Origin of the sequence: Bacteroides propionicifaciens DSM 19291 = JCM 14649, from assembly GCF_000375405.1 — a bacterium.
In the GTDB taxonomy this organism is placed as follows: domain Bacteria; phylum Bacteroidota; class Bacteroidia; order Bacteroidales; family Bacteroidaceae; genus Bacteroides_E; species Bacteroides_E propionicifaciens.
In genome coordinates this window covers 1-57671 of record NZ_AQWS01000017.1, presented here as the reverse complement: position 1 = coordinate 57671, position 57671 = coordinate 1, and the positions used below count along the sequence as shown (strand labels likewise).

Genomic DNA, 57671 nt, shown 5'->3' with positions numbered 1-57671 from the left:
TATCAACCAGCCCGTCGAGGAAATCTCTATCGTGAGAAACTAAAATCAGCGTACCGTCAAATTTAATAAGTGCTTGTTTAAGAACATCTTTAGTTTTGAGGTCAAGGTGGTTGGTTGGCTCATCCAGAATCAAGAGGTTTACAGGTTCGAGTAAAAGTTTGAGTAGGGCAAGTCGAGTTCTTTCACCACCCGAGAGTACCTTTACTTTTTTAGTCGACTCTTCACCACCAAACATAAATGCACCAAGCAGATCTTTAATTCTGTTTCTGATTTCTCCTACGGCTACATCGTCGATAGTTTGAAAAACAGTAAGTTCATCGTTGAGTAATGAGGCTTGATTTTGAGCAAAATAGCCAATCTTAATATTATGTCCGAGTTTCAACTCTCCATCGTGGTCGATTTCTCCCATGATGCTTTTGACAAGGGTCGATTTACCAGCACCGTTTTTACCCACAAAGGCTAGTTTATCTCCTCGTTCGATAACCAGATTAGCTCCTTTAAAGATTACATTATCGTCGTAGCTTTTGCCCACGTTGTCCATAATTACAGGATAGTTTCCTGAACGAGGAGCTGGTGGGAAGCGTAGACGAATGGCCGAGTTGTCAATCTCATCTACCTCAATGATTTGTAGCTTTTCGAGCATCTTTACTCTACTCTGAACCTGAAGGGTTTTGGAGTAGGTGCCTTTAAAGCGTTCGATAAAATCTGTTGTTTCGGCAATGAATTTCTTTTGCTCTTCGTAGGCCTTGAGTTGTTGCTCACGACGCTCTTCACGAAGTTGGAGATATTGAGAGTAGTTGACCTTGTAGTCGTAAATGCGCCCCATAGTTACCTCAATGGTACGTGTGGTGATATTGTCGACAAATTTCCGGTCGTGACTAATGACTACTACCGCTTTGCCACTTTGAATGAGGAACTCCTCTAACCATTGGATAGATTCGATGTCTAAGTGGTTGGTCGGCTCATCGAGAAGTAAAACATCGGGGTCTTGTAGTAGAAGTTTACCGAGTTCAATACGCATACGCCATCCACCACTAAACTCTGAAGTTTGGCGGCCAAAGTCTTCACGTGAAAATCCTAAACCCAATAGGGTTTTTTCGATACTTTCATCGTAATTGATCTCTTCGATGGTATAAAATTTCTCGCTAAGGGTAGAGACTCTTTCGATAAGTTGCATGTACTCATCGCTTTCGTAGTCGGTACGAGTAGAGAGTTGCTCATTAAGCTCTTCGATTTCTTTCTCCATATTATGGATACTTGCAAAGGCTTGAGCAGCCTCTTCGAACACTGTTCGACCATCTTCGGTCATCAAGTGTTGTGGTAGATAAGCGATGGTAGCCTCTTTGGGAGCCGAAACTCTACCTCGAGTGGCTTCGCGCTTACCCGAAAGTATTTTTAATAGGGTAGATTTACCTGCCCCATTCTTTCCCATCAAAGCGATTCTATCGCTAGGGTTAATAACAAAAGATACATCACTAAAGAGTGCTGCACCACCAAATTCTACGGTTAGTCCTTCTACTGAAATCATATAGTTAATAATTGAGCCGACAAAGATAGGCTTAATTCATCAAAGGATAAGAATCAGTGCGATAGAAAAATAGGTGGTGCACACAAGTTATTTGGATGCCTTCAAATATTTGGGGTTAACTCCCATGCTATTATAGCTTGAGCTAATCTCTTTAAGACAATTAGGACAGAGACAATCGTCGTAATTGTCTTTTATATAATCCTTTGTTCCTGGTGTAAGGCTAGTGTGTGAGCATTTGCATAGTTCAACTCTGTCTTGTCTACAGCCAAAGCTTGTTGAGCAACGTGTACATATCTTTTTCATAACTTCTGGGTTTAAAATGTTTTACAGTTTTAATTACAAAAGCCCTTTACAAACTCTGATAATGCAAAGTCGATAAAGATAAATGAATCCAAATAGTCCGATATGTAATGTTTAAGGGAGTTGTTTGAGACATTATACTTTTTCGCGAAGCATTGTCAATCCAAGTTAAGGCAGGTATCCTGGCTCTCACTATTTCTATATTCCTTCCCATTTCATATTGGTTGAAACAGTGGCTTTATATATAGAAACATTACAGTGATTACAGTTGCGCGACAGCTCACGAATTAAACGTGATTCCCTATTCTCCTCTTTATAAAAGTTTTAGAGGCACCCTAATGGTTGATGAGTAAGTGAAAGAACGATTCTTGTTTTAAATATAATCATTAAACCCAAATGAGGCCCTAATTGTTCAATGATTTACTCACAAAGAGTAAACCACTAGGTGGTTTGCCCGCTGCGAGTAAGTGGAAAGCGATAAGCGAGTAGGTGGTTTTTGAAATATATAGAGCCAGGTCAATCCACTCAAAATATGCTAATCAAACGCTTTAACGGTAGCTACCGTAGAGGAGAGGTGTGCTCAAATGATATATATTTGAAACCTTAAAGCAAGTTAGATAGCAAACAAGAATATGGATGAATGATTATATTAATCATCGACCAAACCAAGCTTTAGGTAATTTGTCCCCTATAAATCACAGCTAATAACTATATTGATAAATTGGAATTATAAGTGGTTCTAATTTGGGGAAGCCGACATTGGTGTAAGCTTCCCCAAAAATAGAACTGTTTAAAAATGGAAAAACATTAAATTAGACAGCATTATGAGAAAGAGCAAATTTAGTCCCACGCAGATCGCTAAGATTTTAAAAGAGTTTGATCTTGGTAAGAGTGCCAAAAGAGATTATCCGTGAGCATGGTGTTAGTAGCTCAACTTTTTATAAATGGCGTTCAAAATACGCGGGCATGAGTAGTAAAGAGCTTAAACGCATCAAAGAGCTTGAGGAAGAAAACGTGCGGCTCAAACAGATGTATGCTAACCTATCGCTAGACTATGAGTTAGCTAAGGAGATTATCGAAAAAAAGCTTTAAAGCCCTGTCAAAAGCGAAGTATAGCAAAGGAGTTTACCCGTTACGGCATCAACAGGGCGTGTCGAGTATTACGCTTAAGTGAAAGTATTTATTATCATAAGCATTTGGTCAAAGATGATGGGCACATGGAGCAAGCTCTTCAAAATAAAGCCCAAAAACATCCAGAAGAAGGATTTTGGAAAGCTTATAACCGTTTAAGAAGTGAAGGTAAAGAGTGGAATCATAAACGTGTACATAGGATTTATGTAGCCTTGGGGCTTCCATTGCGTAGAAAGGTAAAAAAGTGATTACCCACTCGCCTAAAGGAGCCACTCGAGATACCCAGTGAACTCAATCACACGTGGAGTATTGATTTTGTGACAGATGTTTTGGATAATAAAAGGCGTTTTAGAGCTTTTAATGTAATAGACGATTATAATAGGGAGGTTTTGCATATAGAGATCGACTATTCGCTCACGAGTAACCGCGTAATATGGGTATTAAATCATCTGATTAACAGAAGGGGTAAACCACAAAAAGTACGCATGGATAATGGTCCTGAGTTTATAGCTAAAATAGCTTCAATATGGAGTGAAATGCAACAAATAGTTTTTAAATATATAGAGCCAGGTAAACCCACTCAAAATGTGCTAATCGAGCGCTTTAATGGTAGTTACCGTAGAGGTATGCTCAAATGATATATATTTGAAACTGGATATGCTAACCAAATTAATAGTATTAGTTAAGCCATACTTTTATATTTATTCTTTTTCTTATAGTATCTTCGCTACACGAAAAAACTGAAAATAGATTATGACTAGAATAGGACTATTATCCGATACACATGGCTTTTGGGACGACAAATACCTCACTTACTTTACCGATTGCGACGAAATCTGGCATGCTGGCGATATTGGCTCAGCTGCACTGATTCATAAGCTTGCTGAGTATAAAAAGGTGAGGGCAGTTTATGGTAATATCGATGGACAAGACATTCGTAAAGAATTCCCCGAAGTTAATCGTTTTACTATCGATGGTGCTGATGTGTTGATTAAACATATCGGAGGTTATCCTGGCCGGTACGACCGTTCGATTCAAGACACGCTGTTTATTCGTCCTCCTAAGCTGTTTATAAGTGGACATTCACATATATTGAAGGTAAAGTTCGATAAGACGCTAAATATGTTGCATATTAACCCTGGAGCTGCTGGTATCTCGGGCTTTCATAAGGTTCGTACGATGGTGCGCTTCACTATTGATAAAGGTACTTTTAGCGATCTTGAAGTTATTGAACTTGCTGGTTAAGAAGCTGATTAACGGCTTAAGAAAAATCCTACCGAGAGTAATATCCCCAATAATAAAATATTTTTCGAGGTCTTGCCTAGTATTCCGTTGAGTGCTTTGCCTTGTGTTGATTTCATCTCCCTATAAGTTCGGATATGTGGGAGGAGATAGAGTAGGGGGAGTTGTGCAGCAAAGGTATAACCCTCAAAAAGATAAATTAAGGGTAAAGTACCTGCCAGCAGACCCACGACCAAATAGAACTGAGCCCCAAAGTTTTTCCCAAAGCGAACGATTAGTGTACGCTTGCCACTCTTAAGGTCTTCGGTGTAATCTCGGTAGTTGTTAACAATCAGTAGCGTATTGATAGCTAGTCCACAAATAACTGAAGCCAGTGTTACTTCCCAACTCCAGTCTAGCGTTTGTACATAATAAGTGCCTCCAACAGGGACAAAGCCAAAGAAGATAAGTACCAAAACATCTCCATAACCGTGGTATGAGAGCGGATATGGACCTGTAGTGTAAGCAAATGCAAAAACCACACAGAGTATACCTACGATAATGAGTTGCCAGCCTCCAAAATAGACTAAGCTTAAACCTACTAAGCAAGCTATTGTTATGATAACGATAATCCCCAAGCGCATGGCCTTGGGCGAAATCCAACCTTGACTACAGGCACGTTCAGGGCCTAGTCGGTCTTCTCGATCTGTTCCTTTAAGGTAATCGTATAGGTCGTTGATAAAATTGGCTGCAATTTGCATGAGTCCTGCGAATACCCCGCAAATTAGAGCCGGTAACCACTGAAAAGACCCATTTAAGAAGGCTAGTGCAGTACCAATAATTACGGGCACTAATGCACCTGATAAAGTTTTAGGGCGGGCTGCTAGAACCCAAGCTTGGATGGAGTTTTTTTGAATATATTGCATGAAAAAGATCGTTTATACGCTTACTTTGAGCAAAGATAGAAAACATTAATGTCACTGTTTAAATTAACTACATGAAAATAATAAAATTACTTACCCCTCACTATTCACTTCTCTGGAGTATTTATCTGTTCTTTTTTCTGGTGTCCTGTCGAAGTTCAGATAGTTTAGTTACTCCCAAAAAAGTTGCGGATAAACCGTCTATTATGACTAATCTTAGGCGACTAGACTTAGAGACTACAGGTATTAATCGATTGGCCGAATATACTGTTGTGCACCGTGATATACCTCAAGACTTTGACGGTAAAACTATTCTTTTTATTTCCGATTTGCACTATCCTAGTCTGTTTGCAAAAGAGGATATCTATAAGCTAAGCAGTTATCTTTCGACTTTAGATTATGATATACTTTGTCTTGGAGGGGATTATCACGAAGATATAACCCTAATTGATACGTTGTTTGATGAACTTGGTAAGCATGTTCCTGCTTTAGGAGCATTTGCGGTGATGGGTAATAACGATTACGAGAGAGGTTACGAACAGGTCGTTGAGGCAATGAAAAGGAATAATATCCAGCTCTTAGAGCATGAGGTCGCTCAAATAGGGATAAATCGTGAGAAGCTATTTATAGTTGGGGTACGCAATCCTTTTGATCTTACTAAAAATGGAGTTTCTCCTTCGCTAGATATGAAAGCTAATAATTTCGTGATTTTACTGACTCATACGCCCGATTATGCTGAAGATGTAGCTATTGGACCAACAGATTTGGTTTTGGCAGGACACACGCATGGTGGGCAGGTACGCATTTTTGGGGTAGCACCAATTGTACCCTCCAAGTATGACCAACGCTTTCTTTCGGGGCTAGTCTATAACTCCGATAAAATCCCCATGCTGGTAACCAACGGTATAGGAACTTCAAACAAAAAAATCAGAATGGGTGCTCCCAGTGAGGTGATGCTTATTCACCTCAAGAGGGCAAGCTATTGATAAAGCTTGTGCTTGGTGATAAATTCAAATACACTGGGGTAAAGAAAATAGCGAAAGTCTTTGCCTTGCTTGATTTTTTCTCTGATTTGGGTGGCGCTGATTTCTATAATCGGCGAGTCGATAAGTTTAACGTTTAGAGGAAGAGTCGAAATATTAACCTCGTAATTCATTCTCGGATAGATAAGTAAGTCGAAATCTCTAAGGATTATTTCACTGCTTTTCCACTTGTGAAAACTATTCCAATTGTCGGCTCCAATAAGTAAAGAGAACTTGTACTCAGGATAGCTCTTTTGAAGTTCTCGGAGTGTGTTGATCGTGTAGGAAGGGCGTGGCAGACTAAACTCGAGGTCGCAGAGTTTAAATTTGTCGTAGCCAGTTATGGCTATCTTAACCATCTTTAATCGAAGTTGGTCTTGAGCTAAAATCTGAGCCGACTTGAGTGGGTTTTCCGGGGTAACCATAAACCAAAGTTCATCAACCTGATTGGTCTCACAAACATAGTTGGCAAGTGCTAGATGCCCAATATGTATGGGATTAAATGAACCACTAAAAACAGCTACTCTTTTCTTCATAATAGGGGTGTGAAAATAAACCTCAACACAGTATCTTTAGCTAAAGATACTGTGTTGAGGCCTAATATAGAAATATATTCTTGTTTGAATTATGCTTCAATAAATTCTTTGACAATCTTGTAAGCCTCTTTTTGGGCTGTTTCTAGATCATCATTGATTATAATCTTATCGAATTTTGAAGCAAAGCTTAATTCGTATTCTGCTCTACTGATGCGTTGTTCGATAACTTCGTGTGAGTCGGTAGCACGTCCGTGCAATCTCTTTCGCAACTCCTCTATAGAAGGGGGTTGAATAAAGATCGACAATGCTTTGTCTTTGTAAAAGTTCTTGATATTGCATCCGCCCAAAACATCGACATCGAAAATTACGTGTTGACCCGCTTCGAGTTGTTTGGTCACCTCACTTTTTAGTGTACCGTAGAAACGATCGGTATAAACCTCTTCGTATTCTAAGAACTCGTCATTAGCAATGCGCTTTTTAAACTCTTCAGGCGACAAAAAGAAGTAATGATGTCCGTGTTGTTCTTCACCTCTTGGTGGTCGGCTAGTTGCTGAAATTGAAAAGACTAGATTTAAGTCTTGTTCTAGCAAGTAGTTGATAATAGTCGATTTACCAGAGCCCGAAGGAGCCGAAAATATAATTAGTTTACCCGCCATTACAATACGTTCAATACCTGTTCTTTGATTTGTTCTAATTCGTCTTTCATCTGAACCACAATTTTTTGCATCTCTGCGTGGTTTGATTTACTACCCAAGGTGTTTATTTCACGACCAATTTCTTGAGAGATGAAACCAAGTTTTTTACCTTGTCCTGCTTCACCATTGAGTGTTGTGATGAAATAATCTAAGTGGTGATTTAAGCGTTGCTTTTCTTCGTTTACATCGAGTTTCTCAATGTAAAAAATAAGCTCTTGCTCTAAGCGGTTATTGTCGTACTCTACATCAAGTGCATTCTCGAGGCTATCCGTAATTCTTTCTCTAACCTTTTCGATACGTTCTTTATCGTAGGGCTCAACTTGTTTGAGTAATTGCGCTATTTGCTCTATATTGTGTTGGAATTTAGTTTCGAGTGCTTCGCCTTCTTGGTTACGGAAAGTAACCAAATGATCTACGGCTTCATTAATACCTTTCATAACTTCTTTCCACTCTTCGTCGGTAACTTCTTCCACCTCAGGCTTTGTAAGTACGTCGGGCATGCGAAGTAAGGTTTGAAACCAATCAGCGGGCAATGGGAGGTTTAGGTTTTGTGCTACAGAGTTAATTTGCTTATAATAGCTTTCGATAAGCTTCTCATTTACGATTACTGCAGCATCACTTAGATCATCTTTTTCAACCCAAAGATTGAAGTCAACTTTACCCCTAGCTATGCGATTGGATAGAAGTTGGCGGATTTCAATTTCTTTGTCACGGTATGAAGGTGCTATGCGTGTCGATAAGTCTAAGGATTTACTATTCAAAGATTTAACTTCAATCGTAATCTTTTTATTGGTGAGGTTAGCCACAGCCTTACCATAACCTGTCATTGATTGTATCATATACTTGTTGTTTTGTGCAAAAGTAAAGGATTTTTCGTAAATATGAGTTATATTTGTACAATATTAAATCGAAAGTTATGTCGTGTATACTACACATTGAAACGTCTACTGCTGTATGTTCTGTTGCAGTAAGTCAAGACACGGATGTAATCTTTAAAAAAGAAGAGTTCGAAGGGCCTTCACACGCTGTTTTATTAGGCGTATTTATTGATGAAGCGCTCTCATTTATAGATAGTTTAGCAATCCCTTTAGATGCTGTTGCTGTGAGTTGTGGCCCTGGTTCTTATACAGGGTTACGTATTGGAGTATCTATGGCTAAAGGTGTTTGTTACGGTAGAAATATCCCCTTAATTGGGTTACCTACCCTAAAAGTGCTTACAGTTCCTCTATTATTATATCATTCTATCCCCGATGATGCTCTGTTTTGCCCTATGATTGATGCCCGAAGAATGGAAGTTTATTCGGCTATGTACGATCGTTCGCTAACAGAGGTGAAAAAAATATCGGCAGATATAATTGATGAGAATTCTTATAAAGAGTTCTTAGACCAACAACCAATATACTTCTTTGGTGATGGTGCTGCAAAATGTAAAGAACTAATTCAGCATCCCAATGCTCACTTTATTGACAATATTCACCCATTGGCAGCCAATATGATGCCTTTAGCAGAACGTGCAATATGGGATAAAGATTTTGCGGATGTTGCTTATTTTGAGCCTTTTTACTTAAAAGAGTTTGTAGCTACTCAACCTAAAAAAAAAGTGCTTTAGTTACAACAACAAAATTAAAATTAAAATGATGAAAGGAAAGTATGGAATATAATACACAGAAGATGAGGATGCCACTACCAGAGTATGGTCGTAGTGTTCAAGACATGGTTAACCATGCACTTACAATAACTGAAAAAGACGAACGTCAACGTTGTGCAAACACAATTATTGACATCATGGGTAATATGTTTCCACACTTGCGTGATGTGCCTGATTTTAAACATAAGCTTTGGGATCACCTTGCTATTATGTCTGATTTCAAGTTGGATATTGATTATCCTTATGAGATTGTGCGTGAAGACAGCCTTCAAGCACGCCCAGATGTACTCCCTTATCCTCAAACAAGAATCCGTTTTCCCCATTATGGTAAAACTATCGAACGTTTGATTGATCAGGCTATTGCTTTGGAAGACGCTGACGAGAAAAATCACTTGGTCGCTTTAATAGCGAACCATATGCGTAAGGCTTTTATTACGTGGAACAGAGATTCAATTGACGACGATAAGATTAATGCTGATTTGAAAGAACTCTCAAAAGGTAAGCTTGAATTGACTCCTGAGATTCTACAACTTATGAATGTGAGAGTAAACCAGCATCATAATCGACCCAAAAGGAATAATCCGCGTCGAAATCATAAAAACTAATATCATTGAGAGTCTGAATGTTTAAATGCATTCGGTCTAAATCATTAACCGTATTACTTGAAAGACTATGGCTTCATTCATTATAGAAGGTGGGCATAAATTGCATGGAGAGATCCACCCCCAAGGTGCTAAAAACGAAGTGTTACAAATTATTTGTGCTACACTATTAACTCCCGAAGAGGTTACAATTCATAATATTCCAGATATTTTGGATGTGAATAACCTCATTCAACTGATTCGTCAGATAGGTGTTACAGTAAATAAAGTCGGAGTTAGCAGTTATAGCTTCAAGGCAGAAACTGTTGACTTAGAATATTTGTCGAGTGAAGATTTTCTAAAGAAATGTTCTAGCCTGAGAGGTTCTGTTATGTTAATTGGTCCGTTAGTGGCTCGATTTGGCAAAGCGGTAATTTCTAAACCAGGTGGAGATAAGATAGGTCGTCGTCGTTTGGATACTCATCTCGTAGGTATTCAGAAGTTGGGAGCAGAGTTTGCTTACAATGACGAAGACGGTATGTGCGAACTTACTGCTGATAAGCTTAAAGGTTGTTATATGCTTCTTGATGAAGCTTCGGTAACAGGGACAGCCAATATTCTTATGGCTGCTGCTCTAGCCCAAGGCACAACAACAATTTATAATGCTGCTTGTGAACCTTACTTACAACAGCTATGTAAGATGTTGAACCGTATGGGTGCTAAAATTTCGGGCATTGCTTCGAATTTGCTAACTATCGAGGGTGTTGAAACACTTGGTGGTACTGAGCATACGGTGCTTCCCGATATGATTGAAGTAGGTTCGTTTATCGGTATGGCTGCTATGACTGGCAGCGAAATTACTATCAAAAACGTTTCTTATGAAAACTTGGGTATTATCCCCGAAAGCTTCAAACGCCTAGGCATTAAAATAGAGCAACGTGGTGACGATATCTTCGTACCTGCTCAAGAGACTTATGAGATTGATACTTTTATTGATGGTTCAATCATGACTATTTCAGATGCACCTTGGCCTGGGCTTACCCCAGACTTATTAAGTGTATTGCTAGTTGTTGCAACTCAGGCTAAAGGAAATGTACTTATTCATCAAAAGATGTTTGAGAGCCGTTTATTCTTTGTCGATAAACTAATCGATATGGGTGCTCAAATTATTCTTTGTGATCCACACCGTGCTGTTGTTAATGGTCACAATAAAAAATTACAACTTCGAGGAGGCAATATGACCTCTCCTGATATCCGTGCTGGTATTGCATTGCTTATTGCTGCAATGAGTGCCAAGGGAATTAGTCGAATCCATAATATCGAACAAATTGACCGTGGATATCAAGATATCGAAGGTCGACTCAACGCTCTAGGAGCAAGAATCACCCGCTTATGATACGAAAAGAAGAGGTAGTCAAAATTGGTTTTGTAGCCAAAACTCACGGTATATCTGGTGAGTTATCGATTAATTTTTTAAATGATTTGTTTGAGAACTCAGATCCAGACTTAATTGTGTTTGAGTTGGAGGGAATTATGGTTCCCTTCTTTATTGAGCAATATCGTTTTCGTAGTGATACTGCAGCATTAATAAAGCTTGAAGATATTGATACGGAAGAGAAAGCTAAACGTTTGGTTAAAGCTGATATTTACCTACCTCTAGACTTGGTTGAAAACAATGCTAAGGATATGGATCATTATTCGTGGAGTAATTTTCTAGGGTACACGTTGGTTGATACTGAGCTAGGTGCTATAGGTGAAATTACCGATGTTGATGATTCTACGCTTAATATCCTGCTCAAGGTTATCTATCAAGGAGAAGAAACTCTTATTCCTATTGATGAGAACTTAGTAGAGTGGATTAACGTTGAAAAACGCGAAATAGGCATGCAGATTCCATCGGGTTTACTTAGTCTTTAAGGATTTGTAAATTAGCTTGCTTAAGCTAGTATGATTAGCGCATAAATGTTACCTTTGTGCGCTAATGTCTTTTATAATAGGCACATTTAAAACAAAAATTAATCTTAATGTCGTTCGCAATTTTAATGGACTTTGGAGATACAAAACGAAGTTTTTTGGGGTTGTCAGAGGTTGTGGCGCTTTAAGTTCAATATAATGGATGAAATTCAAAAAAAACAGATTGCAATATTAGGCTCAACAGGTTCAATAGGAACTCAGGCACTTGAAGTTATTGATGAACATGCGAATCTCTTTGAGGTCTATGCGCTGACGGCTAATAATAGGGTGGATAAGCTTATTGAGCAGGCTCGTAAGTTTTTGCCCGATGTTGTGGTTATTGCCAATGAATCAAAATATCTATATTTAAAAGAGGCTCTTCAAGACTTGCCAATTAAGGTCTATGCTGGAGCTGATGCAATAGCTCAGATTGTGACAGCTGAACCAATTAATATTGTGCTTACAGCTATGGTTGGCTATGCAGGCTTGTTACCTACTATGGAGGCTATCAAAGCACGTAAGATAATTGCCTTAGCCAATAAAGAAACGCTTGTAGTGGCTGGAGAATTAATTAATCAGCTTGCTCAAGAGTATAATGTACCGATACTTCCTGTCGATTCTGAACACTCTGCAATCTTTCAGTGTTTGTCAGGCGAATATAATAATCCCATTGAAAAAATTATTCTAACAGCTTCTGGAGGTCCTTTTAGAACTTTCAAGTTTGAAGAGTTGGGTGGTGTAACTAAAGCTCAAGCTTTGAATCATCCCAACTGGGAGATGGGAGCTAAAATAACTATTGATTCAGCATCGATGATGAATAAGGGGTTCGAAGTTATTGAAGCAAAATGGCTTTTCGGTGTAAAACCTGAGCAGATAGAGGTACAAGTTCATCCTCAATCCATCGTTCATTCGATGGTCCAATTTGAAGATGGATCAGTAAAAGCTCAATTAGGTGCTCCAGATATGCGTACGCCAATTCAGTATGCTTTTTCATACCCGAATCGTATTAAGTCTTCTGTAGAACGAATAGATTTTAAGAAGTTTAATACATTGACCTTTGAGGAGCCAGATACTAAGCGTTTTCGCAACTTAATGTTGGCCTATCAGGCGATGAATATTGGAGGCAATGCACCATGTATATTGAATGCAGCTAACGAAATTGTTGTTGCAGCTTTCCTACAAGATAGAGTCGGATTCTTAGAAATGAGTGATTTGATAGAGAAAACGCTGAGTGAAATAACATTTATTGCTAGGCCTACTTATGATGATTATGTAGAAACGAATCGTCAAGCTAGAGAGTTTACCGAGCAACTTCTCACAAAGAGATAAGTAAATTAGAATACAAATTAACAGACTATAATTATAATGGAAATATTTTTAATAAAGGCACTGCAATTGATGATGAGCTTATCTCTCCTTGTCATTGTTCATGAGGGAGGACACTTTCTGTTTGCACGTTTATTCAAAGTCCGTGTAGAAACATTTTGTGTTTTCTTCCACCCTTGGTTTAAACTCTTCAAGTATAAACCAAAGAATAGCGATACGGAGTATGTTTTAGGCTGGCTGCCTTTGGGAGGTTATTGTAAAATTTCGGGTATGATTGACGAGTCGATGGATACCGAACAGATGAGTCAACCTGCAAAACCTTGGGAGTTTCGCTCTAAGCCAGCATGGCAACGTTTGTTGATTATGGTTGGTGGTGTATGCTTTAACTTTATCTTGGCGCTAATTATATATGCAGGAATGCTATTTACTTGGGGTGAAACTTATATTGAAACCTCTGAGATACCTAATGGTATGGAGTTCAATGAAGCAGCTCATGAAGTAGGATTCCAAGATGGAGATATTCTCTTATCTGCTGATGGTGTGCCTTTCGGTAAATATGGCTCAAACGTTGTTTCATCAGTAGTTGATGCACGTCAAGTAACGGTTTTGCGTAATGGACAAGAATCTTCAGTCTATATTCCTGAAGACTTTATGCAAAAATTAATGGCGGATGGAACCTCTTTTGCAAGTATTCGTTACTCGACCAAGCTAGGTACAGTTAACCCCGATTATCCTGCGAGCAAAGCAGGCTTGGCAGTAGGAGATAGTCTTGTTGCTATTAATGGAGTAGAAGTTGCTTCTTGGTTTGATATCCTTGATGCTTTAAGTCAGCTCAAAGAACAGCAAGTTTACGACTTCAATGTTGAGGCTTATCGTGGGGCGGATAAACTTGATTTAAGCCTGAAAGCTGACTCAACTTTTCTGTTGGGTATAGGTATTCAAAATATCCCATTCCAAAAGCAAGAGTATTCATTGCTAGCATCAATTCCTGCTGGTGCTAAATTGGGAGTAAACACACTCGCTAACTATGCAAACAGCATGAAGCATGTTTTCTCAAAAGAAGGTGTGAAGCAACTTGGTGGCTTTGGTGCTATTGGTAGTTTCTTCCCCGCCGAATGGAACTGGCTCGCTTTTTGGAATATGACAGCACTGTTGTCTATTATTTTAGCATTTATGAATATCCTACCGATTCCAGCTCTTGATGGTGGTCACGTGCTATTCTTACTCTACGAAATTGTTACAGGGCGTAAACCAAGTGATAAGTTCCTTGAGCGTGCACAAGTAGTAGGTATGTTGATCTTATTTACCCTACTAATCTGGGCTAACTTAAATGATGTATTGCGATTCTTCTTCTAAAAAGAGGCTCGACTTATAAAAAAGAACGGACTATAGAATATTCTATAGTCCGTTCTTTTTTATAAGTCGCTACTAACTAATTTAATGCTCAGCTAGAGTTTCGTGCATGTGCCTTAGCTAAGCTTAGCGAGTTCTAAAACTTTAGCTACAGCTTCATGTAAGCCATCTTTGTTTTTGCCTCCAGCAGTCGCAAAATGCGCCTGGCCACCGCCACCACCTTGGATTAGTTTGGCTGCTTGGCGAACTAGGTCACCAGCTTTTAATCCAGACTCAACTAAATCGTCACTCATCATAACCGTTAGCATTGGTTTGCCACTATCACTGCTTCCTGCTACGAAGAATAAATTATCTTCAATTTCAGAACGCAATTGGAAGGCGATGTTCTTAACCGACTCTGCAGGGATTTCACTTACAAAGCGAATAACCTTGACGCCGTTAATAACTTCAATCTTTTTAATTAAGTTTTGCTTAATCATGATCTCTTTCTCTTTCAAGAAGTCTTCGACTGTCTTTTTAAGCTTAGAGTTCTCTTCGATATGTTTCTCTATTGTAGAAACTAGGTTAGGCGTATTATTGAATAAAGATCTTAATCCTTTAAGTGTATCTTCTACCTCATAGATCATCTTCTCTACTTTAGCTCCTGTCCAGGCCTCAATACGACGAATACCAGATGCTATAGAACCTTCAGATATTATTTTGAAAATACCAATGCTTCCTGTTGCAGGAACGTGTATACCACCACAGAATTCTATCGAATCTTCGAATTGAATAACTCGAACTTCTTCACCATATTTTTCACCAAAAAGAGCTATCGCACCTAGGTCTCTAGCTTCTTGGATTGGAATACTGCGGAATTCTGTTAGGTTGATGTTCTCGCGAATTCTTTCGTTGATTAGTGTCTCGATTTCACGCATCTCTTCATTGCTAACTTTTTGAAAATGTGCAAAGTCAAAGCGAAGGAAGTCTGGAGTTACTAGAGATCCTTTTTGCTCAACATGTACACCTAAAACTTCTCTTAACGCTTGATCTAGCAAGTGAGTAGCAGAGTGGTTGGCAGCAGATGCAGCTCTTTTCTCTCTGTCTACACAAGCCATGAACTCAGCTTCAATGTTTTTAGGCAACTCGTTGGTTATATGAATCGCTAAGTTATTTTCTTTTTTAGTATCAATGATCTCGATAGTTTCCTCTTCGTTAACTAGTACACCAACATCTCCGACTTGTCCACCACTTTCTGCGTAGAAAGGAGTCTGAGCAAGTACGATTTGATAGAACGTGTTTTTCTTTTGAGTTACTTTTCTATAGCGTAGTATAGATGTTTCGTATTCTGTGAAATCGTAACCTACAAACTCGGTTGTTCCTGGTTTTATTTCAACCCAGTCCGATGCTTCAATACTTGCTGCATTACGAGCCCTATCTTTTTGCTTTTGCATTTCTGCTTCAAAGCCTTTTAGGTCAGCTGTCATGCCATTTTCACGAAGGATAAGTTCTGTCAAGTCAAGAGGGAAGCCGTAAGTATCGTACAGCGTAAAAGTTTCTGTGCCACTAACTTCGGTTTGCTTGTTTTTGCGAGATTCTGCAATTGTCTTTTCTAACAATTGAATACCTGTTTCCAGAGTATGCAAGAATGATTCTTCTTCTTCTTTTATTACTTTCTCAATCAGTGTTTTTTGAGCAATTAACTCTGGGTATGCATCACCCATACTTTCATTAAGTACAGGCAATAGCTTATACATAAAAGCCGATCTTTGATTAAGGAAAGTGTAACCGTAGCGTACTGCACGGCGTAGAATTCGACGAATAACATAACCAGCTTTAGCATTGGATGGAAGTTGACCATCAGCAATAGAGAATGCGATTGTGCGGATATGATCAGAGATAACACGCATAGCAATGTCTTTCTTCTCGTCTTGTCCGTATTTATTATTAGATAGGCTTGCTATCTTTTGAATTAGTGGCTGGAAGACATCAGTGTCGTAGTTTGAAGTCTTATGTTGCATAGCCATGCAAAGACGCTCAAACCCCATTCCTGTGTCAATTACTTTATGGGGTAAGCCTACTAGCGAACCATCAGCTTTACGATTGAACTGCATAAATACAAGATTCCAAATCTCAACCACTTGTGGGTGGTCGTTATTTACTAAATCTCTACCTGCTACAGCTTTTCTTTCTTCGTCAGTACGTAAATCGATGTGGATTTCTGAGCAAGGTCCACAAGGACCTGTATCACCCATTTCCCAAAAATTGTCGTGCTTGTTACCGTTGATGATTTGGTCTTTCGGAAGGAATTGCTCCCATAGGGTCGCTGCTTCTTCGTCTCTACCTAGTCCATCTTCGGGGCTGCCTTCAAATACAGAGGCATAAAGTCTGTTAGGGTCAAGTTTTAGAACATCTACAAGATATTCCCAAGCCCATTCAATAGCTTCTTTCTTAAAATAATCGCCGAAAGACCAGTTACCTAGCATTTCGAACATGGTGTGGTGGTATGTATCGTGTCCTACCTCTTCGAGGTCGTTATGCTTACCACTTACACGAAGACATTTTTGAGAATCGGCGACTCTTTTATATTTTGCGGGTTGGTTCCCCAAAATTATATCTTTGAATTGATTCATACCCGCATTTGTAAACATCAATGTGGGGTCATCTTTAATTACCATTGGAGCCGAAGGTACAATTTGGTGTCCTTTAGACTCAAAGAATTGCTTAAATGATTCTCTAATTTCTTTTGCAGTCATCATATCTATATCTCTATCCTCGAGGTTAATATTCTTTATGAAAGGATGCACAAAGATAGCTTGTTTTATTATTTTTGTAACTATAATAGTGAATAAATTAGAGACGTAGCTCTGTGGCTACGCTATCTATTAGGTACTAAACTTTGCTAAAAAGTATAATATAGAATAATTATGGACGACTCAATGCTCAAGGAGATACCTCAAGAATCTGAAAACGAAATTACAGCTCGTGTAAAAGAGGAGTTAGAGAAGGACGATTTCAAGCTTTATCACTCGATCGGAGAGGTTGCAAAAATGTTTGAAGTAAACGAGTCTTTACTTCGTTATTGGGAGCGTAAGTTTCCTATCTTACGACCCAAAACCAATAAGGGAGGGACACGCTTTTATACCAAAGCAGATATTAAAAATGTAGGGTTGATATATCAGTTAGTTAAGGTTAAGGGGATGACTTTGGCAGGAGCCAAGAATAAGTTAGCCCAAAACCCACAAGAAACTCTTTCGGCATACGATATGCTTAAACACTTAAAAACAATAAGACAAGAGTTGGTTGCTATGAGACAGGAGCTTGACCGCCCCTAATTACTCTTCCTCAATACGTGATACTTGTTTGATGCTAGGAATCTTCTTGAGCTCAGTATAAATTTGATTTACATCATCAACATTTTGTACGTTGACTTTCACTCTTCCCTCAAATATACCATCTTCGGTATTAAACTTGATATCTCGGATGTTGATGTTCAGTTTCTTCGAGAACACTTCAGTAATATCTGATAATAGTCCTAAGCTGTCAATTCCTTTTATGTAAATAATAATAGGAAAGATATTGTTGTATTTCTCATCCCACGCTGTGGCTAGGATTCGATTTCCAAAACTACTTTTGAGTCTGGTAGCTACAGGACATTGTCTCTTGTGGATAAACAGATGTCTGTTTTCATCTAGATATCCCAAAACCGGATCTCCAGGAATCGGGTGACAACAACTTGCCAACTGGTAGGTTGTATTGAGTTCATCTGCCTTTAGTAATAGTGTCTTTTTAGTATCTATTTTGCTCTCTATAGGCTGAATGTCTTTGGCTATTACTTCTTCTTTTTCGGGTTTGTTTCCGAAAGAAAAAGTAAGGTATTTTTTCCAAGTGGGAACTTGCTTGCCATAAATAGCTTCTCTCTCGATTTGACCTAAGATTATTTCACCCTCGCCAATGGCTTTGGTCAAATCTTCTTTATTCTTCTTATTATGGAGTTGGAGCAGCTTATTTATTAAACTAGGGTCTTGCTTGATATCTATATCTTTAAAGAAAGAGACTAAGATTTCCTCCCCTTGCATCTGAAGGATTCTATTTTTCTTTCTTAAGTACGAAGCAATCTCAGACTTGGCTTTTGCTGTTGTCGCAAATCCAGTCCAATAAGGTTCTACTCTTTCTTGGACCGAAGTCAATATTTCGACTTGATCACCACTCTCTAATTTATGACTCAATGGAACAAGCTTATGGTTTACCTTTGCTCCAATACAATGTACGCCTATGTCTGAATGCAGAGAAAATGCGAAGTCGAGTGCTGTGGAGTTTTGAGGCATTGTCTTGATGTCTCCCTTAGGAGTGAAGACAAAAATCTCAGAAGCAAATAAGTTAAGCTTGATGGTGTCTAGAAAATCCATAGCATCGGGCTGTGGGTCGTCTAGAATCTCTTTAATTGTTTTAAGCCATTTTTCTAGTTCACCCTCGTCTTCACCACCTCCACCTTCTTTGTATTTCCAGTGTGCGGCAAAGCCTTGCTCTGCAATGTCATTCATGCGTTCGCTACGGATTTGGACTTCTATCCATTGCCCGTTGCCCGCCATCAGTGTAATGTGAAGTGCTTGATATCCGTTTGCTTTGGGGTGACTCACCCAATCTCTTAAACGATCGGGGTGTGGCTTATATATCTTTGATACCGCAACGTAAATGTCAAAACAATCGTTCAACTCTTCGGAGCGACTTCTTGGTTCGAAGATTATTCTAACAGCGAGAATATCATAAATCTCCTCAAATGGAATATGCTTAGTTTGCATTTTATTCCAGATAGAATAAGTCGATTTAATCCTTGCTATTAGCTTATATTTTATACCCATCTTATCGAGCTCGGCTCGAATAGGGGTTGTAAAACTCTTAAATATTGCTTCGCGTTCGGAAGCTGTCTCGTCGAGTTTGCTCTGAATTAATTGATATTCTTGAGGGTGTTCATATTTAAAGCTTAGATTTTCAAGTTCTGTCTTAATCTTATAAAGCCCTAAGCGGTTGGCTAGGGGAGCATATATATATAGTGTTTCTCCAGCAATTTTATACTGCTTGCTTGGCAACATTGCTCCTAGAGTGCGCATGTTGTGTAGGCGATCGGCAATCTTTATTAAGATTACACGCACATCACTAGACATGGTAAGGAGTAGCTTTTTGAAGTTCTCTGCTTGAGCAGAAGCACGTTCACCAAAGATTCCTCCCGAAATCTTGGTCAGTCCATCAACGATTTGAGCAATTTTAGGGCCAAATATATTCTCTATATCTTCGACTGTATAGTCTGTGTCTTCAACAACATCGTGTAGTAATGCAGAACAAATTGAAGTTGAACCTAAGCCAATTTCGTTGCACACTATTTTAGCTACAGCAATTGGGTGTAGAATATACGGCTCACCCGATCTTCTACGAATCCCCTTATGAGCTTCGTTAGCAAAATTAAATGCTTTAGTTATTATCTCAATTCTTTTCCTATGCTTAGTAGCTAGATAGTCATTGAGTAGCTCTTGAAAAGCATTTTGAATCATGGCCTCTTCGGTCATTTCCTTGTCAGTCATTTCATTCATTTAATTAAGCTTTATGCAACTTGATATAGATACAAAAATAGTGATTAATCCCAATTTGTTATCAAAACCTTATCTTATAATTTTGAGAGTTTTGCCTGCTCGTATATTGTTAGTGGATAAATTATTCCATTGTTTCAGTTTAGCTACTGTCGTGCCATATTTAGAAGCAATGGTCGAAAGGTTTTCACCACTACTTATCTTATGGTAGATGGTAGAACCTGCCGCGTTCTTTGATTTATTCAATTTGGCTGTTGGGGTAGGTTCGTCTATTTTGAATAGCAAGTCTCTTCGATAGGTATAGATTGAATCTTCATTCTCAATAAATACAGGGATGAACTCTACAGGTAGGCGTAAATCATAAGGCTTGCTATTACCTGGTATAACTTCGGTCTTAAATTGTGGATTCAAGCTAAGCAATTCTTTCTTGTCGATTTGACAAATGGCAGCAATTTGATCAAAATGTAATTCTTTATTGACCTTAATAGTATCACTGATTAAAGGAAGGGTTCCATCGATTGGACAGATGTTATGGTCGCAGTAATACGTCATGATGTAGTTGGCTGCAATGAATGCAGGTACGTATCCGCGTGTTTCTTTGGGTAGATAAGGATAAATAGTCCAGTAATCGGCCTCGCCTCCAGCTCTTCTTATGGCTTTATTGATGTTTCCTGGTCCACAGTTGTAAGCAGCAATTACTAAATTCCAGTCGTTATAAATATCATGTAAGTCTTTCAGGTATCTAGCTGCAGCCCATGTTGCTTTTATAGGATCTTTTCTCTCATCCACTAAACTATTAGTCTCTAAGCCGTAGTGTTTACCTGTTGTTAGCATGAACTGCCATAATCCTGATGCACCAGCTCGTGATGTGGCTTTGGGGTTAAGTGCAGATTCAATGATGGGTAGATATTTAAGTTCCAGTGGTAAATTATAAGCATCTAAAGCCTCTTCGAAAATTGGCATATAAAAGTTATTAGCTCCAAGCATGATTGCCACGTGGTTTCTTAATCTTACAGCATATAGGTCGATAAACTTTCGGATTGTCTCGTTGTAGGGCATATCCATTATTGTTGGAATCCGTGAGAGTCTTTGTGCATATACAGAATCCGTAAAGAATGGATTGTCAACTGCAGTGGTGCATTCTTTCTTCAAATTCAGATATTTCTGAATTTGCCAATCATTTAATAGACTATCTATGGGCCATATCATCGTTTCTGGAATATCTATATCTTCATCAATTGATATAGAATCCGTTTGAGCATACAATTTATTAGTCGAAAATAGACTGATGAAGAGAAATGCGTAGATCAATACTTTCTTCATTATTTCTTGTTGTGTTAAAATGTAAACTTACACTGTAAGCCTACTGATTTATTTTGGATTCTTGATGTGTTGTTGTTTGTTGTGTCGAAAACAGCTGGTTCAATTCGCATACTTAGATCGGGACTAATATCAAAGTTTGAAAGTTCGGCATCAACATATGCATCAATAATTGATAATACATATACGCCGATAAAAGCAATAACGCTCAAATCTCGATATCTTCTGAATCGATCTTTTCTGTTTTTGAGAAGAGATTCTAGTCTTCCTTTGTCTTTCGAATTGGGAGGCAGTAACTCTAAATAACTATTTGTATTAGGGTTATTGTCTTTAAGGTCTCTATAAGCTTGTGCATAATCTTTGTACATGGTATTATTCCAGTTTAATGCATAGGCACATCCTGTGAACCCTCCATAAAAAATAGGTAATTTCCAATACTTGCGATTATAAATTTGACCACCACCAGGGAATACGATTGCGTACCAAGTCGCTTTTGTGGGGTTTGGCCTCCACTGCTCTTTTATTATGTTGGCAGTTTCCATTGGTGGAGTCTTGGGGGTTGCAGCATTTAAGCTGTCCAGCAATGCCTTGTTAGTCGCTTTGATGCTATCAGCAAGCGCGACACTATCACCCATAAGTACTCTTGCAGGTAGGACAGTGTCTATAGTGTTCAAAAGAGAATCAATCATCAGTTGACTCTCTAGTTGTTTCGTGATTATTTCTTGTTCTAGTTGCTTAACTTCTTGCGCATGAGTTTTCTGTGTATGAAAAAGCGCAAGAGTTAAAACGGCAAAGAATAAATAATGTATTAAGCTTTTCGCAATATTCATCTATTTTTTCAGTGAATCAAATATTTCTATAATTCTTTCTAACTCTTCATCATTCTGGAATGGAATACTAATCTTTCCTTTTCCTTTCTCAGTGCAAGTTAACTGAACTTTTGTATTGAAAAAATCTGAAAGGTGTTGTTTAAGAATATTAAACTCTTCAGGTAATTTAGTTTTTCTTTTTTTCTTTAGCTCATCAGTTGATAAACCTTCATTAAAAGCTTTAACAAGCTCTTCTACTTTACGAACAGAATACTGATTGGCAATAATGTCTTTAAGTAGTTTAATTTGAACTTTTGGGTTTTCAAGAGGTAGTAAAGCACGGGCATGGCCCATGTCGATTTGTCTGTTTTGAAGTGCTACTTGTACTGGTGCAGGAAGTTTTAGTAGTCGCACGTAATTGGCAACTGTAGCTCTTTTCTTTCCTACTCTTTCGCTAAGTCGTTCCTGAGTTAGACTGTATTCTTCAATTAGGTTTTGATAGGCTAGGGCAACTTCGATAGCATTCAAATCTTCTCGTTGAATGTTCTCTATTAGTGCCATCTCTAGCACATTTTCGTCACTAGCTTTTCGGATGTATGCAGGGATTGAGGTTAGACCAGCAATTTGAGATGCTCTAAATCGACGTTCGCCTGCTATAATTTGGTATCTGTTAGTTGAAAGCTCACGTAGGGTAATGGGTTGAATGATTCCGATTTCTGCAATAGAACCAGCAAGCTCTTCCAAGGCAACTTGGTTAAACTCTCGTCTGGGTTGGTTGGGGTTAACAGATATCTTAGAAATCTCAATCTCATTGATAGAAGATGATCCATCAGTTTTGATTTCATCCATTGACAATAGGGCATCTAAGCCCCTTCCTAATGTGTTTCTTCTTTGTGTCATATCAACTAGTTACTATTTATTCTTTTTAATAAGCTCTTTAGCCAAGGCTAAGTAGTTTTTTGATCCACTTGAGTCGGCATCGTACAAGATTGTTGGTAATCCGTAGCTAGGAGCTTCACTTAGCTTTACGTTTCGGTGAATCACAGTCTTAAAGACTAAGTCTTGAAAGTGCTTTTGAATCTCCTCGTGAATTTGCTTGGCTTGTCTTAAGCGAGCATCGTACATAGTTAAGAGGAATCCTTCAATCTCCAAGTCAGGATTAAGTCTTGATTTGATAATCTTAATGGTATTCAAAAGCTTACTAATCCCCTCTAGAGCAAAGTACTCAGCTTGCACAGGTATAATTATAGAGTCAGCTGCTGTAAGCGCATTAACTGTTATTAAACCCAAGGATGGTGAACAATCAATAAGAATGTAGTCGTATCTTTTTTTAAGCGGAGTAAGAATCTCTTTTAAGATATTCTCTCTATTTTCTAAACTCAGCATTTCTATCTCAGCTCCCACCAGATTAATGTGAGATGAAACAACTTGCAAAGTATCAATATCAGTAGTGAGTATTGCGTTCTCTATCTTCGCATTCTCTCTATCGATTATACATTCGTAGATACTGTGTGCAGATTGACGCATATTAACACCTAACCCTGAAGTAGCATTGGCTTGAGGATCAGCATCAATAACTAGTACCTTTTTTTCGAGAGTTGCTAGTGATGCTGCGAGGTTTATCGTAGTAGTAGTTTTACCTACGCCACCCTTTTGATTTGCCAAGGTTATTATTTTTCCCATATCAATTAATCAATTAATAATAGCGAATTAAGCCATAATACACAAGAAGTCCATATAAAAATACTGAACTTTATTAAAACTGTTGATAAGTTATATCTTATGTTTATAACTAGAGTTAGGTTTGTCACATGTTATTAATATTACTATGCGTCTTTTAGCAAATATACTAAACATTATTCTAAACATGCTTGTTTTTTACTAGCTTACAAGGAATTAACTAAATCTTTGTTAAGTCTAGTTTTTGTAAAGCTTAATTTAATTCATCTGAATTTATAGTTATATTTGTAGGTGTTCTCATAAATAACGATTAATTAAACAAATATGGAATCAAATAACAAACCCCTTATATTAATCACCAACGACGATGGCCTTATAGCAAAAGGAATTAGTGAATTGGTGAAATTTGTCAGACCTCTAGGTGATATTGTAGTGGTAGCTCCTGACTCTCCGCGTTCTGGAACATCCTCAGCTTTGACTGTTAACGACCCTGTTCGTTACAAGTTAATCCGTCAAGATGTTGGTTTGACGGTGTATAGATGTTCAGGAACTCCTGTGGATTGTATCAAGCTGGCTCGACATACTATTCTTGATCGTGAACCTGATTTAGTGGTGAGCGGTATTAATCATGGCGACAACTCTGCAATCAATGTGCATTACTCAGGTACCATGGGTGCCGTTATTGAGGCATGCTTAAACAATATTCCCGCAGTTGGATTCTCACTTTGCGATCACGATATGGGTGCTGATTTTGAACCTATGGGTTTCTATGTTCGTGAAATAGCAAAGACAGTTTTAGCCAATGGCTTACCAGAACGTACTTGTTTAAATGTTAACTTTCCAAAGACGGATAAAATTAAAGGACTTAAAGTGTGTCAGCAAGCTATTGGTCAATGGACTAATGAGTGGGAAGAGTGTCCAAGAACACATAGCGACGAGAAGCACTTCTGGATGGCTGGTCAGTTTGTGCCTACAGAAAAAGGCAACGACTTAAGTGATAATAGAGCTTTGGCCGAAGGTTACGGAGCTATTACACCAACTCGTGTTGACGTAACAGATTATGAGTATATGAAAAAACTAGAGCGTTTAGTTTCAGTAATAAGACCCCAAGAGGACTAAACTCTATGAAATATTATATAATAGTAGGTGAGGCCTCTGGTGATCTTCATGCCTCTCATCTTATGTCAGAACTTCTCAAGGCTGATTCGTCTGCCGAGTTTCGATTCTTTGGAGGAGATAAGATGGAGGAAGTAGGGGGAACACTTGTTCAACATTATAGGGATTTAGCCTTTATGGGCTTTATCCCTGTTTTACTTAATTTGCATACAATATTCGCCAATCTTAAGTTCTGCAAACAGGATATTTTAGATTGGAATCCCGATGTTGTAATTTTAGTAGATTATCCAGGCTTCAATCTTAAGATTGCCAAATTTATCAAAGAGAACTCTTCAATTCCCGTCTTTTACTATATCTCGCCCAAAATTTGGGCTTGGAAAGAGTATCGCATAAAAAACATTAAGCGTGATGTTGATCAGCTTTTCTCTATCCTTCCCTTTGAGGTTGATTTTTATAAAAAGCACAGCTATCCTATTCATTATGTTGGGAATCCGACTGTGGATGAGATTCATGACTTTAAGAAGGATTATAAAGAGTCGTTTATAGACTTTACGGTCAGATTAAATCTCTCTTCATCTCCTATCATTTGTGTCTTGTCTGGTAGCCGTAAGCAGGAAATTAAAGATAATTTGCCTCAGATGCTTCAAGCTGCTTCACTCTACTCCAATTATCAAATTGTGGTAGCTGGTGCACCAGGAATCGAGCGAGAGTATTATAATCAGTTTATTTCTGGATATGATGTGCATCTTGTTTTTGGAGAGACTTACCCTATATTAGCCCATAGTCATACAGCTTTGGTTACCTCAGGTACTGCAACACTTGAAACGGCACTTTTTGAAGTGCCTCAAGTCGTGTGTTACTCAACACCTATTCCTAAGGTTATCGCCTTTTTAAGAAAACGAATATTGAAAGTTAAATACATATCACTAGTCAATCTGATTGTTGATCGTTTGATTATTCAAGAGCTAGTAGCTGATACAATGAATGCTAAATGTTTAAATGCCGAGCTGAAGAAGTTGATGACTGATGAGCATTACCGTTCGCAGATGATTGATGATTATCGTCAGATGGAGCGAATTCTAGGTGAGCCTGGAGCTCCCCTACATGCAGCTAATCAGATGATCAATATTCTAGCTAAATAATATAAATACTGTGGTTTCGTGCAGTATTCTTGCTTTTAAAGTGTTTATTAATTAGAAATACTAACTAATTAGTAAGCACTTTAAATTTTAGAAGGAATGAAAAAGATAATTACGAGAATTATTTTATCCTGTTTAGTTATAATGTCGGTGTCTTCACTTCAGAGTTGCAATGATGATGGCTATTCACTGGGAGATTTTTATCTCTCTTATGCGACTGTAAAACGAGGGACTAACACTTATTACCTTCAATTAGATTCTGGTGATAAGCTTTGGGTAGCTGCAGGTTATCTGGGTTATAATGGAGTCGATGGTCAGCGTGTTATTGCTGACTATACTATCTTAAGTGATAAACAGGGGGAATTTGCACACTATGTTAAGGTGAATAACCTATGGAATATCTTAACTAAGAATATAGAGAAAGTTGAGACAGAGAAGCAAGATGAGGAATTTGGGAATAATAAGTTATTTGGAATAAATGAGATGTGGTTTGGTGGTGGTTATATCAATATTAATTTCAGTTTCTTTCTGCCTCAAGTTAATAGGCAACATCGAATTTCACTTGTTGAGAATCTGCTAAATGATCAGTATTCAGATGATGGATATCTATACTTAGAACTTCGCTACAACAGCTATAATAATGAATCTGACTATGTTGGAAAGGATATGGTTAGCTTCAATACTAATAATGTTAACCTAGAGGGTAAAAAAGGATTTAAAATAATCTGGAAAAATGCAGAGGATGAAGAAGTAATTCAGACTCTTGAGGTAAAAAAAGCTAAGCCTGTTGATTCAGAAGATATGCCGAAATTAAATCAGGATAATATGGTTCATAACTAGAATTAATCATTAAATTTAAGACATAAGAAAGGGGCTCTTAAGCCCCTTTCTTATGTTTAATATCTTCTATATTTAGAACATCTTAATTAAGTATATGTAAAATACTACAGCAGGAATTGCAATTAGCGTACTGTCGAAACGGTCTAAAAAACCACCATGTCCTGGGAGTATATTACCCGAGTCTTTGATTTTTAGCTGTCTTTTGAATCGTGACTCAATTAAGTCGCCCCAAGTGCCAAATACTGCTACTACAAGTCCAAAGCCCATCCACTCAGCGTAAGATAGAATAGGACTGATCGAAGCTATAATAGCTGCAGCGATTAGTGTTGAAATACCTCCTCCAATACTGCCTTCCCAACTTTTGTTAGGGGAGATTCGAGGAAATAACTTTCTTTTACCCAATAAGCTTCCCACACAGTATGCACCTGTGTCGTTTACCCAGATAAATATAAATAGGGCAAGAGGCATAATGTAGTAATAGTCTACATATAGCCCACCTTCATTTGAGACAAATGACAAGGCATTGATAAGTGCAAAGTTTAGACCAACATAAAATTGGCTAAGCATTGTTGCACTAAGATTACCAATGGGGTTTTCATGCTTTAGGTATAACTGCTGAATAAATAGGTATAGCATTATGGCGAGGTAGGGGATAAAGATAACCGAAGTCGCATTATCCGAGACGTAGCCTGCCATAGCTATAAAAAGGTAGAAAGACCCTAAAGCTGTGATGGGTCTATTGACTGTTACTTTTTGGGTGTCATTTAAAAGTCCAGTAAGTTCATAAGTTGTAAATGCTGAAAATAGAGCAAATAGGGCAACAAAAGTTACTGAACCATAAACTATTGAGCCTACTAAAAGTATTACAAATAGTAGGCCCGAAATAGATCTTTTTATAAGGTTAGAATTCACGTTATAATTTAATTTATGAGTTAGAGTTTGCTTGTGAATCTTCTGTTTCAGTTGGTGATGTCGTTTCCTCACTCTTTGTTTCAGACTCTGGCTGGCTTGCACTGTTTTGGGCAAGAGCTTCTGCTTCTTCACTCTCGTGTTTCTTTTTTTCTTTCTCTTCTTCCTCTTTAAGCTTCGCTTTTTGTTGAACTTCCATAATTTCTTCAGAACGAGATTTCCATTTACGTTTACCGAAAATTGCTTCTACGTCTTCAGCTAGAATTACTTCTCTATCCATAAGTTCTTGAGCCAATTTGTTGTGTTGCTCTTTATGCTTTATCAAGAGTTCTTTTGCTCTTTCATATTGTGTATTAATAAGCAGTTTGACTTCTTCGTCAATCTTCTCTGCTGTACTCTCACTATATGGTTTACTAAAAGAGTATTCATTATTATTATAATAACAAAGGTTTGCTAAGTTTTCGCTCATACCAAAGTAGGCAATCATAGCATACGCTTGCTTAGTTATTCGCTCGAGGTCATTCATCGCACCAGTTGATATGCGACCCAAGAAAACATCTTCGGCAGCACGTCCACCAAGCAAAGCACACATTTCGTCGAGCATCTGCTCTTTAGTTGTGATTTGTCTCTCTTCAGGTAAATACCAAGCAGCGCCCAGTGCGCGTCCTCTAGGAACTATAGTCACCTTAACCAATGGGTTGGCGTGTTCTAGTACCCAAGAGATGCTAGCGTGTCCTGCTTCGTGTATAGCGATAGATTTTCTTTCGTCTTCAGTGGTGATTTTGTTTTTCTTTTCTAGTCCACCCACAATTCTATCTACTGCACTCAAGAAATCTTCTCGAGTTACAAACTCTTTGTTGTGACGAGCTGCAATTAATGCTGCCTCGTTGCATACGTTTGCAATATCAGCTCCGGAGAATCCGGGAGTTTGTCGAGCTAGTAATTCTACATCTACATCTCCATGAAGTTTTAATGGTCTAAGGTGAACATTGAAAATCTCCATCCTGTCGTTAAGATCGGGTAGGTCAACATAAATCTGCCTGTCGAAACGTCCAGCACGTAGTAATGCTTTATCCAATACATCAACACGGTTAGTTGCGGCTAAGATGATAACGCCACTGTTTGAACCAAAACCGTCCATTTCTGTAAGCAGCTGGTTAAGTGTGTTCTCTCTTTCGTCGTTTCCACCCATAGATGGGTTCTTTCCTCTAGCACGCCCAACAGCATCAATCTCATCTATAAAAATGATACATGGTGCTTTTTTCTTTGCTTGTTCGAATAGGTCTCTAACACGAGATGCTCCTACACCCACAAACATCTCTACAAAGTCTGAACCAGCCATTGAGAAGAACGGTACATGAGCTTCACCAGCAACCGCTTTTGCAAGTAAGGTTTTACCTGTTCCCGGAGGGCCTACAAGTAGTGCTCCTTTAGGGATTTTACCTCCTAAATGCGTGTATTTTTGAGGTGCTTTTAAGAAGCTAACAATCTCTTCAATTTCTTCTTTAGCTTCGCTTAAACCAGCCACATCATTAAATGTGATGTTGGTGGATTCTCCCTTTTCGAAGAGCTTAGCCTTTGATTTTCCTACGTTGAAGACGCCACCGCCTCCACCACCACCGCCAGAGTTCATTCTTCTGTATAGGAATATCCAGAAGCCAATGATCAAAAGGATAGGTAGTAGGTTCCATAGTAGTGCACCAAAGAAATCTTTCTTTTTGTCGTAGGTTGTATTTCCACTAAAATGTCCTGCCTCAGTTTCACTTTCTAAAAAGTTGCTCAATCTGTCTCTAGAAGGAGCTTCTGTTAGAACCATAGGGTTTTTACCCACCTGATTTGAATCACGTTGGAATACGTTGGCTACAGAGTTTTGTTTGACAAATGCCTCTACGGTATTGTCGTCGTAGCCAATAACTTTGTCTATATATCCGTTGCGAATATACTCTTGAAACTCATTATAAGATACTTCTTTATTTAGCGAGCCTCCAGGGTTGGCAACTAATAGCCCAAGTAGCATCATTGCTATAAAAAAGAATAGCCAATTCAAATTGAATTTTGGCATATTGGGCTTGTTGGGTCTTTGAATTCTTTTACTCATTATGATTAATTAATCGATATCAGGAATAGTTGTTAATTGAGCATCAGCCCATAAATTCTCTAAATCGTAGTAGTTTCTAGCTTCGGGTTGAAAAACGTGTACTACAACATTAATATAGTCGAGCACAACCCACTCGGCACTACCTAGCCCATCAATGGCTAAGGGAGATTCTCCAAGTTGTTCTTTTATATCGTCTTTCAGGTTTTCAACTATACTACTTACTTGATTTGAGGACGTGCCCTCACAAATTATAAAGTAGTTAGTTATGGTATCTTCTATTGCTGTGAGATCTGCAATTACAATCTTTTTACCCTTTCTTTCTTGAATGGAGCTTACAAGCTGATTGATTAGATCTTTTGTGTTTTTTTCCTTCAATGTGTTTCCTTTATATTTATTACCTTAATAGTACACGCCTGAGTATTACTACTCCTTAGTGTACTAGTTACTCTTACAAATATACATTGAATTCTGGTATAGATGCAAGTTATTACAATAATCAAAAACAAACTTTGTTCTTATTTCAAGTTTGACATGACAAAGTACAACAATTTTGGCAATAAAATAGTTTTAATTTAATGAGTCTGTTTGTCGGTTTTATTTTTTTTATATCTTTGCAGAACTCTTGGGCTATGGTGTAATGGTAACACTCCAGATTCTGGGCCTGATATTCTAGGTTCGACTCCTAGTAGCCCAACTATTTCCAACTATTCGTTTGAGTATAGATTGGTTTTGAGTTAAGAAGGATAATCAACTTTGGTTGATTATCCTTCTTTTTTGTTTCTATTATCTTAAGAAAAAAACAAACATGCCTTAGTAGGTTAGTACTAAGGCATGTTTAGTTTTTACGTCATCTCTCAATGAAATATAAATATGTAAATCAATATTTTAGATGCTAGTGTTTAAAACTTCAATTTTCTTTTCTAAAACAGCTATGTCTTCTTTAAGCTTGTCAGCCTTACGGTTGATTTCGTCAAGTAGGCTACCACCACTCTTGGTTGATAAGGTTAAGAAACCTAGGTTGTTTTCGTAAGTTGTTAAGTCCGACTTCATCTTATCTAGCTTGCGTGTTAGACGCTCTTTTTCTCTATAAAGGGCTTGGTCGTTGCCTCCTTCTTGGATAGAGGTCACTAGATTTTTAAAGTTGTTTATCTTCTTACTAGCTTGTCCTTTGTTAACCTTGTCGAAATAGTTATCAACAAGCGTTCTGTACTCTTTGTATATTTCGTCTTTAACCTTGAAAGGTACATGCCCGATGCTGTTCCACTCTTTAATCAGTTCGTGGACTTGCTCGTTGATGTCATCAGCTTCGACTTCGCCATTTACTAGAGCTTTAAGCTTAGTAATAATCTCTTTTTTTGATTCGAGATTGGCTGTTTCTGATTTTCTAAGCTCGGCGTTGTGCTTATTTCTGTTTTCGAAGAAATGGTCGCAGGCATCGTTGAATCGTTTCCATTGAGGGTTTGATAGTTTGCGATGAACTGGTCCTATCTTTTTCCACTCTTCTTGTAGCTTGATGAGTTCAGAGCCTGTAGTTCTCCAGTCAGTGCTTTCTTTAAGCTCTTCGGCTTTTTTACAAAGCACCTCTTTTTTAGCAAAGTTATTTTGCATTTCATTCTTCTGCTCCTTTAAGAACTCATTCTTTGAGTCGAAGAATCTGTCACATGCTGCTCTAAAGCGTTCGAATATTTTATTATTCATTTGGCGAGGAGTAAAGCCGATGCTTTTCCATTCTTCTTGTAATGCAAGTACAGCTTCAGTTTCTTTGCTCCAAGCATTAAAGTTATCGAGTACTGAAAGGTCTATAGCTTCTATTTTTTCACAGATAGCAGCTTTTAGCTCCAAGTTTTTAGTTTGCTGTTCTTTAAGCATTTCAAAATGGTCTTGGTGTTTCTTGTTGATAACCGTTGAAGCCTCTTTGAAACGCTCCCAAATGCTGTCTCTTAGCTCTTTAGAAACAGGACCTATTTCACGCCATTGTTGGTGAAAGTTCTGAAGCTGATGAAAAGCCGAAACTACATCGGACTCTTGATCAAGAGCTTCAGCTAGCTCACAAATCTCTGTTTTTTGCTCAAGGTTCTTCTTGAAGTCGTACTCTCTAAATTCGATGTTGAGTTTTAATTTGTCGTAAAACTGTTCAACATAGAGTTGATAGTTGCTCCAAAGCTTATTGAGCTCCGATTGTGGTACTTGACGTATCTCGTTCCACTGATTTTGTAATTCTTTAAACTCTTTATAAGAGCCGCTAACGTCATCGGGAGATTCAACAAAGTCTTTGATCTTGTCAATGATGGCTAGTTTGAGTTTTAAATTCTTTTGTCTTAGCTCTTCTGTTTGAGCTGCTATTACACGACGTTTAGCTTTCACTTGCTCTATCAAGTCGTTCAACTCAGCTTCTAATGGGTTTACTTCAGGCTTGAAATCCTCTGGCTTACCACCATCAGCAATGAATTTGGCTTGTTGCTGTTCAAGGTCACTTAGATGTAACTTGTAAAAAACCTGTTTAAGTGTGTCAAGTTCAGACTTATTGGTGTTTTCAGCTTCATCTAGTAGTTGCTTTAGTTTGTCTACAACCTCTTGTGTTGTACTCAAAAAAGTCTTATCCTGTTTGTCGGTAGCCTCTTGTGGAGTGCTAGTTGGGACTTTTTGATTGTCTAAAGCATCTTTGTTTTCTAGGGAGTCCATCATTGTACAATTATTTAGATAATTTAGGTCTAAAGCCTATAGTTAAATTTTTACTTTGTTTACTTAAAAGCAAGTGTTTTGATATTTTCTGTGAATATATAAATATTTTATGATAGTAATCGTGTTAAAAACAGATAAAACATCATTCCTACAATATCGTTGGTAATTGAAATAAAAGGTCCTGTAGCAATTGCTGGGTCTATTTTCAATCTCTCTAGGGTCATTGGGACAACAGTTCCAAAAATAGAGGCAAACATTACTACCGAAAAAAGGCTCAGTGAAACCGAGTAGGTGATTACCGCTGTTGGTCCAAATCTAAAAAAGTTAAAGATGTATACCAACATCGAAATAATGGTCGCATTGACAAGCGCTACAACCGATTCTCGAGTCACTTGTTTAAGAGTTTCTTTTGAGTTAAGTGAGCTATTGGCTAGACCTTGTACCACCAATGCCGATGACTGTGTTCCTACGTTACCACCTGTACCACCGATTAAGGGTATGTAATAAGACATTTCGGTTGTTAGTGTTGAAGAGAATCCTTCAATTAACACTGAGTTTCCCATTCCTCCAATCATACCAATGAGTAGCCAAGGCAGCCTTGCTCTGGTTTGTTTGAATAGGTTGTCGTCAGTTTCAACGTCTTGCGAGATACCCGAAGCCAACTGGTAGTCTTTCTCTGCTTGTTCACGAATTTCATCCATCACGTCATCGACGGTGATAATGCCCTCAAGCCTTCCGATACCATCGACAACAGGTAATGCCACTAAGTCATATTTTTCAATAATCTGAGCTACTTCCTCAAGGGGCGTATCTACCCTGACCGATATGGGGTCTTTTTTCATCACGTGCTTTACCTTCGATACAGAGGGTGAAGTTATCACCTTTTTTAGAGGGAAAACACCTTGCAATCTGTTATCGTCGTCGATAACATAAACATAGTGTACGTTGTCGAGTTCTTCAGCCTGCATACGCATCTCTTTAAGACACTCGGGCATACTGAGATTCTCGTTGACTTTAACCAACTCTGTGGCCATAAGTCCACCGGCAGTATGTTCGTCATACTTAAGCAGGTCAACAATATTCCCTGCTTGTTCGACGTCTTCTATGTGCGATAGAATTTCGCTTTGCTTTGTGGTATCAAGATCACGCATTAAGTCTACTGCGTCATCGGTATCCATATGATCAATCAAGCGTTTGGCGATCGTTGCTGAAGGAAGTAATTCCAGAAACTCATTACGCATATCGTCATCCATCTCAACCAAAACGTCTGCTGCTACCTCGTTATCGAGTAAACGGAAGATGTCTTTTGATTCGGATGAAGTCAGATCGTTTAATAACTCTGCTATATCAGCAGGGTGAAGTTCTGATAAATACTCCTTAATTTGATCTTGAGCTTTCTCTTTGATCAAGGATTTGATATGGTCTACTTTTTCTTCGTTCACGACTTAAAATCCTTTTAATTATTTAGCTACTCGTGTTATGTTTGAGCTTTATGTGTTTGCTAGCTCTTTTGCTACTCGGTTGGTGATGTCTATAAATTCGGCAACGCTCAACTGCTCGGGTCTTTTCATGAAAATAGGATCTGCTGTAATTGGCGAGTTTTTACCTAAAACTAGTTTAATCGAATTACGCAATGTTTTTCTGCGTTGATTAAATGTTGCTTTAACAATTCGCTTGAAAAGCTTAGGGTCACAGCCCAAATCAGTAGTCTTATTTCTTTTCATACTGATTACAGCACTCTTCACTTTAGGAGGTGGATTAAATACATCCTCACTAACGGTGAATAAATATTCTACATCATACCAAGCTTGGATTAGTACTGATAAAATGCCATACGCTTTTTTACCCGGTTTAGAGGCAATTCTTTCGGCTACCTCTTTTTGAATCATACCCGAGCATAGTGGTATAAGCTCTTTATAGTCGAGCATTTTAAAGAAAATCTGACTAGAGATATTGTAGGGGTAGTTGCCGATCAGTACAAAGGGCTTACCGTCAAACAACTCGTTCAAATCCATTGCCAAAAAATCAGCTTCAATAACCTTGCCCTCTAACTCTTTGAAGGTTTCGTTGAGGTAGGCAATAGATTCAGTATCTAAATCTACAACTTGAAGGGGTCTGTTTTTAGGGATTAAATATTGGGTAAGTACTCCCATTCCAGGGCCTACTTCAAGGATTGGTAATTCAGGTACAAGATCTACCGTGTCTGCAATATCTCGAGCTATTTGAAGGTCCTTTAGGAAGTGTTGCCCTAAATGTTTCTTAGGTTTGACTAATTTCATCTACTAATTTTATGGTATAACTGTTTATTATTAATTGACAAAGATAGGCTAATTCGAGCCAAAAATTAAATATTAGCTCTTTTTATCTTTATTGTGAGCTTAAGTTTATTACACAGCCATTTAGGTCTTGGCTTAATATTAGCTACCCAGCTGGATATTCTTAAGCTAGAGTCTTCTCTAAATGTTTGGGAATTAATTATTTTCTCAGTCTTAATTATTTATGGTTCCCATAGCCTTTTATTATCCTTTTAAAGGATATACTGTTTAGTATGGTTCGACCTACTCGCATGGTCAAAGTCAGTAGCTCGGAGCAGGTAAACGAGTAGGTCGTTTTTTTATTTCCATCTAACTTGGTTGGTCTTTCGCATAATTCTTATAAAATAAGTAGTTTTGTCAACTCATAGTTGAAAAATGAATAAAATAAGCTTCAAGCATGTTCTTCAGGTTCTATTGCCCTTTTGTTTGGGTATTGGGATTATAGGGTGGATTTATCGAGATTTAGATTTTGATGAAGTTTGGGATGTTCTCAAGACCCAGACGAAATGGTCTTGGATGATCGCTTCACTCTTTTTTGGCCTACTTAGTCACATTATTCGTGGGCTACGCTGGGTGTTGGCGTTGGAGCCACTTGGAGTAAAACCCAAAAAGAGCAATGCAATTTACGCTATATTCACCTCCTATGCAGTGAATCTTGTTGTCCCTAGGTTAGGCGAGTTTACACGTTGCGGCGTATTGTCAAAATACGATGGAATATCCTTTAGTAAGTCGTTTGGAAGTGTTGTTGCGGAGCGAATGGTCGACAGCTTTTGTGCTATCCTAATTTTAGTACTGGCCGTAATTCTTCAAGGTGGTTACTTTATCAACTTTTTTAATGAGACAGGTTTTGTGATTCCTTACGAAGATCTCTTGAAAAGTAAGTTCTTTTATCTTTCACTATTGGGTATTATCGGCGTTGTGGGAGTGCTTTTTTTCTTTGTACGTAAACTTGCTCTGATGGGACGCATAAAACGAATACTTATCAACATGTGGGAAGGGATGATTGCACTAGTAAAAATGAAAAACGGAGGTCTATATATATTGTTTTCCGTGCTTATTTGGAGTTGCTATTTCCTTCATTTTTATCTGACTTTCTTCTGCTTTCCCTTTACATCCGATTTAGGTCCACTTGCTGGCTTAGCTCTTTTTATTGTTGGTAGCTTTGCTGTAGTAGTCCCAACCCCCAATGGAGCGGGGCCTTGGCACTTTGTAGTAATTACGCTAATGACCATTTATGGCATAAGTACAGCTAATGCAGGAATATTTGCACTTATTGTACATACTATTCAATCGTTTTTAGTAGTTTTGTTAGGAACCTATGGATTTGTGGCTCTACCCTTATCCAATAAAAAACTATTAAACAATGAAGACAATACTAGCTTTAAGTCCTAAAGAAGTTTGGAAGCATTTTCATGCTTTGACTCAGATTCCACGTCCATCAGGACATGTTGAACAGGTAAGAGAATACTTAATCTCTTTTGGTAAAAACTTGGGCCTTGAGTCTTTCTCAGACGAAATAGGCAATGTTATTATCCGTAAGCCTGCTACAGCAGGGATGGAAAATCGCTGTGGAGTAATTCTTCAAGGTCATATGGATATGGTTCCTCAAAAGAATAACGATACAGTTCACGATTTTGAGAAAGACCCTATCGAAACTATCATAGATGGTGATTGGGTTAGAGCCAATGGAACAACTCTAGGTGCCGATAATGGTATGGGTGTTGCTGCTGCAATGGCTGTACTAGAATCAAAAGATCTTAAACATGGTCCACTCGAAGTTTTAATAACTACTGACGAAGAAACAGGTATGGTAGGAGCTTTCGGGTTGAAAAAAGATACCATTCAAGGTGATATCCTTCTAAATCTTGACTCTGAGACTGAAGGTGACCTATATATAGGTTGTGCTGGGGGTGTAGATATTACAGCTTCTTTGCAATATAAAGACATTGAACCCGACTTAGACGATGTTGCTGTTGAGGTAATCCTTAAAGGACTACGTGGAGGTCACTCTGGTTTAGAAATAAACACTGGTCGTGCAAATGCCAATAAATTAATGGTTCGTTTTGTGCGTGAGGCAGTAGCTGCACTCGATGCTTGCCTCTCTTCTTGGCAAGGTGGAAACATGAGAAATGCAATTCCTCGTGAAGCACATGTTGTACTAACCATCCAAAAAGAAAACTTAGAAGAGCTTAAAGAGCTTGCTAAACATTGTGAGAATCTATTCAATGTAGAGTTTGGTGCAATAGAAACTCCGATTACACTCTCTGTTGTCGATACAAAACTCCCTAAGGGTATTGTTCCAACTGAAATTCAAGACAACCTAATCTCAGCTATATTTGCTTGCCCTAATGGTGTTCTTCGTATGATTCCAACTATTCAAGATACGGTAGAGACCTCTACTAATATGGCAATTGTTGAAATTAAAGACGGTAAAGCCGAAATTAACTCACTTACAAGAAGTTCTTCAGACACGATGAAAGAATACTTGGCAACGATGATTGAGTCTTGTTTTGGTATGGCTGGAATGAAGATTGAACTTTCGGGTTCATATTCAGGATGGAACCCAAATGTAAAGTCTCCAATCCTAAAGACTATGACCGATGTTTACCATAAACTATTCAATAAAGAACCTGATGTTAGAGTGATCCACGCAGGTCTAGAATGTGGTATTATCGGTGCTGTTGAGCCTGAACTAGATATGATCTCATTTGGACCCTCTATGGAGTCTCCGCATTCACCTGCTGAGCGTGTTCATATTGATTCTGTAGCTAAATTTTACGATTTACTTGTTGCTTCACTTGAAGCAGTTCCTGTAAAGAAGTAATACTTAATAAAGATTAAACAAACCCCTCAAGACGAAATATATTGACTCTTGAGGGGTTTATTGTATAGATACACTACTAATATACAAAATTGAGTATCTTAGTAGTAAGATTTTATTTGCTATAAGCTGAATTAAATAGGAATACGAAATACAATAGATATGAAGAAATGGTTATCATTAATTGTAATTGGGGTAGTAGCTTTAAGCACTATGGCTTTTACAAGCTCATTTAAAAAGTTATGGGCTAAGTATGAATCATCCGTAGAACAAGGTTTACCTAAGACTGGGATTGATATACTTTCTAAAATTCAAGATAAAGCTAAAGGTAAGAGAGATATAGGGCACTATTTCAAAGCTACCTATCTCAAGGCTGAGCAAAGTATGAGCCTTGGCTACAGTGACACAAAGAAGAATATTGAAGAACTCGAAGAGTGGCTTGCAGGGGTAGACACTCCCGATCAAAAAGCAATTATTTCGGCTATTCTGTTTTCAAACTATCTGAATTACTTTAATAATAATCGGTACAAGTTTAATGAGCTTACTGACATTGAGGCCTCCGAAAAACCTTCCGACGACATCGATCAGTGGACGGTCAATCAGTACCAAACACGAATCAATGATTTGTATGATGCTATTTTTGTGGATTCGGAATTTTTACTCACTAAGTCGGCCAAAGACTATATTCCTTTTATAGAGATTCATGACTTTGGAAAATACTTTAATCACGACTTATATCATGTGATTTATACATTCACGCTGAATACTTTAAATAGCTATCCTTACGGTCCAGGATGGAGAGAAAACTTAGCTTCAGACTTGAGAGATACCACTATCGATTTATATCATAAAAACTCCGATGGTGTGTTGCTTCTTGAGCTGGATGGGTTTACCTCGGATAGAAACTTTAGGTTCGATTTTAGTAAAAAGCTTGATCGTATAGATGAGCTCATTGAGCAAAATCATAGTTCCGAATTGGTGGTTGAGGCTGTAGCTGTAAAAATGAACTTACTGCTTTCTCAGCGAGTTAATTCCAATCTGAATTATCCTGACATGATTCAACAGGCGGAGTCTTACATTAAGAAATATCCTAAGTATGCAAGGATAGAGATACTTAGTGATATTATTGAGCGCATTAAAGCACCTGCTGCTTCGCTAACTATAAGAAAACATGCCCATACCAATGAAAATATAATAGCCACGCTGAGATATAAGAATATCAACAAGGCAAATATCAATCTATATCTATGGACTGGTGATTCTTCTCTAAAGCTTAATAATATACAAGAGCAATTGGACAAGAAGGAATCATCTAAAGACTTTTTGGTTAATAATACCAAGCTAATTGATGATTTAGTGTTGAATGATATTTATACCAAAGACCATAAATTGGTCAACGATACAACCTTGAATATTTCTACGCCAACTGAAGGTCTTTATGTTATAGCCTTTTATACAGATAAAAGTGAAGATAAATCTTATCAGTTGGTTACTGTTCAAAACACAACATTGATTAGACAGTCTTCTCAAAACCACGATTATGACTTTTTTACTGTTGATATTTTGAGTGGTGCACCTGTAGAAGGAGTAGATATTAAATTACTATCTTCTTCAAAAGACAATTTAGGTCAGAAAAAACAAGTTGCAAATCTATTAACCGACAAAAACGGTCGTGCCTCTTGGGTTGTTCCCGAAAGTTTTGACCCTCAGACTTACTTAAGCCTTCTAGCACAAGTAAACGGGCAAACAATTTACGACGATAATGAACGTACGATTTACGCTCAGAGTAAAGTGCAAAATCCTTATTCTGATAAGATAACATATAACTTAATTACAGATCGAAGATTATACAGACCTGGTCAACGAGTTTATGTTAAGGGATATATCTATCAGCAAGACTCTATTTCGGGTAAGTATCGTGTAGTTCCTAACTATAAGGGGACAATGAATGTCCGCGATAACTCTTCGCTGGTTGTTGGTGATTTTGCATTTGAAACAACTGATTTTGGTTCTTTTACTACTCAGGTACAATTGCCAACTTCCATGTTATATGGAAATGTAAGCTTAACAATCGCTAATGAGCAAGGGAATCAGCAGACCATAATGGTTGAAGAGTATAAAAGGCCAACCTTTGCCCTAAGTTTTCTTCCTATTGAAGGCGCTTACAAAGGGGGTGATACCGTTACACTACGTGGTAGGGTAGAGAGTTTTAGTCAGTCTATGTTGACCAATGCTAAACTTGAGGCAGAAGTATCTCTCTATGACTATAGTCAAGGTAAATCAAGAATTATCCCTTGTCATTTTATTAAACCAAGAGCATCCGAAGTTTCGATTAAAGATGGGCTGGTTATTGACTCAGATGGTAACTTTGCATTAGAAGTTTCGACTCTAAAAGATATGCAGGGGTCATATCAGGTAAAGGTTAAACTCGTTTCGGCCGATGGCGAAACACACGAAGAACAAACTAATTTCTATGTGTCGGAGGCTCCTTATCGTGTATTTGCGAGTCTACCCGCTGTGATCGACTTGAATGTTCCTTTAGTACTTAGTTTTGCTGCTCAAAACAATGACGGCACTTCTGTTGAGGCAAAAGGTGAGTATAAGTTGTTTAAGCAAACCGATGAGTACGAAAAACAAGAGCCCCTTTTAAAAGGATCGTTTGATACCGAAAACAAAGAAGTTGTTGACCTCGCATTTTTACCCGTGGATAGCTATGTCTTGTCTGTTTATGGAGAAGATGGCAAGATGAGTAGTAGCAATTACTTCCAAGCATTCTCCAAAAAAGAAACTGCTGTTCCTGTTGATAAAGGGGAGTGGTTATATGTAGAGAAAAACACGTTTAGTAAAACTGAACCTGCTGTTGTTTATTTCGGATCAGCTGAAAAGGATGTTCGACTTTTTGTGGATGTTTACACCCTTAAAGGTAAAGTGTATTCAGAAAACAGCCTTCTAGATCGATCATACACTAAGCTAGCACTGCCTTTTAGTCAAGCGTATCGAAGTGGAGCCGTTGTGGTATTTACTTATTATAAGAACCATAGACTATATACACGAAGAGTCTCTTTGACTTTAGATGCTAAAGAGGAAAACCTATCGCTAAGTTGGCTCACTTTTAGAGATAAAATTAATGCTGGGGCTAAGCAGGAGTGGATTCTTCAGGTGTTGGATGCTCAAAGCAGACCAGTGACAGATGTAGAGTTGCTAGCTTTAATGTACGATGCCTCTTTGGATGAGCTCACACCAGCTTATATGCGAGGTGAAAGTCGATTCGATTTCAATAATGCAAGTCTTCCGTCGGTAGATGTATATTCATCAGCTAGGAATTATAAAAATACTATTTACTCAAAGTTTGCTTTTGACCAGAATCCTAAGTCTATTCCTGAATACTCGTTTGATAAGTTTTTCTTCTTTGAACAATATAAGCCGAGAGTGATGATTAGGGGAATGTCTAGGGCTAAAGTATCCTTCGATGGCGAAGATAGACAATATGACGAGCTTTCAGAAGCTGTAGTGACGGGTGCTGTTAATGCAGCACCACAGGCTGTAATGGAAGAGAGTGCAGCAGATGCTGGAGCAATGAATCAAGCAGGTGCGACAACAGCTATTCGCTCGAACTTCGATGAAACAGCATTCTTTAAACCCACTTTATCTACAGATAAAAACGGGAAAGTAAAGATTAGTTTTACAAGTCCTGAACAACTAACCAAATGGAATGTACAGGTTTATGCACATAATAAGGATATGATTGTCGGCTATTCCGATAAGATTGCTTTTACAGAGCGTAAATTTGCCATTCTTATGAACACGCCACGTTTCATTCGTCAAGGTGATAAAGTGACGTTAAGTTCAATCTTGAAAAATGCTTATCCTACGTCCCTAGAGTCTTCTGTTGAGCTGGTTCTTTTTGATCCTGTTACCGATAAGCAAATCGCTAAATTCAAACAAGCTGTAGCTGTTAAGGCTAACTCTGAAAGCACTGTGTCTTTTGAATTGCCAATGTTAAGTGATCGAAGTGAAGTTGGTATTCGTATCCTAGCCAATGCTGGTAAGCACAGTGATGGGGAGCAATATGTAATTCCTATTCTCTCTAATATTGAACCTTTTATTTCGGGCAAATCAATCATTGAAATTAAGCCAGGACAGAAAACAGTTGATCTAAGTGATCTCTTTGGGAATAATGCTAAAACAGCAAAAAATAAAGAAGTACTTGTTGAGTTTACCTCAAACCCCTTGTGGTTTACTGTAGATCCAATCTTGCGTACATGGATGTCGAGTTCGGTAAGCTCGTTGAGTTTAAGTAATAAGTTGGCTGTGAGTAGTGTTGCTTACGAGCTATGGAAATCTAATCCAGAGTTTATCAAATCGTTCACAAAAGATAATTCATTTAAGAGTTTTGATAATAATGCTCAGTTTAGAACAATCTTAAATCAAGAAACTCCTTGGGCGGCTATGCCAGCTAATCAAGAGAATACAATTTCTATGTTCCAGCGTGAGGTGGTTATAAATACCTCTCAACTTCAACTTAGAGGTTATCTTGACCAGCTTAAAGCGCTTCAAGGAGCTGATGGTGGCTTTGCATGGTATGAAAACATGGATTCTAGTGTGAGAGTTACACTGTTGGTGGTGCAAAACTTATTTGATTATAGCCACTCGACTGGAGTAGACGCGGCTAATGCTTCTCTTGCTAGTGAAATGATAGATTCAGGATTAAACTACCTCTATGCAACACTCTTTAGAGCTGAATATATTAAAGATATTGTAATGCCTTCGGTAGCACAAATGCAGGTGGTTGTGTTGGGCTTGAATCAGAAGTTGAAGTTCTCACAAGAGCAGAAAAAGCAAAATGAGTTAATTGTGAGCTTGTTGCCAACAGTACTCAAAGATGGAAGCCTTATGCAGCGTGCATTGGCTTTACAGTTGGCTGTGTCTGGAGGGCACAAGAAACTAGCTAATAGTTTCCAGTCTTCATTAATTGAGTATTTGTATGATGATGCGACAAGTGATGGGGTTTATTTTGCTGGAATTCAGTTCGATAAACTACCATTGTATGAGCAGTTGAATACCCATATTGCTGCTATGAAAGCTTTAGAACATTGGCAGAGTGATGAACAAAGACTAAATGATATGAAGTTCTGGTTGGCTGCTAAATTAAATAACGAAAAAGTTTATAACGAGTTTACTGCAGGTGCAGCTATTTCTGCTATTGGAATGGACTCCCAAAAAACTAAGGCTAACACTGAGCGTTTAACTATTAAGTTAGGCAAAGAAGAGTTAGTCGTGGATGCTAAAAAACCTTTTGTAAAGCAAACTATAAGGGTTGACCAAACTACGCCTGAAATGGTGCTTGATAAGACAGGTAATCAGGTAGTTTGGGGTAGGATTATTGGTAAGTATTATGCGCCAATTACGGATGTAAAATCTTCGGGCTCTACCATTCAAGTTGATACGAAGTATTATCTGGAGCAAGTAGTGAATGGTAAGAAAGAACTCAAACCAATAACAGAGAAGACTATCCTTCAGGCAGGTGATGTTTTGGTTAGTCGTGTTAATTTTAAGCTTGAACGTGATATAGATTATGTACAGATAACAGATAGTCGCGCAGGCAACCTTGAGCCTACTGTAACGAATTCAGGTTACAGGTGGAACAGCTTGCTTAGAGGAAGGCAGTTTATAGCGTCCTATACATCTGTTCGAGATGCATCTACCCAGTATTTCTTTTACTCCTTAGAAAAAGGTAGCTATGTTCTAGAGAATAGATCGTTTGTAGTCCGTGGTGGTCAGTACCAAACTGGTACAGTAACGATACAAAGTGCTTATTCTCCTGAGTTGTCCGGCTATTCTGGTAGTCAAGTTATTGATTCTAAATGAGTAACTATCTAGTTGCTACTATCAAAATGTCCTCAATAAGAAGTTACTTTCTTATTGAGGACATTTTTTATTATTGGGAACAAGTACGGACTTCTTGTAAAATAATTTACTTAAAACGCATTTTATTTCATCTTTAGCCAAACTATTTCAAGAAGACTAGAATAGTTTGGCTAAAAAACCTATTTTTGTATGTAAACGAACATCCTAAAAAACTAGACATTGATGAAGCGCATATCTTTCGTTATAATTCTATTTCTCCTAAGCTCAATTCAGCTTATGGCACAGGCACGTCTGACTGCAAATATAGAGTCTTATGATTTTGGTCAGATAGAATGGAACAAACCTGTTGTAATTGATTACATTATTACCAATACGGGTGATCAGCCCTTAATACTCTCTAATGTTACAACTTCTTGTGCTTGTAGCGTGGCTTCATGGCCTCAGGATGCGATTGACCCTAACCAAAAAGGAGTAGTGCGTGTAGCCTTTGATGCCAAAGCTTTGGGTAGTTTTTATAAAGAGGTTTCAATTTATAGCAATGCTAATCCTGATATGGTCTTTTTGAATTTTACGGGTGAAGTAGTCCGTGAGATTACAGACTTTAGTAGATCTCATCCTGTAAAGATTGGTGATATTCGCTTAAATTTAGACTCCCTAAATTTTGGAGATGTAAAGGTGGGAGATAAACCTTCCTTTAAGATAAGTGTAGTCAACGAAGGCAGTAGTCCTTATGCTCCAATTCTTATGCATGCGCCTTCTTTCTTTACTGTAAAATCGTCAGATCTTTATATTCCTAAGGGTGAAAAAGGAGAGATTGAAGTTACCTTCGATTCAGAACTTTGGCCTACTTATGGGCTGTATGCTTCTGATGTTTATTTGTCTAGATTTATTGGTGATAAAGTGGGAGTAGACAATAAAATCCCCTTTTCGTTTACCTTATTACCAAACTCAGGAAACAATACAGAAAGTTCAAATGTTAATAAACCAAGGATGGAACTTAATCGTACCAATTCTGATTTGTCAGTAATTCTTGCTCATAAAGATAAAGCTTCTGGATCTGTTATGATAACAAATAAAGGAATGGGAGACTTGAAAATTCTAAAGTTACAAACCTTTAGTCCAGCTGTTAAGTTATCGCTTAATAAAACAACATTAAAAAGTGGAGAGACTGCTCGCATAAAAATAAAAGTGGATCAAAACAAGATAATAAGTAAGAAAGACAGCTTAGACTTTCTTATCGTTACAAATGATCCGTTTGCTCCGAAATCTCTCATACAAATAAAATAGTAAAATATAAGAATCGAATTTGTTATGGAAAAGCACCCCGAAAATAATGAAGAATACAAAGGTCTGAAAGTAAATAGGGGAATAGATCGCCCTGATACCGTTAGTCCCTACCTGAAAGCTAAACGTGTCCGTAAAAAAGGATTGTCTATTGGTGATTATGTTGAGGGAATTGTTAGCGGGAATATAAGCGTACTAAGCCAGGCTGTAACATTAGTCGAAAGTGTTAATCCCGATCATCATGCTATTGCCCAAGAGGTGATAGAGAAATGTTTACCCTATTCGGGTAACTCTGTTCGTATCGGTATTAGTGGAGTTCCTGGTGCAGGTAAAAGTACCTCTATCGACTCCTTTGGTATGCACGTACTCAAACAAGGTGGAAAACTAGCTGTATTGGCCATTGACCCAAGTAGTGAGCGTAGTAAGGGAAGTATCCTGGGTGATAAAACCCGTATGGAACAACTCTCAAATCACCCCAACTCTTTTATTCGTCCTAGCCCCTCGGCTGGTTCATTGGGTGGCGTAGCTCGTAAAACAAGAGAATCTATTATTCTTTGTGAGGCAGCTGGTTTTGATAAGATATTTGTAGAGACCGTTGGTGTGGGGCAAAGTGAAATTGCAGTACACTCAATGGTTGATTTCTTTCTTCTAATCCAACTTGCGGGTACAGGCGATGAGCTTCAAGGTATCAAGCGTGGTATCATGGAAATGGCTGATGGCATTGTTATTAACAAAGCTGATGGCGATAATATCGATAAGGCTAAGCTTGCAGCAACTCAATTTAAAAATGCATTACATTTGTTTCCTGCTCCTGAATCAGGTTGGACGCCTCAAGTCTTGACCTACTCAGGTTTCTATAATTTGGGAATCAAAGAGATTTGGGACATGATTGATGAGTACATGGTTTTTGTTAAACAGAACGGATACTTTGAACATCATCGCAATCAGCAGAGTAAATACTGGATGTATGAAACTATTAATGGTGCTTTGCGTTCTAATTTCTACAACAATACGATAATCAAAGATATGCTAGCCGATTATGAGAAATCGGTATTGAGTGGAAACGTAACATCTTTCGTTGCTGCTAAAGCATTACTTGATGCTTATTTTGGTAAGATGGGAAAATAAGAGAAGTGTTATAACCTTTAATGTTGACTAACTATGGCTAATGAATTTGCAAAATACATAAAGAGTATTTCTATCGAGAATCTCTGGAATAAACTTACTGTTAAGTGGGATTTACATCGGGATGTCAATATTCTCTCGGGAATAAATGGTGTTGGTAAAACTACTATTCTTAACCGTATCGTTAGCTTTTTAGAACAACATGAGGGTGATGTGTCTTCAACACTGCGTCCTGTCGAAGGAGTGAGTGTGACCTTTGATCAACCCGAGGCCAAGTTCATAGCCTACAATGTAATTCGTAGCTATGATAGGCCTTTAATGTTGAAAGAGGTAGCACTTAAGGTAGACAAGGATATCCTCTCGGAACTTGATTGGCAGCTTTATCTCTTGCAGAAAAAGTATTTGGATTACCAAGTTAATGTGGCCAATCGTATGATTGACTGCTTGGGTAGTGATGATCCTGAAGTCCGTGCTCAAGCAGCATCTTTGGCAGCAAATAAAAAACGTTTCCAAGACATTGTTGACGATCTATTTTCTTATACCGGTAAATTTATTGATCGGAAGCGTAACGATATTGCTTTTCGTAAAGACGATATTTTATTACTTCCTTATCAGCTCTCTTCAGGTGAGAAGCAGATGCTTTTAATTTTACTGACTACCTTAGTTCAAGATCAGCAATACTATGTTATGTTTATGGACGAACCTGAGGCTTCTTTACATATTGAGTGGCAGCAGAAGTTAATCGCCATAATAAGAGAAATTAATCCCAATGTGCAGCTAATATTGACGACACATTCTCCTGCTGTAATTATGGAGGGTTGGATTGACAATGTTACTGAAGTCTCTGATATATCGTGCCTAAAGCAGTAATACATGGCGAAGTCATTAAAAACGAACCTATCATCCGACTATCTTAAAGCAGCTCAATACCTTTACTCAAAATCAGCTCGTAAATGTATTGTAGCCTATGTTGAGAGTTATGATGATGTTGCCTTTTGGCGGAACTTGCTAGAGAAGTTTGAAACTGATAAATACTACTTTAGAGTGATGCTGCCTTCGGCCAATACGCTGACTAAGGGCAAGAAGATTGTTCTACTCAATTCGATTGGATCTTCGCAACTAGGCGAAAGCTTGCTTGCTTGTGTCGATAGTGATTACGACTTCTTGTTGCAAGATGCTACCCATATCTCTAAGGAGATCAATACCAATGCTTTTGTTTTCCATACTTATGCCTATGCTATTGAGAATTACTTCTGTTTTGCTGATAGTCTGCATGAAGTGTGTGTGCAAGCCACACTAAATGACAACGAAATATTTGACTTTAAGCGCTACCTAGCTGAATACTCTCAAATCGTTTATCCTCTTTTCTTATGGACCATTTGGTTTGCTCGTCAAAGAGATACACAAGCCTTCCCCATGCATGTACTCAATAATCTGACTCGTATCTACACCTTTCAGGTTAGAGAACCTCAGAAGTCTTTAAATCGTTTGCGTGATAAGGTTGCTCAGAAGCTAGCCGAACTAGAGCGAAATTACCCCGAGTATGTCCAACAGGTCGCTCAGCTTGAGCCAGATCTTAAGCAATTGGGTTTAGAGCCCGACACGACATATCTATTTATGCAGGGTCACCATATCTTCGATCATGTAGTAATGCGAATAATCAAACCAGTATGCTCCATCTTGATTCAACAGCGTGAGCGATATATCGAGCGTTTGGCTGTACACAAAGAACAATACAATAACGAATTAACTGCATATCAGAATAGTTTGACTGATATAGAGCAAGCCTTGAAGCGAAATTTTGGCTTTAATAATCTTTTTGCCTATCATTGGCTTTATTCAGATTTGAAGAGTTTTATGGAGAATCTGAATGGTGGCTCTCTAGCTACAGATTAATTAAATACTAACTTTTAACTTTTTGAATTATGAATGAAACCCTGAATACTATATTTAATATGTTTGTAAATTGGGGCTTCTCACAAAGCTTATCTGGGATTTTATCTAAGGTGTTATTGCTTTTAATACTTATTGGTGTTGCCTTAGTGGTCGAATATATAGTTACTTTTTTAGTCTTAAGGTTGATTAAAAGAGTGAGGTCAAGGTTTCCTGCCAATAGTTTCTTTTATTTTGTTACTGCTCCAAAGATAATTAAGTCTACGGGGCGTCTGATTACTCCATTCATTCTGATCACTCTGTTCCCGCTCCTTTTTACAGTTGAGCTAGATAAGCTTATGCAGTTTTTCTTAAGACTCTGTAATGTTTATATTATCGTAGTTATTCTGCGTGTTATTACCTATGTTATGACAGCTATTTATGAGGTTTACTCTGCTAAGGAGGAGCTAAAAAATAGGCCATTGCGGGGTATTCTCCAAACTGCTCAAATTATAGTCTTAATTATTGGTGCTATCATTGTAATCAGTGCATTTACAGGTAAAGAACCAGGCTATCTATTGGCTGGTCTTGGTGCTTCAGCCGCAGTATTTATGTTGGTGTTTCAAGATAGTATTCTTGGAGTGGTCTCGGGAATTCAGCTATCGGCCAATAATATGTTGAGTGTGGGCGACTGGATCACGGTTCCTAAGCATGGTGCAGATGGTACTGTGATTGAAGTAAGCTTGAATACTGTGAAGGTTCAAAACTTTGATAAAACAATAACAACTCTTCCTCCATACGTATTGGTAAAAGATTCTTTCCAAAACTGGAAGGGAATGGTCGACTCCAATGGGCGTCGTGTTAAACGACACATCAATATAGATATGTCGAGTGTGAAGTTTTGCTCTCAAGAGATGATAGAGCGTTTCAAGAAGATTGATCTACTTAAGGAGTATATCTCCGAAAAGCAAGAAGAGATCAATGCATATAATCAAGCCTATAATGTCGATACTGATTTGCTTGTGAATGGAAGGCATCAAACAAATCTTGGTGTGTTTCGTCAGTACATCACACTCTATCTGCAGAACAACTCACGGGTAAATAAGAATAGTGGATTCCTCTGCATGGTAAGACAACTTCAGCCTACCGAGATCGGTATTCCTCTTGAGCTTTACTTCTTCTCGGATACCAGTAGTTGGGTACCTTATGAAGACTTGCAGTCGGATGTTTTTGATCATGTATTGGCTGCAGTATCAGAATTTGATCTGCGTGTCTTTCAAAGTCCTACGGGTTATGATTTATCTAAATTAAGCTGATAACTCAAAAGCTTGTTATGATTGACTGTTAATTACCTCTGTGAGGTAAGTGTAAGTATAAAAAGATGGTGTCCTGACAAAGGTTTTAGCTTTGTTAGGACACCATCTTTTTATTAGTATCGGCTACTTCTATAAATCTTGTTGGCTAACTTTAATCAACCCTCCAGTGGTTGGGTTAAAGATAGCTTGTACTTTGCTCTTCTTGTTAAATAAAGCTGGAGCTAGGTATTCAAGGCTACCAAATTGTGTTACGGGTAAGTCACCTTGAGTTATAATGTTTCCATTGTATTTGATAGTAACATTTGCTTTACCTGGAACGTTGTAAGCTATACCTGTAGTTTTCTTTTTATTATCTACTGGAGGTAAATTTACAGTGCGCAGATCTTTGAGTGATAGGTAAATTGGTTCTCCTGCTAAATCATCACTTTCTATTACACCTAGTTGAGTTGAGAAACGGCAAATAACTGAATCTACTATATCAGCTTTAGGCTCAATGTCAACAGTAAACTCTTGCGAAGACATGGTTGTCTGTCCCTTGAATAGAGTAAGTAAAGACTCTTCTTGGATTGCTAAGTTGTCAAGCATTAGCTTCAATTGATTTCCATCTTGAGGTGTGTTTTCCGCCTCTCCACGTAGCAGACTGTTACGACTTTCTCGGATTGAGTAAATTTCTTTGGCAACCAGCTCAGCCATTTTAGCTGTTGAGCTAGCTACTAATATCTCTTCTGTGAAATAATTACGTGGATTGGGTAATGCCTTTTCACTGCTAGCTTTAGGTTCTGTTCTAACTTCTTTAGAGCCGTAAGGGACATTAATGGCTTCAATAAGTCCATCTTTAGTTAGCGATAGGAAAGGTGCAACCGTTTTATCCTTCATTTCGACAAAGAATATTTTGTCAGGATCAGGTACACCTATTGATGAGATAGCCACCTTGTCTAATTCCCAATAGTTTTTAGGTTGTAATTGTACTCCTTCGATATGGAGATAGGTACTTGCATATTTTGCGAACTCACCAGGAGTATAACGCTTGTTATTTGCAGTAAGGGTTAACTCAATTTTCGTTTTGGGTAACGTATAGGTTACGCCATACTCCTTGCCTCGCATAACTCCAGTTGTAACTTTTGTTTGTGCAGCAAGTGTGAGTGAGCTGAGCAAAATAGCTCCTATTATAAGTGATTTTTTAAGCATAATTGTATAAATTAAAACAGATATTTATTTAGGTGTTTTCCTTTTTTACTAGACAAAGGATATGGTATGCATTTCTTTTGACTTCTGTTCAAGCTCTTTCCATACAAAAGAGAGATTATCTACAATATCATTAGCAGTCATACTAATTGTTCCTAGTTTTTGCGCTGCTAGTTCTCCTGCTCTGCCATGGACATATGCACCAATAATTAAGGTGTCTTTCGCCGAATAACCCTGAGTCCTTAAGCCAAGAAGTATCCCTGTAAGTACATCACCACTTCCAGCAGTGGCCATGCCTGAGGTACCTGTCGGATTCATAAAAAAGTCTCCATCAGGAAATATTATAAATGAGTATGAACCTTTGAGTAGGATGTAGGTTTGTGTCTTACGCGCAAACTCAATTGTTCTTCTTAAACGGATATATGAATTATTACATTTCCCTATTAATCTTTCGATCTCGCCAACATGAGGGGTTAAGATAGCGCCAGCGATTTGATTTTGTAGCTCGGTGTAGTTCGATAGAGCATTTAATCCGTCAGCATCAATGATTAGAGGAGTATTGCTTTGTCTATTTTGACTTATAAGGTGAGCAAAAGCCAAGTCGGTCTCTTCTGCCATACCTAATCCAGGCCCAACTGCAACAGCATTGTATGGCGTAGTATCTAACAGTTGAGAGAAGCATAGTTCATTCGAATCACTATCGACTATTGCTTCGGGAACAGTAGTTTGATGAATTATACGATTTTGTGCTGGTACATGTAAAGATAGCAAACCTAAGCCACTCTTCAAGGCTGCTTTAGCCCCTAAACTGCAAGCACCAGCCATACCATAGGAGCCTGCAATTAATAGACCGTGCCCGAAGGTCCCTTTATGACAAAACCTTTTTCTGGGTTTTATCAGTTCGACTACCTGTTCTTCTGTAATAAAGCTAACGTTGTTTTCAGCTTGAGGCTTTTGCTTAAGTGGCAAAATACTCCATTGGCCTAGAAATTGTTGATTTTCGTCAAAATAACAAGCTAAAGGAGCCTCTTCTATAAGTAGAGTATAGTTTGCCCTGACTATCTGGTTAGGATTATTATTTGTATTATCTCCATTGAGTAGGCCCGAAGGGGCACCAATAGAGAGAACAGTAGAACTAGAGCTGTTGATAAGACGTGTAACAGCGGCAAAGCCTCCACTAAGAGGCTCTTGATTCTCAAATCCAAAAAGAGCATCAATAATAAGTGTTTCTTCACTCAGTGTTGGAGGAACAAACTGCTTAGTTATTTCTTCTATTTTGATATTGGGCTTATCCATAAACTTAGGCAGAGTTATTGACTCATGTCCCAAAATATTAAATAGATAGATAACGGTGGATTGATTAGCAGTAAATGGCTCTATAATTTGATGAATGCTATCATTATAGAACGTACTGTTTAAAAATATAACTACGTTATGTGAATAGTTGGTATCCATACTTTCTTCTAAAATCGTCTTTTAAATAATTGTATGTATATCGTTTTGACGATTACACCAATTAAAATGCAATATAAATATTATTCTTTATATTATAAATTCTATGCTCTTATAGATTACGTACATCTATAAAATAAGGCATAGTAAAATTTACCATGCCTTCAAGTTTTTATTAGCTTGTGAATAATATGATTATTCGGTTACAGACTTTCTTATTTCTCTAGGTGTAATACCAAACTGCTTTTTGCAGTAAGTAGAGAAATGAGATGCTGAAGAGAATTTAAACTCTTTAATAATTTCAGAAAACTCAATATCAGGAGTTAGCAATTGAGCTTTAATATGTTTTGCTCTTTGTTTAAGAATCCAGTTGTAAGGAGAGTCATCGAAATGTTCTTTAAACTTTCTGTTAAACGAGCGTAAAGAACATCCAAATAATACCGAGAGGTCTTCCACTGTTTTTACCTTCTGATAGTTGGCTATTACAAAGTCTTTGAAGTTTACTGTTTTGTTTAAGATGGGTGAGAAGAAATTAATCATCTCCTCTTTTTTGTAGAAACCCCTAAAAATAAAGAATACCTCTTGAAGCTTGATGCTGTGTATATGGCAGCATTGAAGTCTGTAGTTCAGATAAAAATCCATACTTTCAAGTACTTGCTTCATACCCTCGTTTATAGGAAGGCCTAGATATTCATTTTTCTCAATCGGGAACTGAGTGTATAAACTTTCTAACACTAACTTATCGCATACATTGACATGTTTGTCAAAGTATAATAGGTAGATGCTTGTATTTGTAATCGCTTTCCCAATGATATTGCTATTTTTAGAAAAAGCTACCATTGTGTTGGCTTTATAAATGCGATAATCAAAATCATCGCTGCAGATTTCTAATGTGCCTTCTAATACAAATAGAATATAGTGTAGGTCTTGTTGCTCAACTTTAAACTCCTCATTGGAATTGAAAGTATGTCGAGTAAAGCCTAAATTATGCTCTTGATCAACATAGTTAGGGCAGGAAAGATGTTCCTTAATATAAAGTGTTTTCATTTTTAATGATAGTTTCTATTTTTCCTCATCTAAATCCACTTGCAAAAAGCTAGTTATCATATATATACTCAAATTACTTATTTATGGATTAGGATGGATACGTTTCTTAGTTAGTTGTTGCAAATATATAATTATTATCTGATATATCTCATGATAATTCAAATATATGACAGTTAATTATAATAAATCGGCGATATTTTTTATAGATTAGTGCCTACAATGTAATCTTAAAATTATTAACTCAAGAATATATCCTTAAATACATGGTATTTACAAGCAAATTCAACTTAATTAAAGTCTCTCTATTACTTCTTATCCTTTTTCTGAAACTACCTTGTTATTCTTCTAATGTTGAGGAGGTTGTAATCAAAAGTTCGGGTTTTAGCTATCCGGTCAAAGTTACTGTTATTTCACCCACATCCCCTGAGTTAGAAAGTGGTATGGTGGTGCCTACAGTCTATTTACTAAATGGTTATGATGGGGATCATCAGTCGTGGTTAAAGTCAGTTCCTCACTTGGCTCTCTTAGCTGATCGGTATGGTCTGAGAATTATTTGCCCCGACGGGCTAAATAGTTGGTATTGGGATAGTCCTAAGGAGAAGGAGATGGCTTATGCTTCTTTTTTTGTTAAAGACCTTATGCCGCAATTGCGATTAATTTATAATTTACCAGATAAGAGAGAGTTGACTGCTATTACAGGTTTTAGCATGGGAGGTCATGGTGCCTTTTGGCTCGCGGTGCACTATCCTAATCTATTTGGTGCTGTTGGTAGTATTAGTGGCGGGCTCGATTTAAGAGGATTTAAGACTAATTGGAATCTTCGTGAGCATCTAGGACCTTATAATGAAAATGAGAAGTTATGGTCTAATTATACCGTAACTTCTCATTATTCTGAGCTGCAAAAACATAAGTTTGCAATTATCTTTGATTGTGGTGTTGATGATTTCTTTTATTCTGCCAATATGCAGTTTCATAACTTACTACTGGAGCATAAAATCCCTCATGATTTTATCTCTAGGCCAGGGGCTCATACGCACAGTTATTCAGCTAATTCAATAGAGTATCAACTTTTATTCTTCCATAAATTCTTCCATAAATGAAGGATTTACCACTAAATCGTTCTGCCTTCTCAAATCAACCGAGTTTAAGATAAATCTCAATTCCTGTGTTGCTGATTGACGAGTCTTGGCTCTAGGGAAATCTCCATTAATTAGCTGTAGTGCACGGTTGATTAGAGGATCTTTATCATCGCCTATCTCTTCAAAAGGATACATTTCCTCTACTTCAAAATTACTGTTTAATAGTGTGTTATTTGCAGTGTATACTCCAGGCTTAAAACCTTCGGCATAGTCGGATTGGTTTTTACTATTGTAGATTTGACAGACTATAGGTTGCATATGCCAGTTACCTTTATCAAATCCAATGGACCCTACGTTTTTTCCTACGGTAGTCTTTCCGATAACATTCACTGTCATGTAGGTTTTTAAGCTATTTATTACCAGCTCAGATGCTGATGCAGTACTTTCGCTGGTTAATATATGGATACTTTCTAAGTTTAGGTTAGGTGCTCCTCCGAGCAGTGCTTCGGATGTCTCGATGTCAACTTTTTGATTAATCTTATCACTATACTGCATATATCCCACACTTTGACCTACTATTGATGCGGGGCATAATATTGAAAGTAAAACTTCTGCACTACTTACCGCACCACCATTATTGTATCGTAGATCTAGTATTAAATCTTCTGCCCCTTCAAGCTGATATGCAGCATCGCGGAGTGCTTGGTCGTAGTCTTTCTTAGCATTTGAACCTCCTGGAGTAAAGTGATTATACATAAGATAGCCCACCTTACCATTATTAAGTCTGCTAACTTTATATACAGGGTTGTCGTTAATTGATCTAGCACTCTCTATTATGACCTGAATTTGTTGAGTATAGTTTCGGTTGATAATTAACTCTGCTGCTGGACCACCTAAAAGCAGTGATGCATTAGATCTAGTTATGGGTGTTCCATTAATCGTTTCGATTAGATCTCCTCTAAGCAATTTTGCTTCACTAGCTGGTGAATTTTCACTGATATATGTTATTAGTCCATACATCTGAGAGTTTTGGCCTGTAGCCAGAACAAAATCAAAACCATAACTATAATTGGTTTGAGCAATACTTCGGGTTTCGGCTTGTTTTGAACGATCTTCTATATAAGAAAATGGTACTTTGTTTCTTCCGTCTTTTTCGCTCAGTAGTTTTCCGAAAAAAGCTCGGGGTTCATCAAAAAAGTTAAGTGTATTTGCTTGGGGGATATCTGCGTACCAATAATACCACTTTTCCATGTTGGTATAAATCCAATTTTGAGTTTCTTGGAGCTTGTCTGCCTCGCTCGAGCGGTTTTCGCCACACGACGAAAATGTCAGTATACCTATTATCATAAATAGTATAGGACGTATTTTTGCTTTAGTAAATATCATATTGCAATATAATTTTAGACATATAAAAGCTAAAGTTAAATGAAATGTTCGAATATTAATACCAAAACTAGGATTTGTAGCTTAGCTTACTCTTGATTTTATAGCCAATAGCCGCAATAAATATACTCATTAGTGGGCTGATGTAGTTGAAAAAGCAATAGGGGAGATATACCAATGTTGGTGTGTTGAGTATTGTTGCATGTGTCATTCCGCAGGAGTTCCAAGGTATAAGTACGGATGTGACTGTTACAGAGTCTTCGGTGGTTCGGCTAAGCAGTCTGCTTTCATACCCCATCTTCTTATATACCTCCTTAAACATATTCCCTGTTAAAATGATTGAGATATATTGATCAGCTGTTGATAGATTTAAGAATAGACCAGAGAACACAGTTGAAGATACTAGGCTCAGTCTGCTTTTTATCATTCTCGTAAATGCAGAGGTGATGCTTTGAATCATTCCTCCTGCAATCATGGCTCCACCAAAGCACATAGCACATAAGATTAACCAAACGGTGTTTAGCATGCCTTCCATACCTCGTGTGGCAACGAGTTCGGATAATATTTCATTTGAAGCACCAATGCTTGTAGCACCGTAGAGCGTAAGCATTACGCCTTTAAAGAGATCTCTAGCTTTGTCTGTTAAGTCATAGTTGGCTATTTCGAGAAATATATCTGCTTGAAATATCAGGCCAAATATTGTGGCTAGCATAACCGATAAGAAGAGTGTTATGATGGAGGGAACTTTGCGTGCAATCATTATTCCTGTCAAAATAGGGACCAATAGCAACCAAGGTGATATGTTAAATCGGTGATCTAAATCAGTAACAAAAGCTTGTATGGTGCTGGTGTCACTCTCTGTTGAGGTAAATCCAGCTATTCCAAATATGATAAGTGTAATCACCATTGATGGTACAGTAGTAATTAGCATATAGCGTATATGCTGGAATAGGGGGGTGTCGGTAATTGATGAGGCCAACACAGTCGTGTCGGATAGAGGTGAAATTTTATCTCCAAAATATGCACCCGATATAATGGCTCCAGCAATCCAACCTTCCGAAAATCCTTGAGCCTTACCTATGCCCATTAGTGCTAGTCCTATAGTAGCAATGGTTGTCCAAGAGCTCCCCGTCATTACCGATACTAATGCACAAATAATGCAAGTTGAGGCCAAGAAGAATTTAGGATGAATTACCTGGACTCCATAATATATCAATGTAGGAACTACACCACTAATCATCCAAATGCTACTCAATGCTCCGATTATTAGTAATATTATTAGAGCTGTACTCACTCCTGTAATGTTTTCAATCATGGCAAGCTCAAAATTTAACCATTTGCCCTTATAGAATGCCATTCCGATAAAGACGGCTACTGCCGTAGACATGAGTATGGCTATTTGGCTACCGCCTGAGAGTGCGTCACTTCCGAAAATGGGAATGATAAGGGTTAATAAAAAAATGAGTGTTGCAATGGGAACTAGTGAAACAATTACTGAAGGTTGTTTATTCATGACGCTGTATAATAATAACTATTTTGGCGTCAAAGGTATAATATATATGCTTGTTTTTGCATATATATTATAATTATTTAATTAAATATCCTTGCAAGTGTATATTAATACATTGTTTATTGATGTGATACTTTATTCCACTCGCGTATAAACTTGATACCTACAATTGTAAGTGCAATGGAGAGTCCGATGTAGAATGGTGCAATAAAGGTATTGGGTAGTAGGCTGAATCTTCTAACCGAGAAGCCAAGGCCCATCATAAAGAACATGATTCCCCAACCACGGATGTCGAAAAAAGTAAGTGGATGGTTTCGATGATTTAGATCGAGTATGCGATCTATGTATTTCTTTGATAGAGGTCTAAATATTATAAAGTTGAATATACAAAAAGTGACAATAGCGAAGAATATCTTGTAGATTAGTTTCATATCGGTTATTAGCCAAGTTTGAACCCCTGTTGCAAATACACTTATTCCTGCGAAGAACCAGGTTAGTGTGCATATTAGAATTAATGTTTTACGGCTTACGTAATATTTAGGTGTTGAAGACATTCTTGATTTATTAAATAGTTATGCTTTCAAAGATAAGAAATTATATCCGATGCTTAAGCCATATGTATTATTCGCTATTGATTGGATTAGGCGCTGTCTTGTTTTACCACCTACTGGTTTGACCACTTCGACTTACTCGGAGCCCCCAAGGGAGTAGCTCATTTTATATTTCCACCGTAGTGGTTTTGCTGCACCAGTACAGTAATAAAATAAACTGTATATAATAAGGAGTAGTAAAGGAGGACTTGTAACCCCCATTAAAAACTATGTAAAATTATTTCATATGCTAACCTGTGGATTGATAGCTTGTTATGCATAAGCCTCTAAAATCTATTCAAAATAAGTGCAAATGCATTTGGAATTCGCAATCCTATGCTATACTTTTGCACTCGCTTTGTAAGAGACAAGGCCTCGAGGTTAAGGCCACGAGAAAATGACATACTGGCAGAAAAGAAGTTAGAGATTTTGTTTTTAAAGTTTTTGTAG

At 37.9% G+C, this 57671-nt stretch carries 45 protein-coding genes, 1 tRNA gene, 1 pseudogene and 1 riboswitch (1 of these 48 running past the window's edge); of the genes and pseudogenes, 23 read left to right on the top strand and 24 right to left on the bottom strand.

Annotated elements, in window-relative coordinates; all coding sequences use genetic code 11:
- Together B091_RS0106815 and B091_RS12475 are read right to left on the bottom strand one after the other, a co-directional pair.
- Positions 1-1528: the 5' portion of an ABC-F family ATP-binding cassette domain-containing protein gene (locus B091_RS0106815; RefSeq protein WP_018109264.1), read on the bottom strand. Its footprint begins 104 nt before the window's first position; the window shows 1528 of its 1632 coding nt (coding positions 1-1528); its start codon is at positions 1526-1528; the stop codon falls past the left edge of the window.
- Positions 1529-1615: 87 nt separating this feature from the next.
- Entirely contained in the window at positions 1616-1831 is a 216-nt protein-coding gene (locus B091_RS12475) for a cysteine-rich CWC family protein (protein ID WP_081605813.1), read from the bottom strand.
- A 152-nt stretch (positions 1832-1983) separates the two neighbouring features.
- A riboswitch (cobalamin riboswitch) is annotated at positions 1984-2179 on the bottom strand.
- 473 nt (positions 2180-2652) lie between these two features.
- Here B091_RS12475 and B091_RS12470 point away from each other — a divergent pair.
- Both B091_RS12470 and B091_RS0106795 read left to right on the top strand, forming a co-directional pair.
- A pseudogene (locus B091_RS12470) lies at positions 2653-3591 on the top strand (IS3 family transposase); the annotation flags it as partial.
- Positions 3592-3712: 121 nt separating this feature from the next.
- Positions 3713-4204, top strand: coding sequence for a metallophosphoesterase family protein (locus tag B091_RS0106795; RefSeq protein WP_018109260.1), 492 nt, complete (start codon positions 3713-3715; stop codon positions 4202-4204).
- 8 nt (positions 4205-4212) lie between these two features.
- Here the strand turns inward: B091_RS0106795 and B091_RS0106790 are convergent, their stop codons facing one another.
- Positions 4213-5106: a 1,4-dihydroxy-2-naphthoate polyprenyltransferase gene (locus tag B091_RS0106790; protein WP_018109259.1), complete on the bottom strand. Its 894-nt coding sequence runs from the start codon at positions 5104-5106 to the stop codon at positions 4213-4215.
- 203 nt (positions 5107-5309) lie between these two features.
- On the opposite strand from B091_RS0106790, the gene B091_RS0106785 reads away from it, so the two are divergent.
- Positions 5310-6089 (top strand): metallophosphoesterase, encoded by a 780-nt coding sequence (locus tag B091_RS0106785; protein WP_018109258.1) that lies wholly within the window; start codon positions 5310-5312, stop codon positions 6087-6089.
- Here B091_RS0106785 and nadD read toward each other — a convergent pair.
- From nadD to B091_RS0106770, 3 genes are all read right to left on the bottom strand, one after another.
- On the bottom strand, positions 6083-6661 hold the full coding sequence (gene nadD, locus B091_RS0106780) for a nicotinate (nicotinamide) nucleotide adenylyltransferase (RefSeq protein WP_018109257.1): 579 nt from the start codon (positions 6659-6661) through the stop codon (positions 6083-6085). The two genes, B091_RS0106785 and nadD, sit on opposite strands and share 7 nt — an antisense overlap.
- Positions 6662-6750: 89 nt before the next feature.
- The gene (gmk, locus tag B091_RS0106775; protein WP_018109256.1) at positions 6751-7317 is read right to left on the bottom strand and encodes a guanylate kinase; all 567 of its coding nucleotides are present in this window, start codon (positions 7315-7317) and stop codon (positions 6751-6753) included.
- Positions 7317-8195: a YicC/YloC family endoribonuclease gene (locus B091_RS0106770; protein WP_025069498.1), complete on the bottom strand. Its 879-nt coding sequence runs from the start codon at positions 8193-8195 to the stop codon at positions 7317-7319. Before B091_RS0106770 ends, gmk begins: the two co-directional genes overlap by 1 nt.
- Before the next feature lie 77 nt (positions 8196-8272).
- Here B091_RS0106770 and tsaB point away from each other — a divergent pair, with 77 nt between their 5' ends.
- From tsaB to rseP, 6 genes are all read left to right on the top strand, one after another.
- On the top strand, positions 8273-8965 hold the full coding sequence (gene tsaB, locus B091_RS0106765) for a tRNA (adenosine(37)-N6)-threonylcarbamoyltransferase complex dimerization subunit type 1 TsaB (RefSeq protein WP_018109254.1): 693 nt from the start codon (positions 8273-8275) through the stop codon (positions 8963-8965).
- A gap of 41 nt (positions 8966-9006) precedes the next feature.
- Complete coding sequence (locus tag B091_RS0106760; RefSeq protein ID WP_018109253.1) at positions 9007-9609, top strand: DUF4290 domain-containing protein; 603 nt, start codon at positions 9007-9009, stop codon at positions 9607-9609.
- A 67-nt stretch (positions 9610-9676) separates the two neighbouring features.
- Positions 9677-10981: a UDP-N-acetylglucosamine 1-carboxyvinyltransferase gene (gene murA, locus B091_RS0106755; RefSeq protein ID WP_018109252.1), complete on the top strand. Its 1305-nt coding sequence runs from the start codon at positions 9677-9679 to the stop codon at positions 10979-10981.
- Positions 10978-11502: a ribosome maturation factor RimM gene (gene rimM, locus B091_RS0106750; RefSeq protein WP_018109251.1), complete on the top strand. Its 525-nt coding sequence runs from the start codon at positions 10978-10980 to the stop codon at positions 11500-11502. The genes murA and rimM overlap by 4 nt, the downstream gene beginning before the upstream one ends.
- Before the next feature lie 195 nt (positions 11503-11697).
- Positions 11698-12867 carry a 1-deoxy-D-xylulose-5-phosphate reductoisomerase gene (locus B091_RS0106745; protein ID WP_018109250.1) on the top strand — a complete coding sequence of 390 codons (1170 nt, stop codon included), beginning with the start codon at positions 11698-11700 and terminating at the stop codon, positions 12865-12867.
- A gap of 36 nt (positions 12868-12903) precedes the next feature.
- Entirely contained in the window at positions 12904-14220 is a 1317-nt protein-coding gene (gene rseP / locus B091_RS0106740) for an RIP metalloprotease RseP (protein WP_018109249.1), read from the top strand.
- A 113-nt stretch (positions 14221-14333) separates the two neighbouring features.
- Here the strand turns inward: rseP and alaS are convergent, their stop codons facing one another.
- Complete coding sequence (gene alaS, locus B091_RS0106735; protein ID WP_025069499.1) at positions 14334-16955, bottom strand: alanine--tRNA ligase; 2622 nt, start codon at positions 16953-16955, stop codon at positions 14334-14336.
- 168 nt (positions 16956-17123) lie between these two features.
- On the opposite strand from alaS, the gene B091_RS0106730 reads away from it, so the two are divergent.
- Complete coding sequence (locus tag B091_RS0106730) at positions 17124-17531, top strand: MerR family transcriptional regulator (RefSeq protein ID WP_018109247.1); 408 nt, start codon at positions 17124-17126, stop codon at positions 17529-17531.
- Here B091_RS0106730 and B091_RS0106725 read toward each other — a convergent pair whose 3' ends face one another.
- From B091_RS0106725 to B091_RS0106705, 5 genes are all read right to left on the bottom strand, one after another.
- Positions 17532-19784 carry a RelA/SpoT family protein gene (locus B091_RS0106725; RefSeq protein ID WP_018109246.1) on the bottom strand — a complete coding sequence of 751 codons (2253 nt, stop codon included), beginning with the start codon at positions 19782-19784 and terminating at the stop codon, positions 17532-17534.
- Between the two features lie 69 nt (positions 19785-19853).
- Positions 19854-21104, bottom strand: coding sequence for a lytic transglycosylase domain-containing protein (locus B091_RS0106720; RefSeq protein ID WP_018109245.1), 1251 nt, complete (start codon positions 21102-21104; stop codon positions 19854-19856).
- A gap of 14 nt (positions 21105-21118) precedes the next feature.
- Positions 21119-21931 carry a DUF5683 domain-containing protein gene (locus B091_RS0106715; protein ID WP_018109244.1) on the bottom strand — a complete coding sequence of 271 codons (813 nt, stop codon included), beginning with the start codon at positions 21929-21931 and terminating at the stop codon, positions 21119-21121.
- Positions 21932-22810 carry a ParB/RepB/Spo0J family partition protein gene (locus B091_RS0106710; RefSeq protein WP_025069500.1) on the bottom strand — a complete coding sequence of 293 codons (879 nt, stop codon included), beginning with the start codon at positions 22808-22810 and terminating at the stop codon, positions 21932-21934.
- 12 nt (positions 22811-22822) lie between these two features.
- On the bottom strand, positions 22823-23593 hold the full coding sequence (locus B091_RS0106705; protein WP_018109242.1) for a ParA family protein: 771 nt from the start codon (positions 23591-23593) through the stop codon (positions 22823-22825).
- Between the two features lie 321 nt (positions 23594-23914).
- On the opposite strand from B091_RS0106705, the gene surE reads away from it, so the two are divergent.
- The 3 genes from surE (at position 23915) to B091_RS11870 (ending at position 26685) form a co-directional block, all read left to right on the top strand.
- Positions 23915-24709 (top strand): 5'/3'-nucleotidase SurE, encoded by a 795-nt coding sequence (gene surE / locus B091_RS0106700; RefSeq protein ID WP_018109241.1) that lies wholly within the window; start codon positions 23915-23917, stop codon positions 24707-24709.
- Positions 24710-24714: 5 nt separating this feature from the next.
- Positions 24715-25848 carry a lipid-A-disaccharide synthase gene (lpxB, locus tag B091_RS0106695; protein WP_018109240.1) on the top strand — a complete coding sequence of 378 codons (1134 nt, stop codon included), beginning with the start codon at positions 24715-24717 and terminating at the stop codon, positions 25846-25848.
- Positions 25849-25944: 96 nt separating this feature from the next.
- Positions 25945-26685 carry a NigD1/NigD2 family lipoprotein gene (locus B091_RS11870; RefSeq protein ID WP_025069501.1) on the top strand — a complete coding sequence of 247 codons (741 nt, stop codon included), beginning with the start codon at positions 25945-25947 and terminating at the stop codon, positions 26683-26685.
- Positions 26686-26757: 72 nt separating this feature from the next.
- On the opposite strand, the gene B091_RS0106685 is transcribed toward B091_RS11870, so the two are convergent.
- Genes B091_RS0106685 through rsfS form a run of 3 tightly spaced genes read right to left on the bottom strand, consistent with a single transcriptional unit; the run spans position 26758 to position 30067 of the window.
- Positions 26758-27597 (bottom strand): phosphatidate cytidylyltransferase, encoded by an 840-nt coding sequence (locus tag B091_RS0106685; protein ID WP_018109238.1) that lies wholly within the window; start codon positions 27595-27597, stop codon positions 26758-26760.
- 13 nt (positions 27598-27610) lie between these two features.
- Positions 27611-29692 carry an ATP-dependent zinc metalloprotease FtsH gene (gene ftsH / locus B091_RS0106680; protein ID WP_018109237.1) on the bottom strand — a complete coding sequence of 694 codons (2082 nt, stop codon included), beginning with the start codon at positions 29690-29692 and terminating at the stop codon, positions 27611-27613.
- A gap of 9 nt (positions 29693-29701) precedes the next feature.
- Complete coding sequence (gene rsfS, locus B091_RS0106675; RefSeq protein WP_018109236.1) at positions 29702-30067, bottom strand: ribosome silencing factor; 366 nt, start codon at positions 30065-30067, stop codon at positions 29702-29704.
- A 248-nt stretch (positions 30068-30315) separates the two neighbouring features.
- On the opposite strand from rsfS, the gene B091_RS0106670 reads away from it, so the two are divergent.
- Positions 30316-30386: transfer RNA gene (locus B091_RS0106670), tRNA-Gln, on the top strand.
- 191 nt (positions 30387-30577) lie between these two features.
- Here B091_RS0106670 and B091_RS0106665 read toward each other — a convergent pair.
- From B091_RS0106665 to rsmA, 3 genes are all read right to left on the bottom strand, one after another.
- Positions 30578-32374, bottom strand: a complete 1797-nt coding sequence (locus B091_RS0106665) for a DUF349 domain-containing protein (protein WP_018109235.1) — start codon at positions 32372-32374, stop codon at positions 30578-30580.
- Between the two features lie 107 nt (positions 32375-32481).
- Complete coding sequence (mgtE, locus tag B091_RS0106660) at positions 32482-33816, bottom strand: magnesium transporter (protein ID WP_018109234.1); 1335 nt, start codon at positions 33814-33816, stop codon at positions 32482-32484.
- 48 nt (positions 33817-33864) lie between these two features.
- A complete protein-coding gene (gene rsmA, locus B091_RS0106655) occupies positions 33865-34653 on the bottom strand; it encodes a 16S rRNA (adenine(1518)-N(6)/adenine(1519)-N(6))-dimethyltransferase RsmA (RefSeq protein ID WP_018109233.1) in 789 nt (262 codons plus the stop codon).
- A 411-nt stretch (positions 34654-35064) separates the two neighbouring features.
- Between rsmA and B091_RS0106650 the strand changes: the two genes are divergently transcribed.
- The 8 genes from B091_RS0106650 to B091_RS0106615 all read left to right on the top strand — a co-directional run bounded on the left by B091_RS0106650 (position 35065) and on the right by B091_RS0106615 (position 48975).
- A complete protein-coding gene (locus tag B091_RS0106650) occupies positions 35065-36081 on the top strand; it encodes a lysylphosphatidylglycerol synthase transmembrane domain-containing protein (RefSeq protein ID WP_018109232.1) in 1017 nt (338 codons plus the stop codon).
- The gene (locus B091_RS0106645) at positions 36053-37513 is read left to right on the top strand and encodes an aminoacyl-histidine dipeptidase (protein WP_018109231.1); all 1461 of its coding nucleotides are present in this window, start codon (positions 36053-36055) and stop codon (positions 37511-37513) included. The genes B091_RS0106650 and B091_RS0106645 overlap by 29 nt, the downstream gene beginning before the upstream one ends.
- A gap of 159 nt (positions 37514-37672) precedes the next feature.
- Positions 37673-43378 (top strand): alpha-2-macroglobulin family protein, encoded by a 5706-nt coding sequence (locus B091_RS0106640; RefSeq protein ID WP_018109230.1) that lies wholly within the window; start codon positions 37673-37675, stop codon positions 43376-43378.
- A 222-nt stretch (positions 43379-43600) separates the two neighbouring features.
- A complete protein-coding gene (locus B091_RS0106635) occupies positions 43601-44665 on the top strand; it encodes a DUF1573 domain-containing protein (RefSeq protein WP_018109229.1) in 1065 nt (354 codons plus the stop codon).
- 24 nt (positions 44666-44689) lie between these two features.
- Positions 44690-45790, top strand: a complete 1101-nt coding sequence (gene meaB / locus B091_RS0106630) for a methylmalonyl Co-A mutase-associated GTPase MeaB (RefSeq protein ID WP_018109228.1) — start codon at positions 44690-44692, stop codon at positions 45788-45790.
- 33 nt (positions 45791-45823) lie between these two features.
- The gene (locus B091_RS12710; protein ID WP_018109227.1) at positions 45824-46657 is read left to right on the top strand and encodes an AAA family ATPase; all 834 of its coding nucleotides are present in this window, start codon (positions 45824-45826) and stop codon (positions 46655-46657) included.
- 3 nt (positions 46658-46660) lie between these two features.
- Positions 46661-47683 carry a DUF4435 domain-containing protein gene (locus B091_RS12705; protein WP_018109226.1) on the top strand — a complete coding sequence of 341 codons (1023 nt, stop codon included), beginning with the start codon at positions 46661-46663 and terminating at the stop codon, positions 47681-47683.
- Between the two features lie 29 nt (positions 47684-47712).
- Positions 47713-48975: a mechanosensitive ion channel family protein gene (locus B091_RS0106615; protein WP_025069506.1), complete on the top strand. Its 1263-nt coding sequence runs from the start codon at positions 47713-47715 to the stop codon at positions 48973-48975.
- A 129-nt stretch (positions 48976-49104) separates the two neighbouring features.
- Here the strand turns inward: B091_RS0106615 and B091_RS0106610 are convergent, their stop codons facing one another.
- The 3 genes from B091_RS0106610 to B091_RS0106600 form a co-directional block, all read right to left on the bottom strand.
- Positions 49105-50163 carry a DUF4831 family protein gene (locus B091_RS0106610; RefSeq protein ID WP_018109224.1) on the bottom strand — a complete coding sequence of 353 codons (1059 nt, stop codon included), beginning with the start codon at positions 50161-50163 and terminating at the stop codon, positions 49105-49107.
- Between the two features lie 48 nt (positions 50164-50211).
- Positions 50212-51615, bottom strand: a complete 1404-nt coding sequence (locus B091_RS0106605) for an NAD(P)H-hydrate dehydratase (protein WP_018109223.1) — start codon at positions 51613-51615, stop codon at positions 50212-50214.
- 192 nt (positions 51616-51807) lie between these two features.
- A complete protein-coding gene (locus B091_RS0106600; RefSeq protein WP_018109222.1) occupies positions 51808-52659 on the bottom strand; it encodes a helix-turn-helix domain-containing protein in 852 nt (283 codons plus the stop codon).
- Positions 52660-52922: 263 nt separating this feature from the next.
- On the opposite strand from B091_RS0106600, the gene B091_RS0106595 reads away from it, so the two are divergent.
- Positions 52923-53759, top strand: coding sequence for an alpha/beta hydrolase (locus tag B091_RS0106595; RefSeq protein WP_018109221.1), 837 nt, complete (start codon positions 52923-52925; stop codon positions 53757-53759).
- On the opposite strand, the gene B091_RS11865 is transcribed toward B091_RS0106595, so the two are convergent.
- From B091_RS11865 to B091_RS0106580, 3 genes are all read right to left on the bottom strand, one after another.
- The gene (locus B091_RS11865; protein WP_018109220.1) at positions 53730-55124 is read right to left on the bottom strand and encodes a S41 family peptidase; all 1395 of its coding nucleotides are present in this window, start codon (positions 55122-55124) and stop codon (positions 53730-53732) included. The two genes, B091_RS0106595 and B091_RS11865, sit on opposite strands and share 30 nt — an antisense overlap.
- Positions 55125-55191: 67 nt before the next feature.
- Positions 55192-56634 (bottom strand): Na+/H+ antiporter NhaC family protein, encoded by a 1443-nt coding sequence (locus tag B091_RS0106585; protein ID WP_018109219.1) that lies wholly within the window; start codon positions 56632-56634, stop codon positions 55192-55194.
- A gap of 116 nt (positions 56635-56750) precedes the next feature.
- Positions 56751-57185: a hypothetical protein gene (locus B091_RS0106580; protein WP_018109218.1), complete on the bottom strand. Its 435-nt coding sequence runs from the start codon at positions 57183-57185 to the stop codon at positions 56751-56753.
- Positions 57186-57671 lie beyond the last annotated feature (486 nt).

What these genes read in the sequence shown, in the direction of transcription:
- B091_RS0106610 (WP_018109224.1), bottom strand. Translation starts at nt 50,163, where the DNA reads ATGCTTAAAAAATCACTTATAATAGGAGCTATTTTGCTCAGCTCACTC.
- B091_RS11870 (WP_025069501.1), top strand. Translation starts at nt 25,945, where the DNA reads ATGAAAAAGATAATTACGAGAATTATTTTATCCTGTTTAGTTATAATG.
- rsmA (WP_018109233.1), bottom strand. Translation starts at nt 34,653, where the DNA reads ATGAAATTAGTCAAACCTAAGAAACATTTAGGGCAACACTTCCTAAAG.
- B091_RS0106795 (WP_018109260.1), top strand. Translation starts at nt 3,713, where the DNA reads ATGACTAGAATAGGACTATTATCCGATACACATGGCTTTTGGGACGAC.
- B091_RS0106585 (WP_018109219.1), bottom strand. Translation starts at nt 56,634, where the DNA reads ATGAATAAACAACCTTCAGTAATTGTTTCACTAGTTCCCATTGCAACA.
- alaS (WP_025069499.1), bottom strand. Translation starts at nt 16,955, where the DNA reads ATGATGACTGCAAAAGAAATTAGAGAATCATTTAAGCAATTCTTTGAG.
- B091_RS0106720 (WP_018109245.1), bottom strand. Translation starts at nt 21,104, where the DNA reads ATGAAGAAAGTATTGATCTACGCATTTCTCTTCATCAGTCTATTTTCG.
- B091_RS0106745 (WP_018109250.1), top strand. Translation starts at nt 11,698, where the DNA reads ATGGATGAAATTCAAAAAAAACAGATTGCAATATTAGGCTCAACAGGT.
- B091_RS0106645 (WP_018109231.1), top strand. Translation starts at nt 36,053, where the DNA reads ATGAAGACAATACTAGCTTTAAGTCCTAAAGAAGTTTGGAAGCATTTT.
- B091_RS0106770 (WP_025069498.1), bottom strand. Translation starts at nt 8,195, where the DNA reads ATGATACAATCAATGACAGGTTATGGTAAGGCTGTGGCTAACCTCACC.
- B091_RS0106790 (WP_018109259.1), bottom strand. Translation starts at nt 5,106, where the DNA reads ATGCAATATATTCAAAAAAACTCCATCCAAGCTTGGGTTCTAGCAGCC.
- B091_RS0106730 (WP_018109247.1), top strand. Translation starts at nt 17,124, where the DNA reads ATGGACGACTCAATGCTCAAGGAGATACCTCAAGAATCTGAAAACGAA.
- B091_RS0106710 (WP_025069500.1), bottom strand. Translation starts at nt 22,810, where the DNA reads ATGACACAAAGAAGAAACACATTAGGAAGGGGCTTAGATGCCCTATTG.
- B091_RS12705 (WP_018109226.1), top strand. Translation starts at nt 46,661, where the DNA reads ATGGCGAAGTCATTAAAAACGAACCTATCATCCGACTATCTTAAAGCA.
- B091_RS0106595 (WP_018109221.1), top strand. Translation starts at nt 52,923, where the DNA reads ATGGTATTTACAAGCAAATTCAACTTAATTAAAGTCTCTCTATTACTT.
- gmk (WP_018109256.1), bottom strand. Translation starts at nt 7,317, where the DNA reads ATGGCGGGTAAACTAATTATATTTTCGGCTCCTTCGGGCTCTGGTAAA.
- B091_RS0106580 (WP_018109218.1), bottom strand. Translation starts at nt 57,185, where the DNA reads ATGTCTTCAACACCTAAATATTACGTAAGCCGTAAAACATTAATTCTA.
- B091_RS0106650 (WP_018109232.1), top strand. Translation starts at nt 35,065, where the DNA reads ATGAATAAAATAAGCTTCAAGCATGTTCTTCAGGTTCTATTGCCCTTT.
- meaB (WP_018109228.1), top strand. Translation starts at nt 44,690, where the DNA reads ATGGAAAAGCACCCCGAAAATAATGAAGAATACAAAGGTCTGAAAGTA.
- B091_RS0106760 (WP_018109253.1), top strand. Translation starts at nt 9,007, where the DNA reads ATGGAATATAATACACAGAAGATGAGGATGCCACTACCAGAGTATGGT.
- tsaB (WP_018109254.1), top strand. Translation starts at nt 8,273, where the DNA reads ATGTCGTGTATACTACACATTGAAACGTCTACTGCTGTATGTTCTGTT.
- B091_RS0106715 (WP_018109244.1), bottom strand. Translation starts at nt 21,931, where the DNA reads ATGAATATTGCGAAAAGCTTAATACATTATTTATTCTTTGCCGTTTTA.
- lpxB (WP_018109240.1), top strand. Translation starts at nt 24,715, where the DNA reads ATGAAATATTATATAATAGTAGGTGAGGCCTCTGGTGATCTTCATGCC.
- B091_RS0106615 (WP_025069506.1), top strand. Translation starts at nt 47,713, where the DNA reads ATGAATGAAACCCTGAATACTATATTTAATATGTTTGTAAATTGGGGC.
- murA (WP_018109252.1), top strand. Translation starts at nt 9,677, where the DNA reads ATGGCTTCATTCATTATAGAAGGTGGGCATAAATTGCATGGAGAGATC.
- rseP (WP_018109249.1), top strand. Translation starts at nt 12,904, where the DNA reads ATGGAAATATTTTTAATAAAGGCACTGCAATTGATGATGAGCTTATCT.
- B091_RS0106705 (WP_018109242.1), bottom strand. Translation starts at nt 23,593, where the DNA reads ATGGGAAAAATAATAACCTTGGCAAATCAAAAGGGTGGCGTAGGTAAA.
- surE (WP_018109241.1), top strand. Translation starts at nt 23,915, where the DNA reads ATGGAATCAAATAACAAACCCCTTATATTAATCACCAACGACGATGGC.
- nadD (WP_018109257.1), bottom strand. Translation starts at nt 6,661, where the DNA reads ATGAAGAAAAGAGTAGCTGTTTTTAGTGGTTCATTTAATCCCATACAT.
- B091_RS12710 (WP_018109227.1), top strand. Translation starts at nt 45,824, where the DNA reads ATGGCTAATGAATTTGCAAAATACATAAAGAGTATTTCTATCGAGAAT.
- rimM (WP_018109251.1), top strand. Translation starts at nt 10,978, where the DNA reads ATGATACGAAAAGAAGAGGTAGTCAAAATTGGTTTTGTAGCCAAAACT.
- B091_RS0106600 (WP_018109222.1), bottom strand. Translation starts at nt 52,659, where the DNA reads ATGAAAACACTTTATATTAAGGAACATCTTTCCTGCCCTAACTATGTT.
- B091_RS0106605 (WP_018109223.1), bottom strand. Translation starts at nt 51,615, where the DNA reads ATGGATACCAACTATTCACATAACGTAGTTATATTTTTAAACAGTACG.
- B091_RS0106665 (WP_018109235.1), bottom strand. Translation starts at nt 32,374, where the DNA reads ATGGACTCCCTAGAAAACAAAGATGCTTTAGACAATCAAAAAGTCCCA.
- ftsH (WP_018109237.1), bottom strand. Translation starts at nt 29,692, where the DNA reads ATGAGTAAAAGAATTCAAAGACCCAACAAGCCCAATATGCCAAAATTC.
- B091_RS0106785 (WP_018109258.1), top strand. Translation starts at nt 5,310, where the DNA reads ATGACTAATCTTAGGCGACTAGACTTAGAGACTACAGGTATTAATCGA.
- B091_RS12475 (WP_081605813.1), bottom strand. Translation starts at nt 1,831, where the DNA reads ATGAAAAAGATATGTACACGTTGCTCAACAAGCTTTGGCTGTAGACAA.
- B091_RS0106725 (WP_018109246.1), bottom strand. Translation starts at nt 19,784, where the DNA reads ATGAATGAAATGACTGACAAGGAAATGACCGAAGAGGCCATGATTCAA.
- B091_RS11865 (WP_018109220.1), bottom strand. Translation starts at nt 55,124, where the DNA reads ATGATATTTACTAAAGCAAAAATACGTCCTATACTATTTATGATAATA.
- B091_RS0106640 (WP_018109230.1), top strand. Translation starts at nt 37,673, where the DNA reads ATGAAGAAATGGTTATCATTAATTGTAATTGGGGTAGTAGCTTTAAGC.
- B091_RS0106635 (WP_018109229.1), top strand. Translation starts at nt 43,601, where the DNA reads ATGAAGCGCATATCTTTCGTTATAATTCTATTTCTCCTAAGCTCAATT.